Source organism: Thalassospira permensis NBRC 106175, from assembly GCF_000714555.1.
Lineage (GTDB): Bacteria > Pseudomonadota > Alphaproteobacteria > Rhodospirillales > Thalassospiraceae > Thalassospira > Thalassospira xiamenensis.
Window position 1 is genome coordinate 288,358 of the sequence record NZ_AUNC01000012.1, and the last position, 57,671, is coordinate 346,028.

The 57,671-nt window shown below is 49.9% G+C and carries 55 protein-coding genes and 1 tRNA gene (2 of these 56 only partly in view); 35 read left to right on the forward strand and 21 right to left on the reverse strand.

Going from position 1 to position 57,671, the window contains the following annotated elements:
* The 4 genes from SMB34_RS08520 to SMB34_RS08535 form a co-directional block, all read right to left on the reverse strand.
* Positions 1-1,274 carry the 5' portion of an adenylate/guanylate cyclase domain-containing protein gene (locus SMB34_RS08520; RefSeq protein ID WP_007088352.1) on the reverse strand. 397 nt of this gene lie to the left of the window's left edge, so 1,274 of the gene's 1,671 nt are visible here — the first part of the coding sequence; its start codon is at positions 1,272-1,274; its stop codon lies beyond the left edge, outside the window.
* Positions 1,275-1,466: 192 nt separating this feature from the next.
* Positions 1,467-2,192, reverse strand: a complete 726-nt coding sequence (locus SMB34_RS08525; protein ID WP_037989154.1) for a glutamine amidotransferase-related protein — start codon at positions 2,190-2,192, stop codon at positions 1,467-1,469.
* Between the two features lie 206 nt (positions 2,193-2,398).
* Positions 2,399-2,848, reverse strand: a complete 450-nt coding sequence (locus tag SMB34_RS08530) for a YeeE/YedE family protein (RefSeq protein ID WP_007088350.1) — start codon at positions 2,846-2,848, stop codon at positions 2,399-2,401.
* Positions 2,849-2,852: 4 nt separating this feature from the next.
* A complete protein-coding gene (locus SMB34_RS08535; RefSeq protein WP_037989156.1) occupies positions 2,853-3,284 on the reverse strand; it encodes a YeeE/YedE family protein in 432 nt (143 codons plus the stop codon).
* A gap of 120 nt (positions 3,285-3,404) precedes the next feature.
* On the opposite strand from SMB34_RS08535, the gene SMB34_RS08540 reads away from it, so the two are divergent.
* Together SMB34_RS08540 and SMB34_RS08545 are read left to right on the forward strand one after the other, a co-directional pair.
* Positions 3,405-3,548, forward strand: a complete 144-nt coding sequence (locus SMB34_RS08540; protein ID WP_156962657.1) for a hypothetical protein — start codon at positions 3,405-3,407, stop codon at positions 3,546-3,548.
* A gap of 46 nt (positions 3,549-3,594) precedes the next feature.
* Positions 3,595-4,569, forward strand: a complete 975-nt coding sequence (locus SMB34_RS08545) for a class I SAM-dependent methyltransferase (RefSeq protein ID WP_037989160.1) — start codon at positions 3,595-3,597, stop codon at positions 4,567-4,569.
* A 110-nt stretch (positions 4,570-4,679) separates the two neighbouring features.
* Here SMB34_RS08545 and SMB34_RS08550 read toward each other — a convergent pair.
* A tRNA-Ala gene (locus tag SMB34_RS08550) sits at positions 4,680-4,755 on the reverse strand.
* A gap of 100 nt (positions 4,756-4,855) precedes the next feature.
* Positions 4,856-5,161, reverse strand: coding sequence for an FYDLN acid domain-containing protein (locus tag SMB34_RS08555; RefSeq protein ID WP_007088347.1), 306 nt, complete (start codon positions 5,159-5,161; stop codon positions 4,856-4,858).
* 345 nt (positions 5,162-5,506) lie between these two features.
* Here SMB34_RS08555 and aroA point away from each other — a divergent pair, with 345 nt between their 5' ends.
* The 8 genes from aroA to SMB34_RS08595 all read left to right on the forward strand — a co-directional run bounded on the left by aroA (position 5,507) and on the right by SMB34_RS08595 (position 13,860).
* A complete protein-coding gene (gene aroA, locus SMB34_RS08560; protein WP_037989161.1) occupies positions 5,507-6,853 on the forward strand; it encodes a 3-phosphoshikimate 1-carboxyvinyltransferase in 1,347 nt (448 codons plus the stop codon).
* Between the two features lie 103 nt (positions 6,854-6,956).
* Positions 6,957-7,601, forward strand: coding sequence for a (d)CMP kinase (gene cmk, locus SMB34_RS08565; RefSeq protein ID WP_037989162.1), 645 nt, complete (start codon positions 6,957-6,959; stop codon positions 7,599-7,601).
* Positions 7,602-7,826: 225 nt separating this feature from the next.
* Positions 7,827-9,530, forward strand: a complete 1,704-nt coding sequence (gene rpsA, locus SMB34_RS08570; protein WP_007088344.1) for a 30S ribosomal protein S1 — start codon at positions 7,827-7,829, stop codon at positions 9,528-9,530.
* 253 nt (positions 9,531-9,783) lie between these two features.
* The gene (gene sppA, locus SMB34_RS08575) at positions 9,784-10,707 is read left to right on the forward strand and encodes a signal peptide peptidase SppA (RefSeq protein ID WP_037989163.1); all 924 of its coding nucleotides are present in this window, start codon (positions 9,784-9,786) and stop codon (positions 10,705-10,707) included.
* Between the two features lie 73 nt (positions 10,708-10,780).
* Positions 10,781-11,056, forward strand: coding sequence for an integration host factor subunit beta (gene ihfB / locus SMB34_RS08580; protein WP_007088342.1), 276 nt, complete (start codon positions 10,781-10,783; stop codon positions 11,054-11,056).
* Between the two features lie 189 nt (positions 11,057-11,245).
* Complete coding sequence (locus tag SMB34_RS08585; protein ID WP_007088341.1) at positions 11,246-11,560, forward strand: LapA family protein; 315 nt, start codon at positions 11,246-11,248, stop codon at positions 11,558-11,560.
* 134 nt (positions 11,561-11,694) lie between these two features.
* The gene (gene pyrF, locus SMB34_RS08590; RefSeq protein WP_007088340.1) at positions 11,695-12,417 is read left to right on the forward strand and encodes an orotidine-5'-phosphate decarboxylase; all 723 of its coding nucleotides are present in this window, start codon (positions 11,695-11,697) and stop codon (positions 12,415-12,417) included.
* A 234-nt stretch (positions 12,418-12,651) separates the two neighbouring features.
* Positions 12,652-13,860, forward strand: a complete 1,209-nt coding sequence (locus SMB34_RS08595; RefSeq protein ID WP_051682204.1) for an MFS transporter — start codon at positions 12,652-12,654, stop codon at positions 13,858-13,860.
* Between the two features lie 80 nt (positions 13,861-13,940).
* Here the strand turns inward: SMB34_RS08595 and SMB34_RS08600 are convergent, their stop codons facing one another.
* Entirely contained in the window at positions 13,941-14,744 is an 804-nt protein-coding gene (locus tag SMB34_RS08600; protein ID WP_037989164.1) for a TSUP family transporter, read from the reverse strand.
* A gap of 195 nt (positions 14,745-14,939) precedes the next feature.
* Between SMB34_RS08600 and mutM the strand changes: the two genes are divergently transcribed.
* The 7 genes from mutM to gyrB all read left to right on the forward strand — a co-directional run bounded on the left by mutM (position 14,940) and on the right by gyrB (position 24,265).
* Positions 14,940-15,779: a bifunctional DNA-formamidopyrimidine glycosylase/DNA-(apurinic or apyrimidinic site) lyase gene (mutM, locus tag SMB34_RS08605; RefSeq protein WP_037989165.1), complete on the forward strand. Its 840-nt coding sequence runs from the start codon at positions 14,940-14,942 to the stop codon at positions 15,777-15,779.
* A 167-nt stretch (positions 15,780-15,946) separates the two neighbouring features.
* Positions 15,947-16,723, forward strand: a complete 777-nt coding sequence (locus SMB34_RS08610) for an enoyl-CoA hydratase (RefSeq protein WP_037989166.1) — start codon at positions 15,947-15,949, stop codon at positions 16,721-16,723.
* Positions 16,724-16,899: 176 nt separating this feature from the next.
* On the forward strand, positions 16,900-17,160 hold the full coding sequence (rpsT, locus tag SMB34_RS08615) for a 30S ribosomal protein S20 (RefSeq protein WP_007088335.1): 261 nt from the start codon (positions 16,900-16,902) through the stop codon (positions 17,158-17,160).
* 392 nt (positions 17,161-17,552) lie between these two features.
* Positions 17,553-19,133, forward strand: a complete 1,581-nt coding sequence (gene dnaA / locus SMB34_RS08620) for a chromosomal replication initiator protein DnaA (protein ID WP_037989167.1) — start codon at positions 17,553-17,555, stop codon at positions 19,131-19,133.
* Between the two features lie 309 nt (positions 19,134-19,442).
* Positions 19,443-20,561 carry a DNA polymerase III subunit beta gene (gene dnaN, locus SMB34_RS08625; RefSeq protein ID WP_007088333.1) on the forward strand — a complete coding sequence of 373 codons (1,119 nt, stop codon included), beginning with the start codon at positions 19,443-19,445 and terminating at the stop codon, positions 20,559-20,561.
* A gap of 64 nt (positions 20,562-20,625) precedes the next feature.
* Entirely contained in the window at positions 20,626-21,786 is a 1,161-nt protein-coding gene (recF, locus tag SMB34_RS08630; protein WP_007088332.1) for a DNA replication/repair protein RecF, read from the forward strand.
* Positions 21,787-21,805: 19 nt separating this feature from the next.
* Positions 21,806-24,265, forward strand: coding sequence for a DNA topoisomerase (ATP-hydrolyzing) subunit B (gene gyrB / locus SMB34_RS08635; RefSeq protein ID WP_051682190.1), 2,460 nt, complete (start codon positions 21,806-21,808; stop codon positions 24,263-24,265).
* Between the two features lie 339 nt (positions 24,266-24,604).
* Here gyrB and SMB34_RS20625 read toward each other — a convergent pair whose 3' ends face one another.
* The 6 genes from SMB34_RS20625 to SMB34_RS08665 form a co-directional block, all read right to left on the reverse strand.
* The gene (locus SMB34_RS20625; RefSeq protein ID WP_084716529.1) at positions 24,605-25,465 is read right to left on the reverse strand and encodes a glycosyltransferase family 2 protein; all 861 of its coding nucleotides are present in this window, start codon (positions 25,463-25,465) and stop codon (positions 24,605-24,607) included.
* Between the two features lie 279 nt (positions 25,466-25,744).
* On the reverse strand, positions 25,745-26,926 hold the full coding sequence (locus SMB34_RS08645) for a CgeB family protein (protein ID WP_037989168.1): 1,182 nt from the start codon (positions 26,924-26,926) through the stop codon (positions 25,745-25,747).
* On the reverse strand, positions 26,923-27,657 hold the full coding sequence (locus tag SMB34_RS08650) for a class I SAM-dependent methyltransferase (RefSeq protein WP_051682192.1): 735 nt from the start codon (positions 27,655-27,657) through the stop codon (positions 26,923-26,925). The genes SMB34_RS08645 and SMB34_RS08650 overlap by 4 nt, the downstream gene beginning before the upstream one ends.
* Positions 27,654-28,265 carry a DUF268 domain-containing protein gene (locus tag SMB34_RS08655; protein WP_051682206.1) on the reverse strand — a complete coding sequence of 204 codons (612 nt, stop codon included), beginning with the start codon at positions 28,263-28,265 and terminating at the stop codon, positions 27,654-27,656. Before SMB34_RS08655 ends, SMB34_RS08650 begins: the two co-directional genes overlap by 4 nt.
* Before the next feature lie 143 nt (positions 28,266-28,408).
* On the reverse strand, positions 28,409-29,212 hold the full coding sequence (locus SMB34_RS08660; protein WP_007088326.1) for a glycosyltransferase family 2 protein: 804 nt from the start codon (positions 29,210-29,212) through the stop codon (positions 28,409-28,411).
* Between the two features lie 7 nt (positions 29,213-29,219).
* A complete protein-coding gene (locus SMB34_RS08665) occupies positions 29,220-30,413 on the reverse strand; it encodes a glycosyltransferase family 4 protein (RefSeq protein ID WP_037989171.1) in 1,194 nt (397 codons plus the stop codon).
* 556 nt (positions 30,414-30,969) lie between these two features.
* Here SMB34_RS08665 and SMB34_RS08670 point away from each other — a divergent pair.
* The 14 genes from SMB34_RS08670 (at position 30,970) to SMB34_RS08730 (ending at position 45,592) form a co-directional block, all read left to right on the forward strand.
* Positions 30,970-31,914, forward strand: coding sequence for a hypothetical protein (locus SMB34_RS08670; RefSeq protein ID WP_007088324.1), 945 nt, complete (start codon positions 30,970-30,972; stop codon positions 31,912-31,914).
* Between the two features lies 1 nt (position 31,915).
* Positions 31,916-32,716, forward strand: coding sequence for a class I SAM-dependent methyltransferase (locus SMB34_RS08675; protein ID WP_037989172.1), 801 nt, complete (start codon positions 31,916-31,918; stop codon positions 32,714-32,716).
* A gap of 11 nt (positions 32,717-32,727) precedes the next feature.
* Complete coding sequence (locus SMB34_RS20630; protein WP_007088322.1) at positions 32,728-33,144, forward strand: hypothetical protein; 417 nt, start codon at positions 32,728-32,730, stop codon at positions 33,142-33,144.
* Complete coding sequence (locus SMB34_RS08685) at positions 33,141-34,256, forward strand: DegT/DnrJ/EryC1/StrS family aminotransferase (protein WP_007088321.1); 1,116 nt, start codon at positions 33,141-33,143, stop codon at positions 34,254-34,256. Before SMB34_RS20630 ends, SMB34_RS08685 begins: the two co-directional genes overlap by 4 nt.
* Positions 34,257-34,445: 189 nt before the next feature.
* Positions 34,446-34,646: a cupin domain-containing protein gene (locus SMB34_RS20865; RefSeq protein WP_276202145.1), complete on the forward strand. Its 201-nt coding sequence runs from the start codon at positions 34,446-34,448 to the stop codon at positions 34,644-34,646.
* Positions 34,633-35,568: a GDP-L-fucose synthase family protein gene (locus tag SMB34_RS08690; RefSeq protein ID WP_007088319.1), complete on the forward strand. Its 936-nt coding sequence runs from the start codon at positions 34,633-34,635 to the stop codon at positions 35,566-35,568. Before SMB34_RS20865 ends, SMB34_RS08690 begins: the two co-directional genes overlap by 14 nt.
* On the forward strand, positions 35,565-36,659 hold the full coding sequence (gene gmd, locus SMB34_RS08695; RefSeq protein WP_007088318.1) for a GDP-mannose 4,6-dehydratase: 1,095 nt from the start codon (positions 35,565-35,567) through the stop codon (positions 36,657-36,659). Before SMB34_RS08690 ends, gmd begins: the two co-directional genes overlap by 4 nt.
* 70 nt (positions 36,660-36,729) lie before the next feature.
* Positions 36,730-38,067 (forward strand): flippase, encoded by a 1,338-nt coding sequence (locus SMB34_RS08700; protein WP_167332749.1) that lies wholly within the window; start codon positions 36,730-36,732, stop codon positions 38,065-38,067.
* Positions 38,051-38,701, forward strand: coding sequence for an O-methyltransferase (locus tag SMB34_RS08705; protein WP_007088316.1), 651 nt, complete (start codon positions 38,051-38,053; stop codon positions 38,699-38,701). Before SMB34_RS08700 ends, SMB34_RS08705 begins: the two co-directional genes overlap by 17 nt.
* A 10-nt stretch (positions 38,702-38,711) precedes the next feature.
* Positions 38,712-39,449: an FkbM family methyltransferase gene (locus SMB34_RS08710; RefSeq protein WP_240478786.1), complete on the forward strand. Its 738-nt coding sequence runs from the start codon at positions 38,712-38,714 to the stop codon at positions 39,447-39,449.
* Positions 39,446-40,354, forward strand: a complete 909-nt coding sequence (locus SMB34_RS08715) for a glycosyltransferase (protein WP_007088314.1) — start codon at positions 39,446-39,448, stop codon at positions 40,352-40,354. The genes SMB34_RS08710 and SMB34_RS08715 overlap by 4 nt, the downstream gene beginning before the upstream one ends.
* Positions 40,351-41,175: a methyltransferase, TIGR04325 family gene (locus tag SMB34_RS08720; protein WP_051682196.1), complete on the forward strand. Its 825-nt coding sequence runs from the start codon at positions 40,351-40,353 to the stop codon at positions 41,173-41,175. The genes SMB34_RS08715 and SMB34_RS08720 overlap by 4 nt, the downstream gene beginning before the upstream one ends.
* Positions 41,176-41,468: 293 nt before the next feature.
* Positions 41,469-43,388 (forward strand): transglycosylase domain-containing protein, encoded by a 1,920-nt coding sequence (locus SMB34_RS08725; protein WP_037989333.1) that lies wholly within the window; start codon positions 41,469-41,471, stop codon positions 43,386-43,388.
* Between the two features lie 182 nt (positions 43,389-43,570).
* A complete protein-coding gene (locus SMB34_RS08730; protein WP_051682197.1) occupies positions 43,571-45,592 on the forward strand; it encodes a transglycosylase domain-containing protein in 2,022 nt (673 codons plus the stop codon).
* 275 nt (positions 45,593-45,867) lie between these two features.
* Here the strand turns inward: SMB34_RS08730 and argE are convergent, their stop codons facing one another.
* From argE to SMB34_RS08750, 4 genes are read right to left on the reverse strand one after another with little or no spacing between them, the layout of a single operon-like run.
* Positions 45,868-47,031: an acetylornithine deacetylase gene (argE, locus tag SMB34_RS08735; RefSeq protein ID WP_230729507.1), complete on the reverse strand. Its 1,164-nt coding sequence runs from the start codon at positions 47,029-47,031 to the stop codon at positions 45,868-45,870.
* 44 nt (positions 47,032-47,075) lie between these two features.
* Positions 47,076-48,575 (reverse strand): tripartite tricarboxylate transporter permease, encoded by a 1,500-nt coding sequence (locus tag SMB34_RS08740; protein ID WP_037989174.1) that lies wholly within the window; start codon positions 48,573-48,575, stop codon positions 47,076-47,078.
* A 17-nt stretch (positions 48,576-48,592) separates the two neighbouring features.
* A complete protein-coding gene (locus SMB34_RS08745; RefSeq protein ID WP_037989176.1) occupies positions 48,593-49,123 on the reverse strand; it encodes a tripartite tricarboxylate transporter TctB family protein in 531 nt (176 codons plus the stop codon).
* A gap of 37 nt (positions 49,124-49,160) precedes the next feature.
* Positions 49,161-50,150, reverse strand: a complete 990-nt coding sequence (locus SMB34_RS08750; RefSeq protein ID WP_007088307.1) for a Bug family tripartite tricarboxylate transporter substrate binding protein — start codon at positions 50,148-50,150, stop codon at positions 49,161-49,163.
* A 151-nt stretch (positions 50,151-50,301) separates the two neighbouring features.
* Here SMB34_RS08750 and SMB34_RS08755 point away from each other — a divergent pair, with 151 nt between their 5' ends.
* Entirely contained in the window at positions 50,302-51,207 is a 906-nt protein-coding gene (locus SMB34_RS08755; RefSeq protein WP_037989177.1) for a LysR family transcriptional regulator, read from the forward strand.
* Between the two features lie 8 nt (positions 51,208-51,215).
* Here the strand turns inward: SMB34_RS08755 and SMB34_RS08760 are convergent, their stop codons facing one another.
* Positions 51,216-51,848 (reverse strand): LysE family translocator, encoded by a 633-nt coding sequence (locus SMB34_RS08760; RefSeq protein ID WP_037989178.1) that lies wholly within the window; start codon positions 51,846-51,848, stop codon positions 51,216-51,218.
* Between the two features lie 18 nt (positions 51,849-51,866).
* Positions 51,867-52,583, reverse strand: coding sequence for a M48 family metallopeptidase (locus tag SMB34_RS08765; RefSeq protein WP_037989180.1), 717 nt, complete (start codon positions 52,581-52,583; stop codon positions 51,867-51,869).
* A 220-nt stretch (positions 52,584-52,803) separates the two neighbouring features.
* On the opposite strand from SMB34_RS08765, the gene SMB34_RS08770 reads away from it, so the two are divergent.
* The 3 genes from SMB34_RS08770 to SMB34_RS08780 all read left to right on the forward strand — a co-directional run bounded on the left by SMB34_RS08770 (position 52,804) and on the right by SMB34_RS08780 (position 56,812).
* Positions 52,804-54,024, forward strand: coding sequence for an argininosuccinate synthase (locus tag SMB34_RS08770; RefSeq protein ID WP_037989181.1), 1,221 nt, complete (start codon positions 52,804-52,806; stop codon positions 54,022-54,024).
* Positions 54,025-54,106: 82 nt separating this feature from the next.
* The gene (gene truA, locus SMB34_RS08775; RefSeq protein WP_037989182.1) at positions 54,107-54,853 is read left to right on the forward strand and encodes a tRNA pseudouridine(38-40) synthase TruA; all 747 of its coding nucleotides are present in this window, start codon (positions 54,107-54,109) and stop codon (positions 54,851-54,853) included.
* A 255-nt stretch (positions 54,854-55,108) separates the two neighbouring features.
* Positions 55,109-56,812 carry a methyl-accepting chemotaxis protein gene (locus SMB34_RS08780; RefSeq protein WP_037989184.1) on the forward strand — a complete coding sequence of 568 codons (1,704 nt, stop codon included), beginning with the start codon at positions 55,109-55,111 and terminating at the stop codon, positions 56,810-56,812.
* A 29-nt stretch (positions 56,813-56,841) separates the two neighbouring features.
* Here SMB34_RS08780 and SMB34_RS08785 read toward each other — a convergent pair whose 3' ends face one another.
* On the reverse strand, positions 56,842-57,567 hold the full coding sequence (locus SMB34_RS08785; protein ID WP_007088300.1) for an LrgB family protein: 726 nt from the start codon (positions 57,565-57,567) through the stop codon (positions 56,842-56,844).
* A protein-coding gene (locus SMB34_RS08790) for a CidA/LrgA family protein (protein ID WP_037989338.1) crosses the window boundary here: on the reverse strand, positions 57,567-57,671 show its end. Its footprint extends 264 nt past the window's final position; 105 of the gene's 369 nt are visible here — the last part of the coding sequence; its start codon lies beyond the right edge, outside the window; the stop codon is at positions 57,567-57,569. The genes SMB34_RS08785 and SMB34_RS08790 overlap by 1 nt, the downstream gene beginning before the upstream one ends.

Consider the following 57,671-nt stretch of genomic DNA (forward strand, 5'->3'; position numbering starts at 1 on the left):
TCCGTATCAAGACCATAAAGCGCCATCAGGCCATCACCGGTGAACTGGGCATAGAGCCCGCCACTTTCGCGTAAGGCTTCTGTCATTTCGGCAAAAAACTGGTTCAGGATGAACAGCACATCGTAGGGCATTTTCTTTTCGCCCAAACGTGTCGAATCCCGAAGGTCGGTGAATATGGAAACAACCTGACGTTCGCTACCGGACAGACCGCCGGGGCGGCGTCCATCCTGTGCGGTGGCGTTCGGCGGCAATAACGGCGCAACCGCAAGATCGTTTACCGGTTTGATCTGGCAGGCCAATCGCATACCACGCGGCGCGTGGATGCTCTCAAGCGCGGCTGCTTCGATCTTGCCGGGGGCTGCAAGCTGATCAATGCCCGATCCGCAATGGATGCGGCATGTCGTGCAACGACCATGTCCGCCACAAACCGATGCCATCTGCACACCGGCATCGCGAAGGGCTTCAAGTGCCGTTGCCCCGGGGGCGACGCGGATCAGCTTGCCGTTGGGCATCGATAGCATCGGTCCGCGTTTGATGCGATCAACGGTCTGGCGAATTTGCCGCACGACAAAGGGTGCCAAAGCCAGAGAAATGGCAATTATCGTGCCTGGGAGAAGCGCATTTTCATAAAATTTTACTGCCGCGTCATTGACGTTTGCGGCATCCAGAACACCAAAAACATATTTGCGTCCGCCTTCTTCGGTCCGGCGAATGATTTCAGCGGATGCCGCGCCAAATCCGGCCAGTGCCAGTGTCGGGACAAGTACTGCTGATGCGCCAAGCACACCACGCCAACGCGGGTAAAATGGCTTTAATCGCAGCCAGAAATGAATACCGATACAACCATGGGTCCAGACGACAATCACAGCGATTGCATGCAATACGCCCTGGCTCGGAATAAACACGGCAAGATCAAGCAAAACACGTTCAAACGCGGAATCAACACCAAATCCGAGGTCGATGATCCGTGTTGCGATGATATGGCGGAACAATAGAAATGGAATGCACAGACCAAGGACCATCTGTGTCCATTCGGATTTGCGCAGGCGCAGGGAGCGCCTGCTGGTCAGTCGCGCTGTCGCCAGAAGGAAATGCGTGATCGCAGCGCATAAAAGAAGAATTTCCAGCGGTGGGAATTGCCAGATACCGGTTGTAACCGGGACGATGGCTTCCATTGCTTCGGGCGAAATGATACCAGCGGCCTGATTGATCAGATGCATGAAGACATATGCAAACAGCGTCAGACCGGAATAAAGCCGTAAATTCTGGATCATGGCATTCCATTTTACTGGCAGAAATTTTGCTAAAGTCCAGTATCAGGCGCAATCATAAACAAATCGTATTGCAGAATGTTCTGAAAACTTCCAGCCGGTTGCGCATGCATCACTATATCTTAAAACGCAAAACGGACCGCCATCGAAATGCAGCGGTCCGTTATAAGGGTATAATGCCTTCCCGATCCTGGGTCAGGCGGCTTTAACCGCCCGATTACCCCGCAGGAAATTGAGCATCCATTTGGCAAACAGTTGGCTATCAAGCGTTTCGTCAAGTGACTTGGTTGCCTTTGAATGTACGTCTTCGGGCAACAATGTGTATCGTGCCTTCAGCAATGCTTCTTCATAGGGGCGCTGGAATTCCGGATGCGGCTGGATCGAAGCAGCGGTTTCGCCGTATTGAATAGCGGCATAGGGGCAGAATTCGGAGCTTGCCCAAACATTTGCGCCTTCGGGCAATTCTATAACCTGATCCTGATGGAATGCGTTCAGCTTGAACTTGGCCGGCGCATTTCCAAGCCAGATCGGGGCCGTTTTGCTGGTGGTGTATTCATGAACACCAATACCCCAGCCTTTGTCAGATTTGACGACCGTGCCACCAAGGGCGGCTGCCAGAATCTGGTGACCAAAGCAGACCCCGAAAACAGGAATTTGTGCGGCGACGATATCGCGAAGCAATTCCTGCAAACGGATCATCCAGGGTTCGTTTTCATAAACACCATGCTTTGATCCGGTCACAATCCAGGCATCGACGGCATTCAGGTCTTCGGGGAATTGATCCAAAAGTACAGTCCAGGTCTGGAAGGCAAGCTCGGGATCCAATGCGCCAAGCATGGTTTCGAACATGGATGGATAGCTTTTGAATTCATCGCGAAGTTCTTCCGGAACAAGACCGGTTTCAAGAATGCCGATTTTCATGCGAGGCCTTTGAAATCATACTGTGATGTTGTTTTGCACATATGCCAGTGTCGCTGCAAAGACAAGCATGTTGCAGCAAGATTTCAGGCTTTCCAGACTAGTCGCCACAAATTTTGAATGCTAACAGATTGATTTCCCTGCGAATGGCAATTTGTGGCGTATGGCTGGTTTGCGTGGCGCACTTGCCATAAAGGTTAAGGTTTTCGCTATTTTTGCGCGATTGCGGCCTGATCCAATGTGTTCATCATCAGTTTATGCACGATCATTCCGGCGATCATCGCGATCACAAAAATGATTGTTTCGATATGCCCAAAGGCAAGCGCACTAATCGCGGGACCCGGGCAATAGCCAACCATGCCCCACCCAATGCCGAACAATAGCCCGCCAATAACCAGATTGCGGTCAATGTCGCGTCGTTTCGGAAGTTCTATTGTCCCGCCGCAAATGGCAGTTCTGCGGGATTGGGCAAAGCGAAATATCGGGAATGCGATAACAAGGGCACCCGCCATGACGAACGCAAGGCTGGGGTCCCAGTTTCCGGTCTGGATCGCTGCGATATCAAGGAAACCAAGAACCTTTTGGGGGTCTGTCATCCCCGAAATGATTAGGCCCAAGCCGAACAGGGCGCCACAGAAAGCAGAAGCAAGAATACGCATTGATTTAGCCCCCGATAACATGACGAATGACAAAGGTACTGGCCATGCCCGCGCCCATGAAACACAGGGTAGCGACCATTGATCGTGCTGACAGACGCGACAGGCCGCAAATTCCGTGTCCGCTGGTGCAGCCACTGCCAAGTCTCGTGCCAAACCCGACGATCAAGCCGGCTGCAATAATGACCGGCCATGAAGCGCTTACAATGCTTTGGGCATTGATCGGGGTGAGGGCCAACAGGATCATTGGAGCAATGATCATGCCAGAGATAAAGGCAAGTTTTTCAACGCGACCCGATGTCGGGCCTTTGCTGGTAAGTAGGCCTCCCAGGATGCCGCTGATGCCCGCAATGCGGCCATTGAGCAAAAGGTAAAGGCCTGAAGCCAGTCCGATCAGCGCACCACCCAGAAGTGCGGAATAAGGCGTAAAGTTTTCCATCTTGTTTCCCGGGAGCAAGAGGTTGAGGTAAATATTTATATTAATACATTATGTTTTAATCAAGTTATTCTGGTGATCGCCCGGATCATCCAAGACTATTCATCAACTGCGAAGTTTGTCGTGAATTCTGATGCAGAGGGACCAGATAAAATGATTTTGCAGCATGCAAAAGCGATAAAATTAGATAAACATCTGATTTTAAATGATATTATCCATATTGCCAAAAGCGCGGATTCAGCTGATATAGCGATGATCGAGTTTTGATGCTGCCGGTCATTTGGCCGGAGCCTTTTCGGATTTCTTCATATACATGAGCAAAGATCGTTTGTTGGCCAGTCGGCGGCTTGATGTCGCGCTGGCGCTTGTCGGGCAGAATGATACCGAGGCCGCAATCGATGTGACCCGGGCGGCAATTTCGGCTGATCCCGATTGGGAAGAAGCACATTTTGTGCTGGGCGATATTTTCGAACGCATGGGACAGCACGAAAATGCGATCGAAGCTTTTCGTCAGTGCCTTGCTCTTGATCCGGTTGACCGTATGGGAGCCGAAGTTCGACTGACTTTGCTGGGTGCGGTTGCCATGCGCGATCGCTTGCCGCCTGATTATGTTCGGGCCCTGTTTGACGACTATGCACCACGTTTTGAAATCTCGTTGCGGGATCGCTTGGCCTATCGTGGGCCGGAGCTTCTTTTTGAAGCCATCCGGCCATACTTGCCGGAATTGTTGCGCCCGTTGCGGGTTCTTGATCTTGGTTGCGGTACAGGATTGGTCGCTGACGTTTTTGCGGGCCATGTTGACGTGATTGACGGTGTCGATCTATCGCCGCGCATGATTAACCGGGCAAAGGCAAAGGGTCTTTATCGAAATCTGATTGCCGCGGACATCACGGATTTGCCTGATGCGCTTGATCGCGACTATGGCTTGGTGGTTGCTGCTGATGTTCTGAATTATCTGGGCGATCTTGTCCCGGCGTTGCGGGCTTCCCACGAGCGGCTTGTACCAGGTGGATTGATGGTTTTCTCACTTGAACATGGCGACACATTCCCGTTCGATCTTGGGCCGGGGCAAAGGTTCCGCCATCATGAACAGGCAATTCATGACTGGTTGAAAGATTGCCAGTTCAAAGTCATTGCCGATGTGATTGGAATTTTGCGACAGGAAAAGGGGAGCCCTGTTTCAGGCCGTATTATGGTGGTTCGTGCAGGAGATGGTATCGCCGAATTGCTTGATGGTTTTGGACATCTTCCCGATCCGGAGCGTTCAATCGATCGCACCGTGCACTAAGCAGTATTTTGCATCCAGACGCTTTTGAAGGTCGTCCTTTGGACGGCCTTTTCATTTGGGAAAAGAATACTGAAACGACAAAACCCGTCGCTTTAGGCGACGGGTTTTGATGGTGGAGCCGATCAGGATCGAACTGACGACCTCTACAATGCCATTGTAGCGCTCTCCCAACTGAGCTACGGCCCCATTTTAGTCCGCGTCGCAACGATTTTGAGTGTTTCCGTTGCGGCGCGGGCGATATTTAGAAGGTTCACCAAATCTTGGCAAGACCTATTTTTAAAAAATCCTAGCGGTCGTCTTCGTCGCTTTCGACATGTTCGAGAACTTCGCCAAGATCATCGTCATCTTCACCAAGATCAGACGCATCCTCAAGGATATCGTCATCAATATCGGTGTCGACGTCGTCATCGAGATCGACGTCATCATCAAGATCTTCGTCTTCTTCCGGCTTCGGCTTTGCAACCGCGGCTTTCTTGATTTTGGTCACCCCGTCCGGGGTTGCGCATTTGGGGCACACGACCGGCGTACGATTCAAATCATAGTATTTGGTACCGCAGGCTTGGCAGTGACGTTTCTTACCGCGTGCTGACATTACGGCAAACCCTCTTAAATACCGTTTCATCAAAGAATGGGTTGAAGGCCGAATTCACCTTCTTCTAGTTGGCCCAATTGCCATCTTGGGGCGGGCTTGTCAAAAGGAAATTGTCCGATTTTATTCCAAGCCTCAAAAAGGCGGGATTCTGCGCTACGCGCCGCCATAAGCTTCAAGCAAAATTTGGCTTCGATACTGGTGCGTCAGAAGCGCATATGATACGAGTTTGCCCCCCGGCAATCGAACGTACCATTTGCGCCTGGACTTGCGGCGGCATCAAGGTACGGTTCAATGGCCGGAAAACGATTATTTGATGGTCACAACAAGAATAGACAGGCAGGCCCGATGAGCTCTTCGCAGACCAAGCGTCCGCTTCAATCGCTGAATTCCCGTGCGCTTAAAGGCGATATCCGGGTTCCCGGCGACAAATCAATTTCCCATCGTTCCCTGATGTTTGGCGGCCTTGCCATTGGTGAGACGAAAATTACCGGCCTGCTCGAAGGTGAAGATGTACTGGCAACCGCAGAAGCCATGCGCAAGCTTGGCGCGACCGTTAATCGCGATAATGACGGGACCTGGCATGTGACTGGTGTCGGGGTTGGCGCCTTGCGGGAACCTGATAGCGTCATTGACATGGGCAATGCGGGAACCGGTATTCGCCTGATGGCCGGGATTGTTGCGACCCATCCGATCACCACTTTCTTTACCGGTGATGCGTCGCTTTGCAAACGTCCAATGGGGCGTGTTGCCGACCCGCTTGCTGAATTCGGTGCGCAATTCATCACGCGTGAACGTGGTCGCCCGCCGATGGCCGTCATTGGAACCGATGAAGCAAAACCGGTGACGTATACGCTGCCGATGGCATCCGCGCAGGTAAAATCAGCCGTGTTGCTTGCCGGTTTGAATACCGCCGGAACGACCACAGTGATCGAACCGAAACCATCGCGTGATCATACCGAACGCATGTTGCGTCATTTCGGTGTCGATGTTGATGTCAGCATCAATGACGATGGCGGCCGCACGGTCAGCCTGACCGGCCCGGTTGAAATGAAGGCGGCTGATATTGTGGTTCCCACAGATCCGAGCTCGGCGGCATTCCCGCTGGTGGCGGCTTTGATCAATCCGGAATCACAGGTTACCATCCGTGATGTCTGTTTAAACCCGTTGCGGACCGGCCTGATCACGACGCTTATTGAAATGGGCGGTGACATCACGATCACCAACGAACGTGAAGAAGCCGGTGAAACCATCGGTGATCTTGTTGTTAGTGGTAAAAACCGCCTGACCGGTATTGTTGTGCCAGCAGAACGTGCGCCATCAATGATTGACGAATATCCGGTGCTGGCTGTTGCTGCTGCTTATGCGCAGGGTGAAACCCGAATGTGCGGACTTGAAGAATTGCGGGTTAAAGAATCGGATCGTCTTGCCGCTGTGGCCGCGGGTCTGGCAGCAAACGGGATCATTCATCGTATCGAAGGTGACGACCTTATTGTTACGGGTGGCGATGTGCCGGGTGGCGGCATGGTTGAGACCCACCTTGATCATCGCATTGCCATGTCGTTCCTTGTTCTTGGACTGGGCGCGAATGATCCGGTTGCGGTTGATGATGCCAACCCGATTGCGACCAGTTTTCCGAGTTTCGAAGCGCTGATGCGCGAACTTGGGGCCAACCTTGCCCCGGCTGGTTCGTAATCTGTTTCGCGGGCGGGCTTCTCTATTCACATACCGGGGCTCGTAATGCCGTTATTGGCACACAAGTATTAAGTGACATCAAAACAAACAGGGGCACCCGCGCATGATCATCGCAATTGACGGACCGGCAGCATCGGGAAAAGGTACTTTGGCGCGTCGAGTCGCTGCAGCAATGGACTATGCCTACCTTGATACCGGACTTTTATACCGGGCAACGGGCGCAAAGGTTTTGGCGCTTGGGCTTGATCCTTCGAACGAGGATGCAGCGGTCGGGGTGGCAGAAAAACTTGGTGCCGACGATCTTGAGGGTGAAGAGCTTCGTAGCGAAGAAGTTGGAAGTGCCGCGTCAAAAGTTGCAGCGATTCCAAAGGTTCGTGCGGTATTGCTAGCTTTTCAGCGCAACCTTGCCAGCAGCCCGCCTGATGGCAAACGTGGTGCTGTTCTTGATGGTCGTGACATTGGCACGGTTGTCTGTCCGGATGCCCTGATCAAGTTCTATTTGACGGCCAGTGTCGAAGAACGTGCAAACCGTCGGTTCAAACAGTTGCAGGAAAAAAATCCCGCTGCTATATACGAGCGCGTTCTCAAGGAGCTTGAAGAACGGGATGCTCGAGACAGTGCGCGGGACGTTGCGCCGCTCAAGATGGCATCGGACGCAATCCACATCGATACGGATCGTCTGAATGCTGATGCGGTGTTTAATGCAGTCATGGCGCATATTCGGACCCATATGGGCGAGAATGACTGACACACGGGCGTTTTAACCGTCAAGCGACAGAACGATCTCAGGGGTTGTTACCCTAAGGTGAACGACATGTGCGTTCACCTTTTCGTCTATGGAAAACCGTTTGGTTTTTCGCGAACGGGATCGGGACATCGATTGGCAAAAACCCGCCACGATTTTGTGGCAAGACCATCGGATACAACCGATTGGCCGGAATAGTGACGATACACTCGAAAGGAAGTCTCTTTAATGACAACCGCTGAACAAGCACAATTCTCCACCGGCGAAGATTTCGCCGCCCTGCTGGCCGAAAGCCTCGGTTCTGAAGACGAGGGCTTTATTGGCCGCGTGATGACCGGTACGGTCGTCAAAACCACCGACGACGATGCAATCGTCGACGTGGGGCTGAAGTCCGAAGGCCGCGTGCCGCTTAAAGAATTTGGCGCAGGCGACGTTAATATCGGCGATACCGTTGATGTTTATGTCGATCGCTATGAAAACAAAGATGGCCTGATCGTTCTGTCGCGCGAAAAAGCGCGTCGCGAAGAAGCCTGGGTCGAGCTGGAAAAACAGTTCAACGAAGGCAAACGCGTCGACGGTACCATCTTTGGTCGTGTTAAAGGCGGCTTCACTGTCGACCTGTCGGGCGCCGTGGCATTCCTGCCGGGCAGCCAGGTTGACATCCGTCCGGTTCGCGACGTTACCCCGCTGATGAACAATCCGCAGCCGTTCCAGATCCTGAAAATGGATCGTTCGCGCGGTAACATCGTGGTTTCGCGTCGTGCCGTTCTCGAAGAAACCCGTGCTGAACAGCGCGCCGAACTGATCCAGAACCTCCAGGAAGGTCAGGTTCTTGACGGCGTTGTCAAAAACATCACCGATTACGGCGCATTCGTCGATCTCGGCGGTGTTGACGGCCTGCTGCACGTCACCGACATCGCATGGAAGCGTATCAACCATCCGTCTGAAGCCCTTCAGATCGGCCAGACCGTCAAGGTCCAGGTTATCCGCTTCAACAGCGAAACCCAGCGTATCTCGCTTGGCATGAAACAGCTTGAAGCTGATCCGTGGGAAGGTGTCGAAGCCAAATACCCGGTCGGTTCGAAATTCGAAGGCCGTGTCACCAACATCACCGATTACGGCGCATTCGTCGAACTCGAAGCTGGTGTCGAAGGTCTGGTCCACGTTTCCGAAATGTCCTGGACCAAGAAAAACATCCACCCGGGCAAAATCGTTTCGACCTCGCAGGAAGTCGAAGTCATGGTGCTCGACGTCGATGCACAGAAACGCCGTATTTCGCTTGGTCTCAAGCAGTGCACCTCGAACCCGTGGGATGCCTTCCTGGCCGCTCATCCGGTCGAGTCCGAGATCGAAGGCGAAGTCAAGAACATCACCGAATTCGGTCTTTTCATTGGCCTTCTGGGCGGTATCGACGGTATGGCGCACCTCTCGGACCTGTCATGGGACCGTGCTGGTGAAGAAGTCATCAAAGAATACAAAAAAGGTGACATCGTCAAAGCCAAGGTTCTTGACGTTGACGTCGAGAAAGAACGCATCTCGCTTGGTATCAAACAGCTTTCGGGTGACCCGTTCAAAGAAGCCGTTACCGGCATCAAACGCGGCGAAACCGTAACCTGTGAAATCACCGAAGTTAACGATGGTGGTATCGAGGTTGCTGTTGGTGGCACCGATCTTAAAGGCTTCATCCGCAAGGCTGAACTCGCACGTGACCGTTCGGACCAGCGTCCGGAACGTTTCGCAGTTGGCGAGAAAGTCGATGCGCGTGTGACCACGATCGACGCCAAAACCCGCAAGGTTACCCTCTCGGTCAAAGCTCTTGAAGTTGCAGACGAGAAGAAAGCCATGGCGGATTATGGTTCGGCTGACAGCGGTGCATCGCTTGGTGATATCCTTGGCGAAGCACTTCGCAAGAAACAGGAAGGTGCCGAATAAGGCATCTGTTCCTGATCGAACAGGGTCTGTCATGGCAGATCATGAAGACGGGTCGTGCATTGCACGGCCCGTTTTTTTATCGCTTTTGTTCAAAATTCCCCGTTTGGACGCGACTTTGCCGTCGCCGTGTCATTTTTTAGCGAGAATTTTGGTTTCAAACAGTTTTTGTCCTTGCCAAGCGAATGAAGAAAAACCATTTGAAAAGGCAGGTTTTTGAAGCTGTTAGTTCATACTGAATACCGGGGCACATTAAATGGCACTTGATGCCGATATCCTTCTTGATCGTCGACGTTTGAAAAAATCGATTTTCCGCTGGCGGGTCCTGGCGGTCGTTGCCGTCATCATTGCCATCGTGATCGCCTTTGCACGTAGCGGCGTAAGTGACGCCGTATGGGGCAATATTGGTCCGCGCATTGTCGAGGTAAACATCGAAGGGGTGATTACAGAAGATCCCTATCTTCTGGATGCGCTGGAGGAGATTGAAGAAGACAGCGATGTCGCAGGTGTAATTTTGCATATCAACAGCCCCGGTGGCACTATGGTCGGTGGCGAGGCGCTGTTTGAAAGCCTGCGCCGGATTGGTGAAACCCGACCGATCGTTGCTGAAATGGGAACCGTGGCCGCATCGGGTGGTTATATGGCCGCCATTGCCGCCGATCATATTGTCGCCCATCGCGGGACGGTGACGGGATCGATTGGTGTGATTTTCCAGTCGATGAATTTCAACGGCACGCTGGAAAAGCTTGGTGTCGAGCCGCTAACGGTTAAAAGCGGCCCCCTGAAAGCCGTGCCAAATCCGTTCGAGCCGGTGGACGATGGTGCGCGAACGGCTATGGAAAGCCTGATTTCAGACATGTTTGGCGTGTTTGTCGACATGGTCGCTGAACGACGCGGCATGGATACCGATACCGTACGGAAATTGGCCGATGGCCGGGTTTATACCGGTCAGCAGGCCGTTGCGAACGGTCTGATTGACGAAATTGGTGGTCGACGCGAAGCTTTGCGTTGGCTGCAGGATGAAAAGGGTGTTGCACCCGATGTGGCAGTTGTGCCGCTTGAAATCGATTATCCGGATGACTCCCTCATGACGGTGTTATTCGAGGGAAATATCGGAAAAATGCTGTCATCTGAGGGGCTTAAACTTGACGGGTTGCTGACTGTCTGGCAACCTGAGTGAAAGCGCCGACGTGACGTAATCTAACCTTTGGTTGATTGGATATCTGTCAGAACGAACAGGATGGGGCCTGAATATGACAAAATCAGAACTGATCGCCCGGCTGGCCGAGATGAACCCGCATCTGTATCAGCGCGATGTGGAACGGATCGTGGCGACGATCTTTGACGAAATTACCGAGGCGCTGGCACGCGGGGATCGGGTTGAGCTGCGCGGCTTCGGCGCATTTTCCGTGAAACAGCGTGATTCCCGGGTCGGACGCAATCCGCGTACCGGTGAGGCTGTGCCTGTGGGCGAGAAAAAGGTTCCTTATTTCAAAACCGGTAAGCAGCTGCGCGAGCGTCTTAACTGACAGTTTACCGTTTTGAGCGGCTTGCTGTTCGTATGCGAACTGCGTTAAACCAAGCCTGCCGGGTTTTCACGGTGGCTGTAAAGTCATTTGAAAATATTTCCGTTTGACCATATCGGGTCCATGCTTTGGCTTGTCTGATGTGTGGGCTATGACACCATGCCTTTTTGCCCGTCGGCACCAGGAGTTAAAATGCGCATTCTCTATTGGATCATTTCCATTCCGCTTGCGATCCTGATTGCGATTTTTGCCGTGTCGAACCGGGCGTTGGTGACATTGTCGTTGTGGCCGTTGCCCTATGAAGTCGATATGCCGCTTTTCCTGCCGATCATGGTCGCACTGCTGATCGGGCTTGGTATCGGGTTGACATATGAATGGCTGGTGCATGGCAAGCATCGTCGTGCGGTCAAGCGCATGGATACAGAATTGCGTCGATTGCGCCCGGAAGAAACCGGCAACGACACGCCAAATGACAACAAGGCGATCAGCCAGCAGAAAGCGTCCTGACAGGAAAGACTGCGACGCGCGGACCAATATTGTGCCTAATTCGGGTTGGTATTTCGGTTCAAATCGGCTAAGTCATGCCCGGTCCGCTGCAACTTCGTGGGCCAATCATGAAATTCCAGCCCGCCGGAGGACCCATGACCCAAGTTATAGCCCCCCAAGACCGTATTTTTTGCGCCATCGACACCACTGATCTTGCGCATGCAGTTGATCTGGCTTCTCGTTTGGGCGGGGTGATTGGTGGGGCGAAGCTTGGCAAGGAGTTCTTTGCGGCCCACGGCCCGCAGGGCGTGCGTGAAGTCGCAAAAGCCGGGCTGCCGATTTTTCTGGATGTCAAATATCACGACATTCCCAATACTGTTGCTGGTGCAGTGCGTGCGGTAACGCCGCTTGGCCTCAGGATCGTGAATGTTCATGCCACGGGCGGCCTTGAGATGATGAAACGTGCTGGTGAAGCCGCACGTGAAGCCGCCGACAAAGCCGGTGTAAACGCGCCGTGGGTTATCGCGGTAACGATCCTGACCAGTCTGGATCAGGCTGACCTCGATGATGTTGGTCTGAGGGGACCGATCAGTGATCGTGTTGTCAAACTTGCCGAATTGACCCAGAAGGCCGGTCTGGACGGGGTTGTTTGTTCCGCACAGGAAATTACAGCGGCACGTGCGGCTTGTGGACCTGATTTCAAATTGATCACACCGGGCATTCGGCCAACCTGGGCAAGTACCGATGATCAGAAACGCATTGTCACGCCGCACGATGCCATGGCGATGGGAACGGATGTGATGGTGATTGGTAGACCGATTACCAAAGCTGATGACCCGGTTGTGGCCGCAAAACGCATTGTTGCAGAACTTTCCTGATCCGATTTATCCATTTTGTAATTCACGCAGGTCCGGTGTTCAACCGGGCCTGTTTCAGTTGTGACGTAACTGCATAGTTTTTATGCCAATTTCGCGATGGTGAAATTTGTGCACTGCACGCAGAATTGAATCGTTTCAAGCTTTCGGCTGATTAAAGCGCTTCGCAAACACGTCCGAAACTTGTCGCCCGACATTATCCCGCATTGGTGCGATGCACCCCTGGACATCCTGATCATGATAACTGCTGCTGCCCGTAATGGTTTCTTTGGAAACCTTCCGATCCTTGCTCTTGCGCTCGCATCCTTCGGGATCGGCACGACCGAATTTGTTATCATGGGATTGTTGCCGGATGTGGCGACAGATCTTGGTGTAAGTATTCCCGATGCCGGGTTGCTGGTTACCGGTTATGCGTTGGGTGTTACGTTTGGCGCGCCGTTTCTGGCGATTGCGACGTCAAAAATGGATCGTCGTCATGCCTTGCTGATGCTGATGGCAATTTTCATTTTCGGCAATTTCCTGTGTGCGATGGCACCGGACTACTGGCTTTTGATGGCGGCCCGTGTTGTGACCGCATTCTGCCATGGGGCATTCTTTGGTCTGGGGGCTGTTGTTGCGGCAAATCTTGTTGCGCCACATAAACGGGTACAGGCCATTGCCTTGATGTTTTCCGGTCTGACATTGGCGAATGTTCTTGGTGTCCCGTTTGGCACGGCACTTGGTCAGGAACTTGGTTGGCGTTCGACTTTCTGGGCGGTTGTCGGGATCGGGGTTTTTGCGGCTGTGGCACTTTATTTCTGTTTGCCGCGTAAAATCGCCGCATCGGGCGGTAGCTTGATTGCCGAAGCCCGGGCTCTGGCGAAAACCCAGGTTATCTTTGCCATGGCGATCAGTGTTCTGGCTTCGGCCAGCATGTTCAGCGTGTTTACCTATATCACCCCGATGTTGCAGAACATCACCGGCATTTCGGCACGGCAGGTAACCTATGTTCTGTTGCTGTTCGGTGCCGGTTTGACGATAGGCAACTATATCGGTGGCCGTCTGGGGGATTGGCGCCTGATGCCCGCAATCATTGCGACGTTTGTTCTCCTGATTGCGATACTTGCCGTATTTGCTGAAACCATCACCAATGTGATCCCGGCCGTGGCAACGGTTTTTGTCTGGGGTGTGGTTTCCTTCGCGCTGGTTTCGCCGCTTCAGATGCGGGTGGTTAACGAAGCCACGGAGGCGCCCAATCTTGCATCGACCCTTAATCAGGGGGCCTTCAATCTTGGTAATGCATCTGGTGCCTGGTTTGGTGGTATCGCGATTACACAGGGCGTTTCCTATCAGGATATCCCGTGGCTTGGTGCCGGGATTGCGTTGATTGCCTTAGTGTTTGCAGTCTGGAGCCACCTGATTGATCGCCGAGACGAGGCATTTATCGAAACCGCAGCCAGCGCCTGACGGATTTCGGAACCAAATGCAAAGCCCGCCGGAAACCATTCGACGGGCTTTGTCGCATCGGAAATAAGCTATGTAGAACCTTATCCGGTCCAAACCTGCATCTGATCCCAATACCGGCTGATGGTGCTGCCGTACTGGTCGATGATCAATTTGATCGAAATCGCGATAGAGGTGACAACCAGAAGCGGGCGTACGAGCCGTGCACCGACCTTCATCACCATATGGGATCCGATCTGGGCACCGATCAAAGAGCCGACGGCCATAACCGCCCCGATGATCCAGACGACTTCGCCACCGGCAATGAACATGACCAGTGACGCGAAATTTGATGTGAAGTTCAGAACCTTGGTATGAGCAGTTGCCTTTGTCATGTTGAAGCCAAGCAAGGCGACAAAAGCGATGGAAAAGAATGATCCGGTACCCGGTCCGAAAAAGCCGTCGTAAAAGCCGATGCCAAATCCAGCCGTAAAGGCAAATACGGACTTGCTGATGATCTGATGGGCGTCAATGTCACCAACGCGCGGCGAGAAAAGGAAATAAAGCGCAATCAGGATCAACAGGGCCGGAAGGATTTTAAGCAGGATGCTGGCATCAAGCATCTGTACCAGCACGGTGCCAAGTGCTGATCCGGCAAATGTCAGGACAATCGCCAGTACCATATCGCGCGGATCAACATAACCCTTACGGATAAAGTTGATTGAAGATGTCAGGCTGCCAAAGCTGCCCTGCAGCTTGTTGGTTGCCAAAGCCTGTGCCGGGGTAATACCCGCCCAGAGCAGGGCCGGGATGGTAATCAATCCACCGCCTCCGGCTATTGAATCAACCATGCCGGCGAAGGCTGCGACAGCAAAAAGTATCAGTAAAAGATCAACGCCAAATTCCATTGACTGAAATCCTGTGGATGGCACGTAAGGTGGGGCAGACGGGCCGAGTGGCAATAAACGGCGCAATCATATGTACTTGGCGGTCATCGTCCATTGTTACTTTGTAATGGCGACAATGTTGTTTGGTGTGCTGGCTTGCCAATCACCGGGCCGGGTTCTAGATATGTTTGACCCATTCATTTTGTGAGTTTTCCAATGCCTGAATTGCCTGAAGTCGAAACGGTGACACGCGGTCTGACGCCGGTGATGGAAGGTTTCGTGGTTGATCACGTTGTGCAACGCCGTCCAAACCTGCGTTTTCCATTTCCGGAAAATTTTGTGGGACGCATGGCGGGGCGCCGGATCAATCAGCTGACGCGTCGGGCAAAATATATCCTGGGCTATCTGGATGACGGGCAGGTTCTGTTGGTCCATCTTGGAATGTCGGGCCGGATGACGATTTTTGATGATCCCTTGGTGCGGGTTCCAGCCCCTGCAAAGCACGATCACGTCGATTTTGTCATGCAGAGTGGAGCGGTTGTCCGGTTTACCGATCCGCGGCGGTTCGGTGTCATCACCCTGATTGCTGCGGACGAGGTTAACACCCACAAGATGCTTGTCGATATTGGGCCGGAACCATTGGGCAACAGTTTTAATGCGACCGTTCTGGCGGCGGGAATAGCCAAGCGCGCAAGTCCGATCAAAACGGTGCTGCTTGATCAGCGATTGGTTGCGGGACTTGGTAATATATATGTATGCGAAGCATTGTTCAGATCGGGCATCGCGCCGGACCGTTTGGCCAAGGATTTGAAACCGGACGAGATTGAACGTCTTTACCGTGAAATCCGGTTGGTTCTTGAGGACGCGATTGTCGCCGGAGGATCGAGCCTGAAAGATCATCGTCAGGCCAATGGCGAGCTTGGCTATTTTCAGCACAGCTTCCGCGTCTATGGCCGAGAGGGTGAGGGTTGCTTTGCCGATGGTTGCGGCAGCACCGTCGGGCGAATCGTACAGGCAGGGCGATCAACCTTCTTCTGCCCGACATGTCAGAAATAAATCCCTGACCCGCATGTGAACCGGGAAACCAGCCTGGTTATCATTTGATCCTGCCGGTTTGGTTGCGGCCAGCAAATAAAATCGGTAAAACAGTATCAAAATATGGTTTCGACCGAATCGGCCTGCTTTTGAATGTGGGCGCGATTCTCCGACAAAGGATTAGCAGAATGTCTTACGAGAACATCATTGCCGAGGTTAAGGGTAATGTCGGTCTGATTACCCTTAACCGCCCGCAGGCGCTGAACGCACTTTGTGCGGCACTGATTACCGATATCGGTGAAGCGCTTGATCAGTTCGAAAATGATGAAAACATTCGCGCCATCGTCATTACCGGATCGGAACGGGCCTTTGCCGCCGGTGCCGACATCAAGGAAATGGCCGATTACGATTACATGGATGTTTATAAGAACGACTTCATCACCAAGGGCTGGACGCGGGTGGCAAGCTGCCGAAAGCCGGTTATTGCCGCCGTAGCGGGCTTTGCGCTTGGCGGCGGTTGTGAGCTTGCGATGATGTGCGACATCATTCTTGCGGCTGACACCGCAAAGTTTGGCCAGCCCGAAATCACCATCGGAACCATCCCCGGTGCGGGTGGGACCCAACGCCTTACTCGCGCCATTGGCAAATCCAAGGCAATGGAAATGTGTCTTACCGGTCGGATGATGGATGCAGAGGAAGCTGAACGTTCGGGACTCGTTGCGCGAGTCGTCCCGGCCGACTCGCTTTTGGAAGAAGCCATGAAACTGGCCGATAAAATCGCTTCTTTCTCTGGCCCGGTTTCGATGAAGGTGAAAGAAAGTGTCAGCAAGTCCTATGAAATGACCCTGACGGAAGGGCTGATGTTTGAACGTCGCGAATTCCATTCGACCTTTGCCCTTGATGACCGTGCAGAAGGCATGAAAGCCTTTTCTGAAAAGAGAAAACCGGACTTCAAGCATCGTTGAATCTGATGGCTTATTGCCCCGGTACCGGCGATGTATTGCTGCCCGGTAGCAGTCAAGAGTCGTAAACCGCGGAAATTCACCGGGATTGAAGGTATCGGGGGTTGACGAGGGTTTCCGACGGAGCTATAAGCCGCGCTCCGAATTACGTAACATTTGTTTTAAGAGACAGGTTCGCAATGGCTCACCATAAATCGGCCAAGAAGCGCATTCGCCGCAACGCCGCACGTGCAGAAGTTAATGGTGCACGCATCGGTCGCATTCGTACCTTCGTTAAGAAGGTCGAGGCTGCGCTGAACGTTGGCGACAAAGATGCTGCTTTGGCTGCGCTGAAAATTGCAGAGCCGGAAATGGCACGTGGCGCGCAGCTCGGCGTTCTGCATAAGAACACCGTCGCTCGCAAGGTCTCGCGTCTGACCGCTCGCGTCAAAGCGCTCTAATTTATCCCTTACGGGATGGCGAGTCGAAGGCCGTGCTTGTAGCACGGCCTTTTCGCTGCCCGGATTTCGTCGAATCACCTTTTGTTCCTTGGTTGCGGCATCGCAAAAAACCGCACAAACAAAGGACTGTTTTGGTGCCGAAATCCTTTTAACGTTCTGTTAAAGATCGCCTTGCCTGATGTGGATCGCATCAGTACAGTGTTTTGACTTCGCTGGCCGCGCAACGCGGCGAAAGACGAAGAACCAAAAAACAAAAGGCGCGAGTACGCTTCCAAGACTTGGTGGAAGACAGGCGTGTTGATCATGATCGTGATCAACGCGGGAGAGTACTTTTTTGTCTTTCGCGTTTTGTTTGGTAGTGAAGATTGATTAAGCGGGGAAAGGTTCTAACAGTGCAGCACGCCGTTAGGGGAACGCAATCGGCACTCGGGGAGTCCAACGGGGGGATTCCGGGTGACCAGCAGGCGGCACTAGACGATCACGCGAAAGCGACATGGCAGGTTGTCCGCGAAAAGCTTCGTTCGGAGTTTGGCGCGACTGCCTATCGTTATTGGCTTGATCCCGTCGCATTGATCGCCGTCGAAGCGGGAGTCGCACGTCTTGGTGCGCCAACGCGTGCGATGCGTGACTGGGTAACCCAGCACTATCTGGATCGTATTCAGTCCTTCTGGCATTCCGAGGATGAGAATATCCATTTTGTCGAGATTGTTGTTGTCCAACCGGCAAATGGAAACGGCCAAAAAAACGCATCTTCTTCCGCAACTTCTAATTCAGTGGCCCAGTCTGCCAATAGCAGTGCACGCGGACGCATCTCTGACGATGTCGCGCGACTGGATAAGGCTGCGAACGAAGTGACTGGTGCCGAAGGTTCCGGCCTGTCCTATGCGGGCAATGCAAAAGGGCTGGTGTCGGGTGGTCGCAAGGCAATTGGCACCATGTCCGACGACGGCATATCGGCGGCTCTTGATCCGCGATATACTTTCGACAATTTCGTGATCGGAAAGCCGAACGAATTCGCCTATGCGGCAGCACGCCGTTTGGCAGAGGCCGAATCGGTGCCATTCAACCCGCTGTTCCTTTACGGCGGCGTTGGCCTTGGTAAAACCCACCTGATGCACGCGATTGCATGGCATATTCGCCGCACGCAGCCGCACCGCACGGTGATTTACCTGTCTGCCGAAAAATTCATGTACCGCTTCATCCGGGCCCTGCGTGACAAGAACACCGTCGATTTCAAGGATCAGTTCCGGTCCGTCGATGTTCTGATGGTTGATGACGTTCAGTTCATTTCGGGCAAGGACTCGACCCAGGAAGAATTCTTCCACACCTTCAATGCGCTGGTGGATCAGGGGCGTCAGATCATCGTGTCTGCTGACAAGTCGCCATCCGATCTGGAAGATATCGAAGAACGCCTGCGTTCGCGTCTTGGCTCGGGCCTTGTTGCCGATATTCATGCTACGACCTATGAGCTGCGTCTGGGTATTCTCGAATCGAAGGCAGAGCGTCAGAACATAGAGCTGCCACAGCGTGTGATGGAGTTTCTGGCTCACAAGATCACCGCGAACGTGCGCGAGCTTGAAGGTGCGCTTAACCGCGTGATCGCCCATGCGCAGCTGGTCGGTCGTGAAATCAGTCTCGAGATGGTTCAGGACGTGCTGCACGATGTCCTGCGCGCATCCGAACGCCGGGTTTCAATTGAAGAAATTCAGAAAAAAGTTGCCGAGCATTTCAACATCAAGGTGTCGGACATGCATTCCGCCCGTCGCGCCCGGGCAGTTGCCCGTCCGCGTCAGGTTGCGATGTATCTGTCCAAACAATTGACGACGCATTCCCTACCGGAAATCGGTCGTAAATTTGGCGGTCGTGACCATACGACCGTCATGCATGCAGTTCGCAAGATCGAAGAGTTGCATGTGAGTGATCCGTCGCTGTCGGAAGACATCGACCTGTTGCGCCGTATGCTTGAAGGCTGATCGCAGTTTGAAAATACTCTACGGGTCACGGTCCAGGGGCGGTGACCCGTTCTGATTCCTGTCGGATATTTACGGTAATCGACGGGCTGAAAATCAGGCATCGCGCGGGGTTCCGCCTTTTGCGTGCATTGGGTGGAAAAATATACAACGACTCGTTTTGTTTGCTTGGGTTTAAGCCTTAAAAATCCTTCGATTTCCCAGCATGCATGTTATAATGCGTCTGCCTTGCCCGAAAGGGTGGAGCAAAAGCGACAAAACCGATTATAAATCAATTTGTTAAACCAATACTGACAGACGGATAGGACGGGCATGAAGCTGACCATTGAACGCGCGGCTCTGTTGAAATCTTTGACCCATGTTCAAAGTGTGGTCGAACGGCGCAATACCATTCCGATTCTGTCCAATATTTTGCTGCGGGCGGAGAATGACCAGCTTTCTCTGACGGCAACGGACATGGATCTTGAGGTGATTGAAACCACCACTGCAGAAGTCAGTGAAGCCGGTGCAACCACAACCCCCGCCCATACCCTTTACGAGATTGTCCGCAAGTTGCCGGAAGGCTCGCAGGTGCAAATCGCGCTTGAGCCAGGTGCAGGGCGTCTTACCCTGTCGGCGGGTCGTTCGAAATTCAATCTGGCGGTTCTTCCGGTTGATGACTTCCCGGTCATGTCTGGTGGCGAGCTTCCGGTCAGCTTCGGCCTTGCCGCGGCGGAACTTCGCGGTCTGATCGATCGTGCCGAATTTGCGATTTCGACCGAAGAAACCCGTTATTACCTGAACGGTATCTATTTTCATGCGACAGACGCCGAAGGAACCAAGATCCTGCGTGCGGTTGCAACCGATGGCCATCGTCTGGCGCGCGTCGAAGCACCGCTTCCCGATGGGGCGGAAAACATGCCGGGCGTCATTGTGCCGCGCAAAACCGTTGGCGAATTGCGCAAGCTGATCGAGGAAACCGGCGAAGCGGTCGATATCGCATTGTCCGATACCAAAATTCGCTTTGGTTTCGGAAAGGCGGTTCTGACCTCCAAACTGATCGATGGTACGTTCCCGGATTACGAGCGTGTCATTCCGTCTGGCAATGACAAGACCCTTGATATCGAATGCAAGGCTTTTGCAGACGCTGTTGACCGCGTTTCCGCCATTTCGATCGAAAAATCGCGTGCGGTCAAAGTCGTCATGTCGGGTAATACCCTGACCCTTTCCGCGTCGAGCCCGGAACACGGAACCGCATCCGAGGAACTCGAAATCAATTATGATGCTGATGACATCGAAATCGGTTTCAACTCGCGTTATTTGCTCGATATCGCCAAGCAGGTGAAGGGTGACACCCTGAACCTTCTGATGTCGGACGGATCATCTCCGACCATTCTGCGCGATACCGATGATCTGTCGGCATTGTATGTTCTGATGCCGATGCGCGTCTGACGGTTAGCGCACTTTTGCTGTGGCTGTTCTTGCCCATAATCTTCCACACCAAGACGGTACGTCGATGACGAACCGTCTTGCCGTTTCCCGTATACAGCTTGGTGACTTTCGGTGTTACGAAAGTCTGCGCCTGTCGCTTGACGGGGCACCGGTGGTTTTGACCGGTCCGAACGGGGCCGGGAAAACCAATCTGCTTGAAGCGTTATCGCTTCTTTCGCCGGGAAGCGGGTTAAGGCGAGCCAAGCTGGGCGAGATATCGCGCAGGGTGCCGGGCGAAGACGAGGGTAGCGTAAGGGCCTGGGCCGTTTCAGCGCACCTGACCACACCGGATGGTGAGTATCAGGTTGGATCAGGCCTTGATCCTGCGGCTCTTGCGCAGGGGCGCGAAAAACGCGCCGTGCGTATTGATGGTGAAAGCCAGCGTGGGCAGGCATCACTGGGTCGGGTTTGTGCCGCGGTCTGGCTGACACCGCAAATGGATCGTCTGTTTCTGGACGGTCCATCGGCGCGTCGCCGTTTTCTGGATCGTCTGGTTTATGGCCTTGATCCCGAACATAGCAGCCGGGTCGCCGCGTATGAACATAGTTTGCGCAGTCGTGCCAAGCTTTTGAAAGAAGGCAAAGGTGACGACAGGTGGCTGGCCTCGATCGAGGATTCGATGGTGCGTCATGGTATTGCCGTTGCGGTTGCGCGCGCTGAATTGCTGGCAAAGCTTGGCCGGGCTGGGACTATGGTTGTTGGGCCTTTTCCGGCGGCAAGACTTGCACTTGCAGGGGATCTTGAAAACTGGCTGGAGCAGTTGCCAGCGATCGAGGTTGAAGACAGGATGCGGGCGGCATTGCGCGATGGACGGTCACGCGATGCTACCTATGGCGGGGCTTCCGTCGGACCACAACGCAGTGATTTGCTGGTGTGGCATGATGCCAAGAACCAGTCGGCAGATCAGTGTTCGACGGGCGAACAAAAGGCCCTGCTGCTATCGATGATTATGGCCAATACCCGCTTGCAGAGCAAAGCACGCGGAGCTGGTCCGTTGCTGTTGCTTGACGAGGTTGTGGCGCATCTGGATGCAGAGCGTCGCCGCTACCTGTTTGATGAAATCGTGGCGCTTGGCGTCCAGGCCTGGATGACAGGCACGGACCGGGCGCTGTTTGAAGGTTTGGACGGACGTGCGCAATTCTTCCGCGTGGAAGATGCCACACTGACCGCTGAAACCACTCCGTGAATGCCGAGGTTGTGACGCTATGACCAACGAAACAGAAGCTCCGAAAACCGCCGAACAGCAGGCGCAGGATTACGGTGCAGAATCGATCAAGGTTCTTAAGGGCCTTGAAGCGGTGCGTAAACGCCCGGGCATGTATATCGGCGATACCGATGACGGCAGTGGCTTGCACCACATGATCTATGAAGTCGTCGATAACGCGATTGACGAGGCACTGGGCGGGTATTGTGATACTGTCTGGGTGCAGTTGAACGGTGATGGGTCGGCAACGATCCGCGATAACGGCCGTGGCATCCCGACCGATCTGCACAAGGAAGAAGGCGTTTCTGCAGCCGAGGTCATCATGACCCAGCTGCATGCCGGCGGTAAGTTTGACCAGAACTCCTATAAGGTTTCTGGCGGTCTGCATGGCGTGGGTGTGTCGGTTGTGAACGCCCTGTCGACTTTGCTGAAACTGCGCATCTGGCGTAATGGCAAGGAGCATTACATGGAATTCTCCGGTGGCGATGCGATCAAGCCGCTGGAAATTGTTGGTGATGCGCCGATGACGGCAGAGGGCAAGCCGCTGACCGGGACCGAAGTTACCTTCTATCCCGATGCCGAAATCTTCACGATGACCGAGTTCAACCTGCCGACGCTTGAACATCGTCTGCGCGAACTGGCTTTCCTGAACTCTGGCGTGATCCTGACGCTGCGTGATGAACGCCATGGCGAGCCGGTTGAAACCAAGCTGCATTACGAAGGTGGCATTCGTGCTTTTGTCGAATATCTCGATCGTAACAAGACACCGCAGATTGAGGAGCCAATCGCCATTGTGGGTGAAAAAGACGGTATTACCGTTGAAGTTTCCCTGCAGTGGAATGACAGCTATCACGAAACCACGCTGTGCTTTACCAACAATATTCCGCAGCGTGATGGCGGAACCCACATGGCCGGTTTCCGTGCGGCTCTGACCCGTCAGATCAACTCCTATGCGCAGGAAAGCGGAATTGTGAAAAAGGAAAAGGTCAGTCTTTCGGGGGATGATGCCCGGGAAGGCCTGACCTGTGTGATTTCGGTCAAGGTACCGGATCCGAAATTCTCATCCCAGACCAAGGATAAACTGGTTTCATCCGAAGTCCGTCCGGTCGTCGAGAACATCGTGAACGACAGGCTTCAGCAATGGCTGGAAGAACATCCGCAGGATGCACGCAAAATCGTCACCAAGGTTGTCGAAGCCGCGTCGGCCCGCGAAGCGGCGCGCAAGGCACGTGAACTGACCCGTCGTAAAGGTGCGCTTGATATTTCATCCCTTCCGGGCAAGCTTGCCGATTGTCAGGAACGCGATGCGTCCAAAGCCGAACTGTTCATCGTGGAGGGTGATTCCGCAGGTGGATCGGCCAAACAGGGCCGTGAACGTGGCTTCCAGGCAATCCTGCCATTGCGTGGTAAAATCCTGAACGTTGAGCGCGCGCGTTTCGATAAAATGCTTTCAAGTCAGGAAATCGGTACGCTGATTACCGCCCTTGGCACCGGGATTGGCCGCGATGATTTCAATATTGAAAAAACGCGCTACCACAAAATCATCATCATGACTGACGCCGACGTCGATGGCGCGCATATCCGAACCCTGCTTCTGACCTTCTTCTATCGTCAGATGCCTGAATTGGTTGAACGGGGATATCTCTATATCGCACAACCACCGCTTTATCGCGCCAAGCGAGGTAACTCGGTCCAGTACCTCAAGGATGACCGCGAGATGGAACAGTACCTGACCGCACAAGGGACCGAAGATGCGTTGCTGACGCTCAATGGCGGCGTGCAGGTTGCTGGTTCGGATCTGGTGCGGATTGTGGAACTGGCGCGCAAGGCCAAGGGACTGCTGGAGCCGCTTTCGCTGAAATTGCCGATTTCGATTCTCGAACAGGCCGTACTGGCGGGTGCCCTGAACCCGGCATTGCTTGACGATGATGCCAAACGTCAGGAAGCGGCGAATACGCTTGCTGGTCGTCTTGATCTTCTGTCCGAAGATTTTGATCGCGGATGGAAGGGCGAAGCATCGCAGGATGAAATCGTCATGTGGCGTATGCTGCGCGGTGTCGAAGAACGTCACGTCATTGATGGCAATATCCTGCGTTCGGCCGAAAGCCGTGCGATTGCCGGGTTGCTCGTTGAACTTCGCGAATTGTTCGAAAGTGGTGCTGAATTCGGTGCCAAGGACAAGATCTGGAAAATCAATGGTCCGGTCGATCTGGTCAACGCGGTAATGGAATATGGTCGTCGCGGAATTTCGATCCAGCGCTATAAAGGTCTGGGCGAAATGAACCCCGATCAGCTTTGGGAAACCACCCTTGATCCGAATGTCCGCTCGCTTCTTCAGGTCCGTGTTGATCATGCAGATGAGGCCGAGGAAGTCTTCTCGACCCTGATGGGGGATGTCGTTGAGCCGCGTCGTGAATTCATCCAGTCGAATGCTCTCAAAGTTGCTAATCTAGACGTCTGATTATCGGCGTGTTGTGAATTGACGCATAAAATTAGAATGGGCAGAGCAAGTTCATCTGATTGAGATGAGTGCGCTCTGTTCTATCTTTTATGCTGAGATTTTTGCGACGAACTGTCTGGTTGCCGAATACGGATATTAGCTCCAGCGCATACAGAACCAGATTCTGAGAGGTTTCGGTGATGCTTCTTCTTAATGGGAAGTTGCATCTAATCTTCAAGCGCCCGTTCTCGGATCAAGTCTTACAATGTTGAACCTTGAAAAGATAATCTTATAACTCTTGATATGTATTCGCCAAATGATTTTCCCTACGTGCTTTCTAATTCAGGGGAATTATATATTTTAATTGCATGTATTCCAAGTTTCTTTCCATAATTTTTCAGTTTCTTCGCTTGTTTTCAGTTTTTTAGTATAAATTTTCGGCTTTTTCTTAAATACATCAATAAATAGGTAATCAATCGATAATTTTGTAATTTGTAAGGTTATTGAATAAATTAGTTTTAAGTAATCAGGAAGGGTTTTACTGCATTTGATTTGCGATATTATTGTGAATTTTCTACTCATAATACGCTTCTGAAAATTGAAAAAATCTTCCCGATATCCAAGAAGGACTTCGGGCAATACGGCGAAACAGCTATGCTTATAAGATCGCAGTAACACATCATAGTCCTGTGATTTAAATTGATTCTCATCATACCGGAAATGTCTAAACCACTCTATTTTTCCCATCCAAGTAGGGTGAGGTAGCTCAAACCCGGACAATGGGTTTTTGCAAATAGATTTATGATCTGATGGAAGTTTGCGAACACCGATTGCTTCTCCGTTATCTCTAAAGATAAGCAAGCTAGTCCCAAGTAAATCTATGCTCGGATGTGACTCTAGGAAGCCAACTTGCTTATGTATACGTTCCGGAAAACAAATATCGTCACCATCCATTCTCATAAAATACTTTCCAGATGAAGTATCTATTGCTTGGTTTAGTCGATAAGCTAGGCCGCGACAATTTTGATGGTGGGAGAATTTTATTCTGCTATCCGAGAAGCTATCGATAATAGATCTCGTGTTATCTGTGGAGCCATCGTCAATTATAATTAGTTCCCAAAATGGGTAAGATTGATTCAATATTGAAATAATTGCTGCCGAAATAGTATTGGCACTATTATGAACAGACATTCCAATGCTGACTAGGGGAGTGTTTTTCATGTAAACATCTCTCTTTATGCTTTTCCTAGATATTTTTCACGATAAGAATGGTTGAATATATTTTTTTATCTTATCGCCCAAAATTCACTAACTCAATCATCATAGGGTTTTTGACGAATAATATTAATACTCTATATATACAAAATTTTGTAATAAAATTACATTTTGATTTTATACGTTTAATTGAATTATTAAGTTGAATAGCATTTCACAATGCTACATTGAATTATTATTAATTTTGATTAGCGCGATTTATCGATATGGAACGAAAAACTTTCATTATAAGTCGGGAAACATTCGTCCTGGAAATCCTTTTGCTGTAAATGTGTGGTGTCCTAGAAATCTCCAAGAAAGCCCAAAAACTAGTCTACGCGCCGCTCTTGGGCCACGTCTTTTTCCAAAAATTACGCAAAGTAATCCGCAAATGATTTTTCTAATAGCAGTTAATAAATATGTCTTTCTATGATATTTAATAGATTTTTCAAGAGAGCTATTGTTATTTTTTTTTCTGTTATACGGCTCTACTGATGAGGAGTAATTTAAAATGGATTCCATTCTATTGACGTATGTGTGTTCTCTGGCAGTTCTGGAAAAGCCGTTCTGGGCTATATCGTCTCTTTCTTCTGGGTTTGCTAGATAATATTTTATTAGGTCTTCCAACTCTTTATCAGTATCAAATATTATGACTTCTTTACCATTTTCGTAAAATTTCTCGATGTTCCGAGCATTTTCCGTAACTAGAAACCCACCGCAACCAGGCACCTCGAACGTTCTTGCTTTAATTTGGTTCTCACCGTACGAGTTGGCAAAGTTAAGGCTTATTTTTGAGTTTCTTATAATGAACGGTATTCGTTCTGCGGGTACAGGTCCTGCAGGCCATCCGTGACCAAAACATGCCACTTCTATACCGTTTTTCTTTAGCTCTTCTACTCTTTTGATCCGTGATCCGTGAGCTGCCCCTACAAAACTAACTTCATACTGACAATCTTTTGAGGGTAGAGGCTCAGAAAGCCAATTTTCCGGTGCAGCCCATTGAGTTAGCAAAACGTTTCTAATGCCATCTTTATGATAGCGAGGAACTATATAATCATATGTGGTGGTCATCACGTGGTAGTGACGGCCAATAAACCTAGAAACTTCTTTGTACTTCCACGAATCATCTGCTGCCCAAGAAATGGTTTTAACGCCATCTCTTGCTGAGATAATATCGATAGTTTCCGCCCATATTTCGTAGCTCATATGAACAGTTAGAATTATTTCCGGTTCGAATGTAATAACTGTTTCTAAGAGTTTCTTATTCAAATCCGAAAAATCTTTATAATTATCCTTGGCCCATGACTCGAAATGAAGGACCTCATGGCCAAGTTTCTTTAGAGCAGGTATAAATGAAACATATTCTATGCCCAATCCTCTGCTTGGATCTCCATATTGATGTTTTCCAAAAACACAAAGAACTCTCATTTAAATCCTTTTTGTGCGACTACGTGATAGCCAACCGTAAATTTCTTTTCTGCATCATATTTATCAAGTATGCGAGAGATAATTGGTATTGCTATGGCAAGAATTGGTGATAGCGCGATCCATATGGGTAACCACAGTAGTCGACTTATAATGTTCGTTTTTAACTTCCACGGCTTAGTCGATGCGACAAACCGTATGCTCTCTTGAGAGAAAAACGCATAAGATCCTCGGTTTTCTTCAACCCGGATTTCCTTAAATCCATTTCTTTCCAAAATGGATTTATACCAAAAAGGCGTGAAACCACCATAATAGTGGTGTGGTTCTTGATGTATCCCTGATCCGAGTGGCGCAGAAAGTAAAACTTTCCCACCCGGTTTAAGTATTCTGCTGAACTCTTCTATCACTTTTATTGGTTCAATGATGTGTTCTATTACTTCGGTGCATATAATTACATCAAAACTATCATCCTCTACTGGTATAGAAGATGCATCACATACATAGTCTATTTTTCCATAACAACCATCTCTCAGCTGACTGGAGGTTAGCTGCTGAAAATCTTGGGTTTTGTATTCACAGTGCTGTAACAGATTCCGATATGGACATGATCCCGCGCCGACATCCAAGACTTTGCTTCCTGCCGGAAGCTGGCGACACTGAGAAGATACCCAAAGATCTCGCTCATATAGGTTGTAAGCCCAAACCGAATGTACTGCTTTACGAACTGACTTCATGACTTCCTAACAAATACATACATACCGCATGCGTAAGACTTATCCGCTGCATCTAAAGGTTCAGCTTTCTCGAAATAGTTACCGAGATCGTCTACAAAGCTGAAGCTCTCTAAATCCAGTTCGGGAAACATTTCTATAAACTTTACAGGATCGAATATCCGATGTGCATTAAAACACACTTTCTCTTCGCCTACTGGCACAGAAATATACAGTCTCCCCCCGGGAGAGATAACGCGTTCTAATTCTTTCGCGGCCTGCAAGCTGCCGGTCGGGGTTATGGGGTCTCCATAGCGGCCAAGGCCAACGTGCTCAATCACATGCATGCAAGACAGGGAGCTTATGCTTCTGCTTGTTCTAGACAGATTGAGTAAATCGTCACCAAGGCATCTGAGGCCGGAGATGTTTACGTTTAATGGTCTAAAATCGAGAAATTCGACAGGTACAAAAGCTGATAGAACACTGATGGCTTTAATGTCTGAACCGATATCGACGTGATTGTATGGTTTGCTGCTTGCAAGTTGGCGTGACAACCAAGCCGCTTGATAAAAATAATGGGGATCAAAGCTTGTTTGAGAAGTTTTATCTCCTAGGCAAGGATAGCTATCCAAGAAACTAGCTTTCCCTCCTTGTGCTACAAATCGCCTCCAGTCCAAAAAATAGGACGGAAAATGCAATAAACATATAAAGAAACTGTGTAAATTTAGGGAAGTAATCCAGTTCTTTATTAGGTTTTTGTTTTTTCTAAGCATAATTATCGCACGCACTTACAATTGGAAATATGTGTGCCTTTTTCAGCATACGAATTGATAAATCTTTGGAATATCCTTGCTCTGGCTCTTGCCCAAACAAAGTAAAAATACCTCGATAATTGTTTTTCATATTTTCTGCTGAATTTCTCTAAAATTTCTTTCTTCTCTTCTTTGTATTGGATTGACTTACCAATTGAGATTTGATTGGAGTGTTTTCTATAGGCACTGAAAACTTTTGGAATGTATTCCGATTTTCCAATGCTGGAAAGTTTAAGGAAGAAGTCAAAATCTGCCGCATACTTGATGTCAGAATTTATACCACCAACGCTGTGGTATAAAGAGCTCCTCCAAAAACAAGCATCTTGAAGAGGAGTCCACGCTCCATATAACATCATTTTCTCTATGTTGCTCGTTCCACCACAGCTGCGAAACAAGACGTGGCTGGTTTCGTCGATGTAGTAATCGTCACCAAATATCCAATCAACATCGGATTTTATAAATTTCTGTCGCGCTGTATCAAGCGCACCATCGAGCAACAGATCGCTTGAGTTAATCCAAGCCATAATATCACCGGTTGCAAGTGCAAATCCCTTCGAAATAGCATCAGCGTATCCGTTGTCAGGGCAGCTAACCCAACCGGTTATATGTTTTTCGTATTTTTTGATGATATCGACACTATTATCATGCGACCCACCATCAATTACGAAGTATTCATCTCCTTTCTTCAGGTTAATCAAAACAGATTCGATTGTTTCCGCTAGAAATTGACCGGAATTATAGTTTGGGGTGACAATAGAAAATTTCATTTTTAATTTACCGAAGCCAATTTCTTCTAATTTTGGAAAATTCTTCGATTAGTTCATAGATGCCGGAGCAGAAGTCATGGGGCTTCCAGCTTTCTGCTCGAATTTTTCCCATTTTTTTTAAATCTAACGCTAGAGATTTTTGGGTGTACACAGTGTGAATTGCTTTTGCTATGTCAGAGGGGGCCAATGGATCAAAGAAAATAGCTGCGTCTTTGAGTTGTTCGCGCGCTCCCGGAATGTCGGCCGCAGCAACGGGGCATCCTAAAGCAAATGCTTCAAGAGGAGGGAGATTCTCTGGACCACAAATACTGGGATAGACCAGCATTTGAGCATTTTGATACAAATCGATCAACTCTGATTTTGATACAAATCCACAAAACACAACCTGGCTGGTTAAGCCTAGGTCTTCTGCAAGCTGCCTGATGTAGTTCTCGTTTCCTTTATTGGAGCCCACCAAGACCAACTGCAATTTGGTTTCGTGTCTTTCACCTAATTCTTTCAGAGCTAAAAGCAAATTCGCGTGGTTTTTATGCGGCCAAAATTGGGCCGGGTAAACCACATAGTCGCCGCTGATCCCTTTCTTCTGGCGAATATCTGTTTCCTGTTTTTCTGAGCTTAATGCGAAGCTTGGTGTTGGATGGGGGAGTATTCTTACCCTAGGCGCTGGTATCCCATATAACTGCATCAGCTCTTGTTTACCAACTTCTGTTCCTGTGATGATGAAGGAGGCACGTTGGAGAAAATATTTGTATGACTGTTCTCTTGCATCCCATGTTCCAAGAGAACTCATTTCCGGAAACCAGGGCGTCATGCGATGCTGAAGATCCCACACTGTTGCTATATAAGGTGTGTCGGTAACTTCGTGCGCACCTCCTCCAACATGCCAGAGAAGATCTAGCTCATGCTTTAAAGCTGTGCGTTGGAGAGGACCCGGGCTTCTTAGTAGTCGGCGAATTAAAGGAGAGTAATTCGATAAATTATTCTTAAACTTATCCAGTGAACTTGTATCTATTTTTGAATGTTCTATTTCTTTTGATTTTTCATCGTTATTTTTTAAAATTGTATCATTTTCAGTTAATGCGAAAAAACTGTGATTGCTATCACGTATAAAGGGAAAAATAGCGTTAAACACTTCATTTTGGAATGTGAAAGCGCCACCTGTATCTTGATGGAAATTTCCCAAGCAAATACCAATTTTCACAATTAAGCACCTATTTTACAGCTTTTAAAGTAGGCATATTAACCAAATTTCTAGTCAAAATGCGGTACTATATCGATAATGTTCTTAGAATAATTGAGTTTTGATGTGGGATGTAGGCCATTTTATCCGCCTTGCTTGTATCGTGCGCGTTTCTCTATGGGGCCAGATAATTGCCTCCTTCCGGCGAGCTATGTAATTCGATTTATTAACTGGGATTTTTATGCTGTTCAATAATTTCTCAATTTCCTGCTTAGAGAGCTGCTTTTATTTTAGTGCGGCAATCTTGCTTAGGGTCTGGTTTCGGCTGGCATTTTGCAATGTGGTCCGACCGTTTATAGAGGAGCCGAACCAGTGCGGTTCTGTTTATCGTTTAACTGAAATGAAAATTTAATTCATCTTGTTAGCCTTAGATTTAAGGTTCTGATTTTGATCAATTTATCAGAAGCAGGTGACAATCTAACAAATCAGGTGGTGATGATGCTAAACACTTATGCTATTTCGGTCGCGTAAGCTAAGTTTCTGAGCCAGTATAGATTTTGTGAGCCTAGGAAATATTATGAGTGTAAAAAACTGGTTCTTCAAATGCCTGCAGTCATGTGCAAGGGCTGTAGGTGTCTACGAGATTCGTGAGCAGATTGTAGAAACGAAGATTCTATTGGGGCGACAGATAGCCAATCAAATGAAATCGCACCAAGCTCTGCCAAAGATTTCTGACGCGGAGTTCAAGGTTTTTTCTCAATTCGGTGATGATGGCATTATTCAATATCTACTGCAGCAGGTAGATGTTCCAGAAGGTGCGCGGAGATTTATCGAATTTGGTGTGCAAGATTACCAGGAGTCTAATACTAGGTTTTTGCTCATGAATGATAACTGGAGCGGGTTGATCCTGGATGGTTCGAGCAAAAACATCAGCAAGGTAGTATCAGACACTCATTTTTGGCGATACGATCTCACGGCGATAGCTGCTTTCATCGATAAAGACAACGTGAACGAGCTGTTTTCTAGCAACGGTTTCGAAGGTGAAATCGGAATCTTAAGTGTGGATATCGACGGGAACGACTACTGGGTTTGGGATGCTATTGATGTCGTGGATCCAATCATTGTGATTTGCGAGTATAATAGCGTGTTTGGGGATGAGCTCGCAGTTACTGTTCCTTACGATCCAAAATTCCAGCGAGGTGCGGCGCATTATTCCAATTTGTATTGGGGAGCGTCGTTGGCATCGCTTTGCATGCTAGCGGAGCGTCGTGGATACGCCTTCGTTGGATGCAACAGTGCGGGAAATAATGCCTATTTTGTGCGCAGGGATAAGTTGGGTAATCTGCGGGCCTTGAAATGCTCCGAAGGTTTTGTCGAGGCAAAATTCCGAGAGTCACGTGATCCCAGAGGTGAGTTGACTTACTTGCCAGCCGGCAAAAGGCTTGATGAAATATCTCAGATGCCAGTCTTTAATGTGGAAAAGCAGTCAGCAGGGAATATTTCAGAAATATTTGGGATTTAAAATGGATAATCAGAAAGAAGATGGCTCATTGACGATCTTGAGAAAAAAGGCCTTTTGGCTTTTTGAACGCATTTTTTTCGGCGGTCGGTTGTCCGAAAAAATTCTAGTGAAGCTTTTAAGCTTGCATTATCGCAGTGTATTTCGACGAGAATGGTCTTGGGCTCGTGAACAACCGCATTTCTTTAACCATAGGATCGGTTTTTTTGACTTCATTTATGGAGAGAGCGGAACCAGCATATTCCCATATTACCGTGGTTTTTTTGTCTCTGAGCTTATAAAAGACCATGATCGGTTACTTGATATAGGGTGCGGAGACGGTTTTTTTACGAAACGCTTCTACTCAAAACGCTGCGCGCACATTGATGCAATCGATATTGAACCTACTGCAATCGAGACGGCAAAGTCCTTGAACGCATCTCCAAAAATCGACTACCGATTGAGTGATGCTGTAAATAAGCCATTTCCATCTGTAGATTACAACATAGTGGTTTGGGATGGCGCAATTGGGCATTTTGCAGCCGAGACAACCCACATAGTCCTCGCAAAAATAGTGGAAGTTCTCTCAGAGGACGGGGTCTTTGCGGGTTCTGAATATTTAGGTTTGGAGGGGCATGATCACCTTCAGTTCTTCGAAACGATTGAAGAGCTGGATGCTCTTTTTAGCAGCCATTTCCCCTATCGAGCATACCGAGTGGTCAAGTACGATACTCCATTCAGTCCTGGGATGTTGCGGCATGAAGTTTTTTGGCGCTGTAGTGCCAATCCAATACGAATAGATCAGTCTGGATGGACGGTTCTTTAGGAGATAGGCTGATGAGTCATGAAATTGTAGAATACCAAGGTACCCGGTACGCTGAGATTATATGGGCTACCGCCTGCGTTGAAAAAACCCGTTTTTTCTCTCCTCCGGAATCGTCATTCCAATTTGGACTGTTGGCGCATGAGGCAGGATACCAGGAACCACCGCATTTCCATCGCGAGTTTGAGAGAACCGTACGTGATCTGCAACAGATGTTCGTGGTTCAAAGAGGGGTTGTTGGCGTTCAGTTGTTTGATGACGACGGCGTGCTAATCCGTGAGGTCATACTTAATGCTGGTGATGCAATCGTGCTTATTCATGGTGCGCATGCCATCCACGTAATCGAAGACATGCAATGCATTAGCGTCAAGCAAGGGCCTTTTATGGGAGACGAGTTTGACAAGGTTGAGATAGAGGTCAAACAACCATGATTCCAGTGTTTGAGCCAATTATTGGCGAAGAAGAAATTTCTTACGTCACAGATGCGTTACGTAAAGGTGAGTTGTCAGGGACTTTTGGTCATTATTTGGAAGCTTTCGAGGCTGAGTTCGCCGCGTTTTGCGGTTGCGAATATGGTGTGGCTGTTTCAAATGGTACCACGGCACTTCATCTTGCCGTTGCCGCTGCGGGTATCCAACCTGGTGAGGAAGTGCTGATAAGCGCCAGCACAAATATTGCAACGGCCTTGGCTGTAGCTCACAACAACGCAATTCCAGTTCCTGTCGACTCTGAAGAGGGAACTTGGAATCTTGATCTAGATTTAATCGAGTCACTTATAACGCCGAAAACAAAAGCAATCATCCCCGTCCATTTGTTTGGGCATCCTGTAGATATGGATGCGCTGATGGCAGTGGCGAGAAAGCACGATTTGATAGTTATCGAAGATTGCGCTGAAGCACACGGGGCGACCTGCCGTGGTCGTAAGACCGGGGGCTTTGGTGATATGGGATGCTTCAGCTTTTATGCGAACAAGGTAATTACCACCGGTGAGGGTGGTATGGTGGTTACTAATGACAAAGCCTTGGCAGAGCGGTTGCGGTTGTTGCGTAACCTTGCTTTTACAACACCCAGATTTCGCCATGAGGAGCTTGGCTACAATTTTCGCATGACGGGCTACCAAGCTGCGATGGGGCTGGCTCAACTGCATCGTATCGAACATATAGTGGATGAAAAGCGTCGTGTTGCGCATACCTACAATTCTCTTCTAGAGGACATTCCTGGTCTTTTGCTGCCTGTTGAAAAAGAATGGGCGCACAACGTCTACTGGATGTACGCCGTAGTCATTGGTGATGAATTTGGAATGTCACGGGATCAGTTAAGTGAGAGCCTCAGGGCGCACGGCATAGATACACGCACGTTCTTCTGCCCAATGAACCAACAGCCATGTTTGCAGGAGATCCCAGGTTTCAAAAACGTATCTTGCCCGGTTGCAGACCGTATATGGGAAAACGGGCTTTACCTTCCCTCAACTCATAACCTTACTGAAGGGCAGCTGGCGCAAATAGCGAAAACTCTGAGCGATCTGCAAGGTGGTTTAGATTGAGTATGCGGAATTGAACAGGCTTATGAGGCGATGAGGAATTGGAAATGGTCGTTTTTAACGCGCCAGATGAGCTAGTAGGTGGCTGCAAATACTGGAGCTGATGACGGGACTGATTTCAATATTAGAGTGCTTTTATGTATCTTGTTGTCGCACTTCAGCCGTCAAAAATAGCTTAAGAGCTGGATAGTCATATATGGCGTGAAAGAAAAGAAAACAGTTGCTGAAAAGTTCTTCGATATTTCGATGATTGTTTTTCGCATTCTGTTGGGAGTATGGCATACGTTGGCAAACCCGGAGAGATCCGCGACGAAAATCGCTGGGTATCAACCGGGTCGTTATCTTGTAAAAGATGATATCGTGCGTTTTGAGGACTACAATGGTAGGAAGTAAAATATTTGTTGCGGGCCATCGTGGGATGGTCGGATCCGCTATTGTCCGCAAACTTCGATCTCTTGGTTATAATAACCTTTTGTTGCGATCAAAGGATGAGATCAATCTTCTTGACCAAGAGGCGGTGTTTAACTTTCTTAAATTAGAGAAGCCGGACTATATATTCATGGCTGCTGCCAGAGTAGGCGGTATTCACGCGAATAATACTTATCGAGCTGACTTTATCTATTCTAACCTCCAAATTCAGAATAATATCATTTGGGGGGCGATGTCAGCCGGTATCAAAGATATGTGCTTTTTGGGTTCTAGTTGTATTTATCCTCGCGACTGCCCGCAACCAATCAAAGAAGATAGCTTGCTTACTGGTGCGCTTGAGAAAACCAATGAACCATACGCGATAGCTAAAATTGCCGGGCTTAAACTCTGTGAAAGCTGCAACTTGCAGTATGGAACACGTTATATTTGCGTGATGCCGACTAATCTTTACGGACCCAATGATAATTATGACTTGAATAATGCACACGTTTTGCCAGCGCTGATGCGTAAGGCTCACGAGGCAAAAGTGCAAGGCGGAAAGGAAATGATTGTTTGGGGGACTGGGGCTCCTAGACGCGAATTTCTCTACGTTGATGATCTTGCGGATGCCTGTGTGTTTCTGATGCAAAACGGGGTTCGTGAGGGTATGTATAACGTAGGTTGTGGTGAAGATATTACTATAAGAGATTTGGCTCAGAAAGTAATGGACGCTGTTGGGTTTGAGGGCGAGGTGATTTTTGATGCATCAAAACCAGATGGCACACCCCGCAAGTTGTTGGATGTCTCCCGAATGTCTAATCTTGGATGGAAACCGAAATTATCCTTGATCGATGGGCTCGCCAAGACATACGAAAATTACCTTGAAAATACGAAAGTAACGCTGTGAACAAAGAAAATAAAGTCGCCCTTATTACAGGTGTAACCGGCCAGGATGGCGCGTATTTGGCTGAGTTTTTGTTGGAAAAGGGGTATATCGTTCACGGTATTAAGCGCCGTACAAGCTTATTTAATACGGATCGAATAGACCATCTTTACCGGGATCAGCACGAAAAAAGTTTGCGGTTTTTCCTGCATCACGGCGATATGACAGATAGTTCCAGCCTCACGCGGATTATTCAGAAAACGCAGCCCGACGAAATATATAATCTGGCTGCCCAAAGTCATGTTGCGGTTAGCTTTGAGGAGCCGGAGTATACCGCAAACTCTGATGCCTTGGGCGCGCTGAGGATTCTTGAGGCGTTAAGAATACTCGGCATGGAGAAAAAGACCCGTTATTATCAGGCTAGCACCTCCGAGCTGTATGGCCTTGTTCAGGAAATACCCCAAAAAGAAACGACACCTTTTTATCCCCGCAGTCCGTATGCAGTTGCAAAGCTTTATGCATACTGGATCACTGTTAACTACAGAGAAGCGTATGGCATGTACGCGTGTAACGGGATTCTTTTTAACCACGAAAGTCCGATACGTGGTGAAACGTTTGTTACGAGAAAAATTACTCGGGCACTTGCCCGTATTAAGCTTGGGCTTCAAGACTGCCTTTACCTTGGAAACCTTGATGCCAAACGCGATTGGGGGCATGCGAGGGATTACGTCGAAATGCAGTGGTTAATGCTTCAGCAGGAACAGCCGGAGGACTTTGTCATTGCATCTGGTGTGCAGTACAGCGTCCGTGATTTTGTGAATGCAGCGGCATCTGAACTAGGCATGAATATCTCGTGGAGTGGCCAAGGTGTTATGGAGAAAGGATATGATGAAAATGGAAAGCTAATTGTGGAAGTGGATCCACGATATTTTCGACCGACTGAAGTTGAGACATTACTTGGCGACGCTACAAAGGCGAAAACCAAGCTGGCATGGCAGCCGAAAACAAGCTTCCAGGAGCTGGTGTCCGAGATGGTCATCGAGGATTTAAAAGCCGCTGAGAGAGATGAGCTTGTGAAGGCGCATGGCTTTAAATATATGCGCTATAATGAGTAGAAAGTGCTGCGGAGTAATCTAAATTTATACCTTTGGTGCTCGAGTGAATAAATCATAAATGGGTGGTTTCATGAAATCATTTTCGGTTTTGAAAAAAACCGGATTATATTCCTTTATGTCAAATACAAGCTGGATTGTGTTTGAGAGTATTATAAGGGCAATTGTTGGATTAACTGTAGGTGTTTTTATTGCCAGATATTTGGGGCCGGAAAATTTAGGAAAGCTTAGTTATTCAAGTGCAATTGTTGGGATGTTCGGTGTTTTAGCTGGACTAGGAATGGACAGCAATATTGTACGCGATTTAGTCAAAGAAAAAGACAGGGTCGGTGAGAAAATTGGAACAACTTTCTTTTTGAAGTTATCTGGTTCATTGATTGCTGTGGTGTGTTGCATATCATCTGTTTTTATTCTCAGGTCTAATGATGTAACGGTAGTAAGTATTACAATTATTTTAGCGATGAGTATGTTCTTTTTGCCATTTGATGTTGTGAGCTTATATTTTCAATCTATCGTTAAATCAAAGTATACTGTATTGGCCAAATCATTTTCTTGTGTTCTATCTGCTATCCTGCGAATAATTCTTATTTTTAACGATGCTCCTCTAATATCCTTTGCATGGGTTGGTCTGGCAGAAGCAATGTTGTCTGCGGTAGCGCTTACGTATTTTTTCCTGTTAAAGAGAAATCAAGTCGGTTTCAGCTGGACATACAAGTTTGAAACAGCGAAGAAAATACTGGCAGAGGGGTGGCCGCTGTTACTGTCTACTGCCGGCGCTGCTCTTTATATGAGGGCGGACCTTGTTATGCTCGGGCAATTAAGTTCTAACCACTCTGTAGGTATTTATACTGCAATGCTCCGCATTTCAGAGATTTGGTATTTTCTGCCGGCAGCATTTATTTCCTCCCTACAGCCTTTCTTGGTTCGGGCACGTGAGATAAGTCGAGATCTTTACATTTTTCGATTGCGTGTTTTGTATGAGTTTATGATTTTACTAAGTGTTTCTGTCTCAATTTTCATTTCTCTCTTTTCAGATTATTTAGTCCAGATAGTTTATGGCCATCAATATCAAGAGGCTGCCTTGGTGTTAAGAACCCACACTTGGGCGACAATTGCTGTCTTTTTAGGTGTTGCAAGCAGTCAGTATCTTGTTATTGAGAATTTACAAAAGATATCTTTTTATAGAACAGCTATTGGATTGCTAGCAAATATTGTTATGAATGCTTTATTTATACCAATATGGGGTGCTTTTGGGGCGGCGTTTGCGACTGTGATATCTTTCTATATTGCTACATTTTCTTTGATACTTTTTGAATCGTCTCGAGGTCAATGTTTCATAATCATTCGATCCATTCTGCCTCTTAATATTATTAATTTCATAAGGGGAGCGAAAAATGATGCAAATTTTTAAAGAAATAATAAATAATTTTTGGGGAAGAACGAAGCTCTACTCTTTGTTTTCTCTTCGGAACAAGGGGTACTTGCTTGAAATGGGCTGGTTCGAAAGTCGCAAGAAAGGTATGCCGATCAATGCGGAGGGAAACCCAATTCCATGGATTACCTACCCTTGTTTGAAATTTCTGGAAGATAGGCTACCTAGCGGTATTTCCGTATTTGAATACGGCACAGGTGGCTCAACATTATGGTGGGCTGATCGCGCTGAGAAAGTTGTGACATGTGAACACGATTCAGTTTGGTATGACAGACTTTCCGCATCTTTACCCGCGAATGTAAAATCCAACCTGGTAGCTTTGGAATATGGAGGAGACTATTGTAAAAAAGTATTGGAATATGTTGATTGTTTTGATGTCATATTCATAGATGGCCGAGATCGTGTGAATTGCGTTAAAAACTCTTTATCTGCTTTGTCAAGAGATGGTGTTCTTATACTGGATAACAGCGATGTTTCCGAATATGAGGAGGCGTTGACTTTTCTTGCGGAAAAAGGATTTAAAAGAATAGACTTTCCTGGCCCTGGGCCAATTAATATTCATCCATGGAGAACAAGTATTTTTTACAATAATGATAATGTTCTTGGGTTGTAGGAGGTCGGCTGTGAGATTTTTTTTGAATTCTTTGAGGTGGCTCCTTGGGAAAAGGCTTTATCTTATTGCGCGTATACTTGATCCGAATGCAAGGATTTTTTATTCTCAAGAGGGTGAAGACGCTATCCTAGCTCGACTTTTTAGTGCGCAAAAGAATGGGTTTTATGTCGATGTTGGAGCCCATCATCCCAGAAGATTTTCGAACACGTTTCATTTTTATCAATCCGGTTGGACGGGCATTAATATAGAACCAAATCCATCAGCAGAAGCTGTTTTTAAGAAGCAAAGACCAAGGGATATAAATCTATGCGTTGGTGTTTCTGACTGTCCTGGAAAACTTGTATATTATGAATTTAATGATCCTGCGCTTAATACATTTGACTCAGATTTGGCTCAGTCTAGAGATGAAACCGTCGCTTACACAATACTGACGACACGAGAAGTAAATGTTGAAAGGATAGATTCGATTCTGGAGAGGTCTTTACCTTTTGGCGTCGATATTGACTTTATGTCAATAGATGTCGAAGGATTGGATCTCAAGGTCTTGATGTCTAATGACTGGGTTAAATATCGACCAAAATGTGTTTTAGTTGAGTGTCTGCTTCACGAATTTAGTTTGGAATATATTCAAAACAGTGACGTCTATTCATTTTTGGTGTCAAAGGGGTATGTTTTTTTCGCTAAGACTTATAACTCTTTTCTTTTTATCGAAAAGAAATTTGCAGAATCAAAGGTGCTAACTAATTGAACTGTCCGGTAGCCTTATTCGCCTATCGTCGCATCCAACATTTGCGGTTGGTCGTGAAAAGCTTGCAGGAGAATACTCTTGCGGGTGAAACAGATTTATTTATTTTCTGTGATGGTGCTAAAAGTGCCGACGATGTTGATGCTGTAACAGAAGTCCGGTCGTTCTGCCGACGGGTTTCAGGCTTTCGCAGAGTTACCGTAATAGAGCGAGATCATAACCTGGGGTTATCGGCCTCTATTGTAGAAGGCGTAAGTCAATTATGTAACGAGTACGGCTTTGTCGCCGTCGTAGAGGACGATGTAGTAGTTTCGCGACATTTTCTGAGCTGGGTTAACGCAGCACTTAAAAAGTACGAACACGATACGAGAGTCTTCAGTGTTGGATGCTACGTATTTCCAACAGACAGAAATTTGGAAAATAGCTTCTTTCTGTCTCTTCCGGATTGTTGGGGATGGGCTGTTTGGGGTCGAAGCTGGAAATTCTATCAGGCTGACGGTGCTAGTTTGCTTAGAGAATTGAAAGCAAGAAATTTACAAAGAAAATTCGATTTTGACGGCGCCTTTCCCTACACAGATATGCTGAAAAAGCAAATCGAAGGTCAGAATGATTCTTGGGCTATTCGTTGGTCCGCATCAGTTCTTCTGGCGGGGGGGCTGACTGTATATCCCGGAAAATCTATGACCCAAAATATAGGTTTTGATGGCACTGGAACACATTGCGGCGAAAATGATATTTATGATCAGTCGCTGTCCGAAACTTGCCCGGATTTACAGGATATTCCTGTTGTAGAATCTGACGAAGCTCGGGAGGCCTGGCGTGATTTTCTCTTGAAGTTAAAGCGGGAAAACATAAGAGATAAAGTGCTTCGCCGAGTTATAAAAAAAATAAAGAGATTATTGAAATGAGTTTTTTGAAAAAAATTTTGCGAAACTGGATGCCTCCAATATTCGTTAAAGCTTACTCGTACTATTTCAATCGTGGAATAGTATTTCGTGGGAATTTTGAAAATTGGGAAGCTGCACAGGAAGCCACTAAAGGTTACGACGCAACTGAGATACTTGATAGAGTTAGATGGGCTGCTAGGCAGGTTGTTGACGGATGCGCTAAGTCGGAGAGAGATGGCGTCATTTTTGATGCAATACCCTATCCTTTTCCCCTTATCGCGACATTGCTTCGTGCGGCGGTTGAGAATGGCAACCGTTTAAAGGTATTGGATTACGGAGGGGCCCTTGGCAGTTCTTATTACCAGTGTCGAGATTTTCTTGAAGGCTTAAAAGATATTGAATGGGTTGTTGTTGAGCAGAAAAATTTTGTCAAAATCGGTAAAGAAGAATTCGAAAATGACCAACTTAAGTTTGCTCAGAGCTTGGCTGAATTAGGGTCAAATTTTACCCCGGATGTAGCGCTGATATCAGGTACTTTACAGTATCTAAGTAACCCGGATGATTTATTAAAATCTATGGTTTCTCTTAAGATTCCATATATCGTCGTTGACCGGACACCAATATTGGCGAATGGTAATACCATTATTTCAAGCCAGATTGTGCCAGAATCAATAAATAAATCTGAATATCCAATCCGGCTTTTTTCAGAGCAGGACATAAAGAAAAATATTGATAATGATTATGAACAAATAGCGTCTTTTGACGCGCTGGATGGTGCTATTGGTTTCGGAAATCTTTTGTCGAATTTTAAAGGGTACATTTTCAAGAAAAAAAATATTTGAATAATGTTCAGAAACTATTTAGTTTTATTTTAAATAGTGAGATTTATTTATTTTTTTATGCGGATGGTGATCATTTTCCGTCTGACATGCTTATCTTAAGATATCCTGCGCCAAGTATTGAAGAATTTAAGCTATGGGGTGCAGGTAGCATCTAGGCTCATATATTTAAACTGGTTCTATTGATCCCCCCAATTTCGGACCTCTCAATTCATATTGAGAGAAGTACTTTCTTAATAGCTTATCGGTTTACTGTACATTGGCATAGTAAACCTGTGGGAAAAGCGGAACCGGGCGTGGCAGAAGAAGAACGGGACGAACCGCAACGCGGTGGTGCAAATGCCGCGCAGGCGGCAATGCAGGAAATTACAGAACGTGAACTGCGTATCATCAGGATACGACGCAGGCGGCGAAGTATGTTTATCGTTGTCCTATCTACGTTCTTAACATTTTCCGCAGCATTGGCGACGATGTTACTAATCCAATCAAATCTCGATTTCAGTCGAAATATGATTAGGAGTCCTGAAGTTCGTGTAATGGGTTTTGACGGGGCCACGCTTGAGATTGTAAGGGGAAGATACAGTCAGGATGTCTCGCTAACGACAATTCCAGAAAGAATACAAAACGTATTTGTCGCTGCGTCTGATCCTGATTTCTACGGCCATCTGGGCGTGACTGTTAGTGATTTCATCCGGATTTTCAAAAGTAATGACGTCCCCGGATCAACCATAACAATGAAGGTGGCCCGAAGCTTCTTCAAAGTTCCGGAAGCCAGTGCTGGCCGCCATTTGCAGGAACTTCTTGTCGCTTTATGGCTTGAGCTGAAATTTAACAAGAAGACCATACTGCGCAGTTACCTTGAACGTACTTATATGGGGCGCGGTATTTTTGGGATTACTGCGGCATCACGCATCTGGTACGGCAGTCCAGCAGAGCGGATAACATTGCATCAGGCTGCAGTTTTGGCTGCAGCGATGAATGACCCTATCAAGTTCGATCCACTATACCATCCCAGTGATGCCGCGAATGCAGCCAATGAAATTCTCCTGAATATGGGGCGTTACAAGTATATCGAGCTTGATCGTGTTTCAGCCCTCACTTTGTTAAAGCCAAAGCTGGACGTCCAGTACGAGGATGGAGTGGTATCAAGCTACGTCGTCGATATGGTCATGAACGAAGTCGCCGAGCGTATTGGCTATACCAGTCGTGATATCGAAGTTACCACCAGCATTGATTTGTCAGTTCAAAGACAAGCGCAGAAGGTTGTGCGCGAAGTTGCCAATTTGCGATTGAAGCCAAGCGGAGTTAATCAGGCGGCATTGATTTCAATAAGTCCAGATGGCCGCGTTCGCGCGATTGTCGGAGGGGTAACATACAGCCCATTCCATCCCAACCGTGCGTGGGATGTAAAACATTTTCCAGGTCGAATGATCAAAATTATCCCTTACTATTACGCCCTGAACGAGAATAGTGATCCGGCGCAGTGGGTGAGGGACAATCGCATGGCGGCAGGAGGGTGGCGCCCGGTCAATCCTGATCATGAATATCGCGGTCAGATTTCTCTACGCGAAGCATTTGTGCGTGATGTGAACACTGTTCCGGTAAATTTGGCGGATCAGTTTGGTCTTTTGAATGTTCGCAACTATGCTCGGGAAATCGGTATCAAGAGCCCATTGTCAAACGACATACGAACAGTTGTCGGGCTCGATCCCGTGACACTCGCCGATATTGCCTCTATCCATGCTTTACCCCAGAATTCTGGTCAACCGGTACAATTAAGCTTGGTGAACAAGGTGATGTTTGCGGCCACAAATGAAGTGGTTTACCAACGTGTTCAACAAGCAGCACCGTCACGTTTGACAGACGCTGCCATTCAGGGGGCATATACCCTGTTTTCCAGCGTCACGGATCCCCAGCTTCGTCTAGACCGACCGTTTGCGGGATATGGTACAGCCGAAACCGGTGCATCGGATGCATGGTATACTGGTTTTACGTCCGACCTGATTACAGTCGTTTGGGCTGGGAATGACGATAATAGCCGAATTCCACAAATCCGCGGTGATGTAGAGCTTGCGTCTCTTTGGCGGTTATTTATGCTGGATGCACATGATGGTTTACCAATTCGTTCGATGATTCGTGCCGCATCACAACGACGCCGTGAGAATGATGGCGTAACGGATATGTGGAAAAGCGATTTGTTGAACGAAAAGCGGTAAAATCATCGAATGAGCAGGGGGAATGGTCTTCTGCCGATGTTGGGGCACAACCTGTAAATTTCAGTCGAAACGGCTGAGTGGAGCGGTTTGGCACCTGTCGTCCGCAAATCTGGTAGATATGTTGACAGATCGGGCGTTCACGGGCACAAACCGGCGTCCCTATTTGATATCAAAGGTGCTTCGTGGCCCAAAGACCATTCAAACGACAGCAGACCGTGCGCAAGGGGGCAACGACGCCGCGTAAACGCAACAAAAAGCGCGTTAGCAGCGGCAGCAGCACAAGCAGCAAGAAAAGCGGGTCGGGCATTTTAAGCAAAATCGGCGGCATGATCCCGGGGCCTGAGGCGATTGCACGTTTTATTGTTATTGTGGGCATTTGGGCGCTGGTTATTGCTGGCGGAGTGGTTGCTTATTACGGTTACGGACTGCCTGAAAAGGTAAGCTTCGAGGTTGCCAGCGAACGTAAGCCTTCCATCCGCGTGGTCAGCGTTGATGGCGTGGTACTCGGTTCTTACGGTGATCGTTATGGTAGCCCGGTAGAGGTCGGAGATCTGCCGGACCATGTCGGACAGGCGTTTGTTTCCATCGAAGATCGCCGGTTTTACGATCACTTTGGTATCGATATTCTGGGGATTCTGCGTGCCAGCTGGGTCAATCTGATGTCAGGGCGTATTGCCGAGGGCGGCAGCACGATCACCCAGCAACTTGCAAAGAATCTGTTCCTGTCACCGGAACGCAATTTCGGGCGTAAGATCGAAGAAGTCCTGCTGGCGCTTTGGCTGGAATTCAAATTTTCCAAGCAACAGATTCTGTCGCTTTATCTGAACCGTATTTATTTTGGATCGGGGATGTATGGCATTGATGCCGCGTCCCGGCACTATTTCGGAACCGACCCTCGGCGCCTTAATCTTTACGAAGCGGCAGTTCTGGCTGGATTGCCAAAGGCGCCAAGTCGTTACAACCCGCTGGTTGATCCGGAAGATTCCGCAAAACGTGCCAATATTGTTCTCGATGCCATGGCATCAAATGGGGTGATTACTGGCGCGCGTGCCGAGCGCGCCAAACAGCGGACTGTCCGTACCACTCGACAGGGAAAAAGCGGACCCGGTGTCCGGTATTTTACCGATTGGGTGCTGGATCGTGTCCGTGATTACATCGGTTACGTTGATCAGGATCTGACGATCAACACCACACTTGATTCCCGTCTTCAGGAAATTGCCGAACTCAATCTTGAACGTGCTTTGGCAAGCCCCGTTGCGCAGCAAAAGCATGTAGGTCAGGCAGCCCTTCTGGCGATGACCCCGGATGGGGCCGTTCGCGCAATGGTTGGTGGGCGTAACTATTTCGAAAGCCAGTATAACCGTGTGACACAGGCACGGCGCCAGCCCGGTTCCGTGTTCAAACTGTTTGTGTATCTGGCAGCCTTGGATAAGGGGATCGGGTCGAACGACTGGATGCGCGACATGGCAATATCCGTTAACGGATGGGAACCGCGAAACTTTGATCGCAAACACCATGGCACCATGTCGATCCGCGATGCGGTGGCAACATCGAATAATTCAATCGCGGTTCAGGTCGCGATGGAAGTCGGGTTGGATAATGTGATCAAAAAGGCTCACGATATGGGTGTTTCTGCCGAACTTGGGCGGGAACCCAGTCTGGCACTGGGCACCAGCGAGGTTTCGATGCTTGAGCTGACCGGTGCCTATGCCATCGTCGCCAATGGCGGATTTTCGGTGTTTCCGCATGCGATCCGTAAAATTGTCGGTCAGGGCGGCGAAGTTCTATATGAGCGCAATGACGAATTCCCTGTCCGTCTGATGAACCCGCTGCACGCGGGGGAAATGAACAATATGCTCTCATCTGTCGTTGCCAAGGGCACGGGACGCAATGCGATCATTGATCGTCCTGCTGCGGGCAAGACGGGCACAACATCGGATTCCCGTGATGCGTGGTTCATTGGCTATACCGCTGAACTGGTTGCAGGGGTCTGGATGGGGAATGATAACGGCAGTCCGATGGATGATGTGTCCGGCGGGGACCTTCCAGCCAAGCTTTGGCATGATTTCATGCTGCATGCTCATCAGAACCTGCCGGTTCGCTCACTTGGCAAGGCCGCGCTTGCGCGGTCGCAAAAGGTGGGCGAAGACGGCAGTTGGCGTGACTTTACTTCTGGCTTCACAACCGGCAACAAAAAGCAGTAACCGGCTTTGACACAAGTACCGCAAAGGTACTTAAGGTGCGGTGCGGATGCATCGCCCCTTTTCGTTTCGGCCAAGAAAAAATGGCCGGTATCCGTTACGGAAAACCGGCCATCAAGTTTGCAGTTTGCATGGCTTCATCGGGGGAGTCCGACGAAGCCGAGGGAGGTCTCACCTGTCGAATATCGCGATGTTATCAAGGGTCAGGGGTGCAATCTTCCCCTTGCATCGCAAGGACATCCGCATGCACCGTTCAGGGCGGTACATCGGCGAGAGCATCAGGCCGCTACAGCCTGATCACTGAGCTTCTCGAGGAATTCCAGACATTCCTCGATCTGCGAAATTTCGATGAATTCATTGGCCTTATGGGCCTGTTTGATACTGCCAGGACCGCAGATGATCGACGGGATGTTGCCCTGCTTTTCGAAAATCCCGCCTTCGGAACCGTAAGAAACCTTGCCCGAAACTTCCGGGACGATGTTGCGAACCAGCTCGAACGCTTCTGCATCCGTGCAATCACCCATTCCGGGATAGGAAAAGATTTCTTCCCATTCAAATCCGGTTTCGGCTTCTTTGGCTTTCATTTCCGCATCGAGGGTTTCAAGGATTTTCTCTTTGATCCCGTCAAGAACGGCCTTGGCGTCGTGTTCCGGCAGATGGCGAATTTCGAACGTGAATTCGCAGAAATCCGGTGTGACATTGGTCGCTGTTCCGCCGCCAATGGTGGTGGTTAGCATGGTGCTATGCGGCACCGTGAAGTCATTGTCGAAGGGGCCGTTTTCTTCAAATTCACGTGCCAGATCGGAAATCATCGTAATGGCGCGTGCCGCATATTCGATGGCGTTGACATGGCGAGGGGCAAAGGATGAATGCCCGGCTGTTCCGGTGACGGCAACCCGCATCGAAAATTTACCCTTCTGACCATTGATGACTTTCATCTCGGTCGGTTCGCCAATCACGGCAAGGCGTGGCGGAGTTTTAAGGTTTGCCAGATGATCGACCATCGAACCCACACCCAGGCAACCGACTTCCTCGTCATAGGACAGGCAAAGATGGAACGGGATCGCCAGATCGCGTTTGACCAGTTCCGGCACCATTGCCAGCGCACAGGCCGAAAAACCTTTCATGTCGGCAGAACCGCGACCAAACAGTTTGCCGTCGCGTTCGGTCAGTTCAAATGCCGGGCTGATCCAGCTTTTTTCAAGGGCAGGAACCACGTCTGTATGCCCCGAAAGCGCGATGCCAGGGACATCCTTCGGACCGATGGTTGCCAGAAGGTTTGCCTTCTCGCCCGTTTCGTCATGGAACAGTGTGCTTTCGATGCCATATTGCGCAAGATAGTCACGGACAAAATGGATCAGACCGAGATTCGAGTTCTTGCTGGTGGTGTCGAACGCCACAAGTTTGCCAAGCAGATCAATGGCATTATGCAGGCGGGACATGTTTGGTTTGCTCATTTTATTATCGCTTCTCGTTTCTCGGAATATTAGGCCGACTGCGCCGTATTGCGGTACTTCTCGCGCCATTTCTGCCATTCACGGCGAATGGTCAGGACGATGAACAGGACGGTCAGGGCAAAGAACGCCCATGAAATCCACGAATGGAAGAATACGCCCAGATCGCCGCGCGAAATTGCCAGCGACCGGCGCATATTGTCTTCGAACATCGGCCCCAGAATGAAGGCAATCAGGAACGGTGCTGCCGGAATGTTCAGGATCATCATGACGAAGCCGACAATCCCCATGACCAGAAGGACGCTGACATCAAACGGGCTGGCACCGATCGAATAGATGCCAAACACGCACAGAACCAGAATGCAGGGCAAAAGCAGCGTCTGGGGAATGCGCGAAATTTTCGCAAAGGCACCTGCCGTCAGTTTGCCGGCAACAAACAGGAACACCGAACTGAACAGGATGCCGATAAACAGCGAATAGACTTCACCGATATTGTTCTGGAAAAGCAGCGGACCCGGCGTCAGGCCATGGATCATAAATGCGCCCAGCATTACACCCGTAATGACGTCACCCGGAACACCGAGTGCGAGAAGCGGGATCATGGTCGCCCCGCAGCAGCCATTGTTGGCAGACTCGGATGCCGCAACGCCTTCCAGTTCGCCTTCGCCGAATTTATCGCCGTTTTTCGATGTCCGGCGGGCTTCGCTATAGGAAAAGAAAGCGGCAGTTGACGGCCCGATGCCTGGAATGGCGCCGAGTATCACACCGATAACACTGCCCCGCAGGATCGATTTCACGCTGCCGCGGAATTCGGCCATGGTCAGGCGATTATCGCCAAGCTTCATGGCCGCATTGTTGTCCTCGGGCCGGAAGACGATCATCTTGATCAGTTCCGGCAAGGCAAACAGGCCGATCAGCACCGGTACAACACCGAGGCCCGATTTCATGTCTTCTGTTACGGCAAAGCGGAACGAGCCATATATATCCTCGCCCACGGTTGCCAGAAGCAAACCGATACAGGCGGAAATGATGCCAAGAACAAGTGACCGACCTGAAATGCTGGCAACGATGGTCAGTGAAAAGGCCATCAGCATGAAATATTCCGGCGGTCCGACCCGAAGTGCAAACATCGCAAGCGGCATCGCCAGGAAGAACAGCGAGATATTCGAAATAAAGTCGCCAATGCAGCTTGAAACCAGCGCCATATTAAGCGCCTTGCCACCTTTGCCCTGCTGGGCCAGCGGATAACCATCAAGAACGGTACAGGCCGCAGACGCGGTACCCGGCGTTTTGATCAGGATCGCCGAAATCGATCCGCCATAGGTCGACCCTTTGTAAAGGGCAACCAGAAGCAGAATGCTGGTTACCGGCGGCAGATAGAAGGTAAATGGCAGGGCAAGGGTCACGGCCATCGTACCGGTCATGCCCGGTATGGCACCAATGATCACACCACCCCAGATCCCGGCCGCCATGGCAATGAAGTTGGGCAGCGTTGCGACGGCTTCAAAGGCGTAAAGCAGTTCATTCCACATGAAGGGGCGCTTTCAAATCAGATCAGGGTCACGAAATCGGCCGCTAATGCCGAAAACAGATGGCCTTCGGGGAAAGGCGTGTGGGTGACTTCGGTGAAAACAAGATAAAGCAGGATCGGAAAAACGATTGTCAGTCCGATCATCCAGATTTTGCGGCTGTAATTGCCGGTCATCAGGAAAAGATAGGCCAGAAGCATAATGGTCGCGGGGACAAAACCGATTTCCGGCATCGCATAGGCGAATGCGGCAAAGCCGATCAGGACTCCGGCAAAACGCACAATCAGTTTACGATTTCGGTACATTGTTGCGCCAATTGACATGACACGGTCGTTCGCGGCTGCCCGCATCTTTGGAATGGCAAAAAGAATGGCAAGGATGCCCATAACCAGCCCGACCACGGTAATAACACGTGGCCACATATCAGGTGGCGGGGCAAATCCGGGAATGAAAGACGGAACCTTCACATAGATCGGGATCAGGACGAACAGGACAAAGGCAAAGAATGCCGTTGCGATCAGTCCGGTATAAAAATCGCGATTGGGAGTCATGGTTCCGTCTCACATTCAGAAAATTAAGGGGTGCGGATTACTGAATGTAACCGAATTTCTTGGCCATGCCGTTATAGAGCTCGTACTGGCTCTTGACGAAGGCAGCCGGGTCCTGGTCACCAACGACGGAGACAGAGCCGCGTTTCTTGGCAAGATCAAGCCACTGGTCGTTGGTTGCAACGTTCGAAAGGATGTCTTTCCATTTTGCAACAACGTCTTCCGGCAGATCTTTCGGGGCGAACAATGCGCTCCAGCCGTCAACCTGTCCGGCAAGATTGTAACCAAGTTCCTTGGCAGTTGGAACGTCAGGAAGGGCATCCATGCGTTTCGGAGCGTAAACCATCAGTGCACGCATTTTGCCAGCTTCGATGTGAGGCATCAGCGAACCGGCCGCAATAGCCAGGAAGTCGACGTGACCGCCAAGAAGAGCTGCGGCAAGGGCGCTGCCGCCTTTGTATGGCACGAGGGTGGAAGCAGACAGCGGATCCAGATCGGCATCGGCGAGAAGGGCCTGAACCGTAAAGCCGTCAATCGCGGTGGGGCCGGATGCAGCATAGGTGGTCGCGCCATTGCTTGATTTGATTTTGGCAAGCAGCTCATCAACGGTTTTGATGTCCGAGTTTGCATTGACTGCAAGGATCATCGGGGTTGATTCAAGAATGCCAAGGAAGGTGTAATCATCCCAGGCAACCGGGCTGTCGGTGTAAACGGCCGGGTAAAGCGCCATGCCAACGCGTGACAGCAGCAGGGTGTAACCATCCGGCTTCTGTTCGGTGACGTAACGGGCACCATTCATGCCACCATTGCCGGTTTTGTTCACAACCACGACCGGCTGTTCGTTGGTGTAATTGCGCGCGGTTTCAGCCAGGGCACGACCGGCAAGATCCGATGCGCCACCTGCGCCATAAGGCACGACAAGGGTGATGGCTTTTTCTGGATAGTCAGCGGCCTGTGCGGTCGAAACCAGTGTTGTGGTTGCAAGAACTGCAGCCGCAAAAGTCGCGGCCTTTTTGAGCTGTCGAAACATTTTTCATGTCTCCCTGTTTGGTGGTGGCAGGATTGCCCGAGCTCGTCGTTTTTTGTTTTGTATACATTCCATCGCAAACTATAACTCGTGACGCAAAAAATTAATTTCAGTATAACTAATTTACATACTGAAATGAGTCGCGGGCCAACCAATGAATTTGCGAGAACTTGAAAGCTTCAACGCCTTTATGACCTACGGTTCCGTCACCAAGGCGGCACAGGCCATGAATATCAGTCAGCCCATGGTCAGTCGGTTGTTAAACAGTTTTGAAAAATCTGTCGGGTTTGCGTTGTTCAACCGCAAACGAAACCAGCTTTCGCCAACGACCGAGGCATTGCAGTTTCACACAACGGTTCTGCGGTCGCTTAATTCTCTGCGTGAAATCGAAACACAGGCCCGCGCCATTGCCAACGAGCAGCTTGGCAGCATCCGGATCGCGGCCCAGCCGATCTATGTTGATACCTATCTTCTTGATGTGGTTGCAAAGTTCAAGTGTGCCCACCCCAATGTTGCTGTCAGTATTACCGATACCGGTCTTGAAGGCATGCTGGATATGGTCACGACCCGGCAATGTGATTTGGGAATTGGCATCACGCTTGATCTTCAGGATCCCAATATGGAAGTCATGCCGCTTGCGCAATGTCGCGCGGTGTGCCTGATGCCGCGCAATCACCGGCTGGCCGGATTTGAAACCATTGATATCGATCTTTTGCGCGGTGAAAGCTTTGTCGAACTTTCGATCGGATCGCCGCTTCGCACCAAGATTGATTATATTTTCCAGATCGCAGGCTGGCCGCGCAAGATCGCGGTCGAAGCCCGCACCATCCGAACCATTTCCCGACTGGTTGAACGCAATGTCGGTATCGCTGTTATTGATCCGTTCGCCACTTTGCTGGTCGACGAGGAAAAGGTTGTCGCACGCCCGCTGACCCCGGCAATTGAATGGGATGTCGCACTTTTCCGATCATCGGGGGAACTCAGCGCGGTCGAACGCAGTTTTCTAAGCTTCCTGCGTGCTGAATTGCCCGACCTGCGAAAGGCGGGATGTGTTCTGTGATGTGTGTGCTATGCCCGTTTGTCAAAAGCCAGCCGGGCGGCAAGTGCAAGAAATACGCAACCGGTGAAGATCTGGAACGCGCGTGCCAACCGGGCCGAGCGTGACAGAAACTGGCCAAGCTTTCCGGCAAAACCGCCCACCAGACAGTTGATGATCGTGCCGCCGATATTGAGGATCACACCAAGGATCAGAAACTGCGCCAGCACCGATCCGCGTCCCGGATCGACGAATTGGGGAATGAAGGCGAGAACGAACACAATGATCTTGGGATTGAGCAGATTGACGACGATCCCGTCGCCCCAGGCTTTCATCGCGGTTGCCGGTGCGGTTTTCGTTGGTTTCAGAACGTCCCCGCGATCCCGGAAGGACTGAATGGCCAGCCATACCAGATAGCCAATCCCGGCCCATCGCAGAATTTCCAGCGCAACCGGATGGGCGGCCATCACGGCAGCCAGTCCCAAGCCGGCAAGAAGAGTATGGATCATTGCCCCCGTCGCAATCCCGAAGCTGGCGGCCAAACCGGCACGCGGACCGGATTTGATCCCTTGCCCCAGACAAAACAGCATGTCGTTACCCGGCGTCATGTTCAGCGCCAGCGCCGTCGGGATGAAAATCAACAGGGTTTCAACAGGGATCAGCATATCGGGGCTCCGTTGGGATCAAGTACCAGCACCATAACGATGCAGGGCTGAACCGTTCTTCTTTAACCAGTGCTGCTGTTTCTTTGATGGGCCGTAAAGATCTTCGACGACAGCCCAGAAACGCGCACTATGGTTCAGTTCCTGAAGATGGGCGACTTCGTGGGCAACCACGTAATCCAGCACATCTTCAGGGGCGAGGACGAGTCGCCAGCTAAAGGACAGATTGCCATTCGATGAACAACTGCCCCAGCGCGTTCGCGTATCTTTCAGCGAAATGCGATTGACCTTCTTGCCGATCCGTTCGGCATAGGCGTGCGCACGGGGCGCGATTTCAAGCTTTGCCTGCTTTTTCAGCCAGTCGGAAACCCGGCGATTGGTATGCTCCGGAAGTCCCGAAACCCAGATCACACCTGCTTCGGCCCAAACACCGCGCTTGGCGTCGGGCACCGTGCGGATCGCATGTTCATTACCCATGAACGGCACCCAGGCCCCCGGAACGAACTGCACACGTTCGGGCAGGCGGCTCATATGGGCGGTGACCCAGTCGCCATGCTGATACAGCATCGAGATCGCTGTTTTGCGCGATATGCCGTTCGGAACGACGATTTCAACACCGTCAAACGCCGGATCGATCCGCAATTTGAGTCGCGTCGCACGCGCGCTTGGCCGCAACCGGACCGGCAAGGGGCCGATTTGCGGCAGATCGATTTCGGTTTCTTCGATATTTCGCAGCATTCAGGGTGAATTTTTCCAAAAGCGGGGTGGAATTTTCGTACTTTTTGCGCCTTTTTGGCCGGAAGGGCATCTTGCCCCTTGCCCGGCAGTAGTGTTTTCCTATACTCCGCGCTCAAGGTCTAGGGGACTTTTGCAATGTATGTGTTGCAACCCCGCAAGGGACGTTGGCCTGAATGTGCCGCGCCCCGGTTTACATCGGAAGAAGAAAGGCGTCACTCCAATGAGCGATCAGGTCAAAAAGGTGGTGCTTGCCTATTCAGGCGGGCTTGATACCTCCATCATCCTGAAATGGCTGCGCGAAGAATATAACTGCGAAGTCGTGACTTTCACCGCCGATCTCGGCCAGGGCGAGGAACTGGAACCCGCCCGCAAGAAAGCCGAGATGTTTGGCGTCAAACAGATTTTCATCGAAGATCTGCGCGAAGAATTCGTTCGCGACTATGTCTTCCCGATGTTCCGTGCGAACGCCCTTTATGAAGGTGTGTATCTGCTCGGTACCTCAATCGCGCGTCCGCTGATTGCCAAACGCCAGATTGAAATCGCCGAAGAAGTCGGTGCAGATGCCGTTTCCCACGGTGCCACCGGCAAGGGCAACGATCAGGTCCGTTTCGAGCTTGGTTACTATGCCCTTAAGCCGAATGTAAAAGTCATTGCGCCTTGGCGTGAATGGAAACTGAATTCGCGTACCGCCCTTCTTAACTTTGCCCGCGAACATCAGATTCCGATCTCGGCTGACAAGCTGGGCGGGGATGAGCCCCCATATTCAACCGATGCCAACCTTCTGCACATTTCCTATGAAGGCAAGGCGCTGGAAGATCCGTGGGTCAAGCCGAACGAACAGATGTTCGAACGGACCGTATCGCCGCAGAACGCACCCGATGCGATCACCACGATTGAAATCGAGTTTGAACAGGGTAACCCGGTTGCCGTGAATGGCGAACGTATGAGCCCGGCGACCCTTCTGACCAGGCTGAACGACGTTGCGGGCAAAAACGGCATCGGTCGTCTTGATCTGGTCGAAAACCGTTATGTCGGCATGAAATCGCGCGGCGTTTACGAAACCCCGGGTGGCACCATCCTGTCGGTGGCGCACCGCGCAATGGAAAGCATTACGCTTGACCGTAATGCCGGTCACCTCAAGGACGAGCTCATGCCGCGTTACGCCGAGATGATCTATAATGGCTACTGGTGGTCGCCGGAGCGTCAGGCCCTGCAGCGCCTGATCGACGAAACCCAGAAAACCGTCAACGGTGTTGTTCGTCTTGACCTGTACAAGGGCAACGTCACGGTTACCGGCCGCAAATCGCCGAACTCGATCTACTCCGAAGAGCATGTCACCTTCGAAGCAGATACTGTTTACAACCAGCGCGATGCAGAAGGCTTCATCAAGCTGAACGCTCTTCGCCTGCGTCTTGGTTTTGATCGCGACGGCGTGAAGTAAGTTTCACCGTTGTGATGCATTACGAAACGAGGGGTGTTCATCACCCCTCGTTTTTGTTTTGAAGCTTGGTTATAAGCACCCGATGCAGCGCTATAAATGTACCGTCGAATATAATGGGCGTCCCTATCACGGGTGGCAGTTCCAGGACGAGGTGATCTCGGTCCAGCAGGTTTTTGAAACCGCGCTGGAAAAGTTCATCGGAGAATTTGTGCGCGTATATGTATCTGGCCGAACCGATGCCGGGGTACATGCCTTTGGTCAGGTCGTGCATTTTGACCTGCCCCGCACCTATCCGGCCGATGCCGTAATGAATGCAATCAATCATCACCTCAAACCTGACCCGGTTGCCGTGATTGACTGCGTTGAAGTCGGTGAAGACTTTCACGCCCGGTTTTCATCCAAGAAACGGTACTACATGTATCGCATCGTCAATCGGCGGGCGCCGCTGACGATTGATGCCGGTCTTGCATGGGGTATTTTCAAGCCGCTTGATATTGATGCGATGAACGAAGCTGCGGCCTATCTTATCGGCACGCATGACTTCACAACCTTCCGCGCAAGCGAATGCCAGGCCAAAAGCCCGATAAAAACACTGGAAAAGCTTGTCGTGACGCGCAGCGAGCATGACCCGCTTGATATTCGTGTGCATACCGAAAGCCGGTCATTCCTGCATCATCAGGTCCGTAATATGGTCGGTACTCTTGTTCTGGTCGGCAAGGGCAACTGGAAGCCGATTGACGTCAAAACAGCACTGGAAGCTTGCGATCGCAAGGCAGGCGGTCCGACTGCTCCGGCTGACGGGCTTTATTTCGTCAAGGTCGATTACTGAACATTACGGATCTGCCGAAATTTGGCTTTCTGGTCGTTTTGATCATTTTTTGCACAAATGTTCAGTTGTTTTGATATTCTGTTATTGAACTAATAGTTAAAGAACACCAGATTCCAATAAGATAAATGCGATTTTTAAATCGCTATGTTGTTCAGGTCCGATCCATCCTGACTATCGGTCAGAATTATGGGTTGTGGGAGTTTTTTGCGTTGGTGTCTTGGGGGCCAGTGCAATGGGGTCAGGGGACGATAGATCATGTCCAGAAGTATTGTTTTCAAGGTTGCGTTGGCCGCTTTGATCATTTTGATCAGCGGTATTTTCCTGCTTGGCGTTGTGATCATGCAGCGTATTGATCAGCAGGTCAGTGATACCAGTCTGCAATCGCAAAAGCTCAACCTGCGTGTTGCCGCTCTTTTGTTGCAGGATGCCTATCCGGATTTGAAAGTTACCATCGGTGCAGACGGTGAAACGACCAAACTGGTTATGCCGGAAATTCCCGATCTTTCATCGCATAGCCTGATCGACCGTATCGGAACCGCCACAGGCCAGACGGCAACCGTGTTTTCCTGGGTGCCTGCCGAAAAGGACTTTGTTCGCGTTTCGACCAATATCATCAAGCCGGATGGCCAGCGGGCCGTTGGTACGATGCTGGGGAATGGCAGTGCTGCCTATGGCCCTACCACCTCGGGAAAAACATTCCGTGGCGAGGCGGTCATTCTTGGCACCGCCTATATCACCCAATATACGCCGATCTTTAATCCGGGCGGTGATGTGATCGGCATTCTTTATGTCGGTATTGCCAAGGCCGAAGTTGCCGAAGTTGCAACTGCTATCGAGCTTCGTATCGCGATTGCCGGTATTGTCGTTGCCCTGATCGCCGGGGTGTTGCTGGTGGTTCTGTTGCGCTGGCAGCTTGGGCCGCTTCATGTTCTGGGCAATACCATTGCCCGTTTTGTCGACCGCGATTTTTCCGGCGATGTTGCCTATACGATGCGCAAGGATGAAATTGGTGTGATTGCTGATGGTCTTGTCCGCTGGAAGGAAACAGCAGGCCAGATCAAGGAAGCCGAAGAAGCACGCATCACGGCCGAAAAGCGTAACGAGGATGAACGCGTTCAGCAACGCAACCGTCTTGCGAAGCAACTTGAGGAATCGGTCGGTCAGATCGTTTCGTCGGTGCGTCAGGCGACCGAGGGCATGATGCGCTCAACCCGCCAGATGCGTGAATCAGCGGATCATTCGGTCCGTCAAAGCAGCCATGTCAGCGAAGCCGCCAATGAGTCGGCCCGCAGTGTCCAGACGGTTGCTGCCGCGACCGAGGAACTTTCGGCATCAATTACCGGCATCGGAAGCCAGGTTGACGAATCGACATCGATTGCGGAGACCGCCGTTACCGAAGCATCGCGGGCTAACGAAATGGTTAGCGGCCTCGCCGAAGCTGCCGAGCGGATTGGCGAAGTCGTCAGTCTGATTAACGATATCGCCGCACAGACCAACCTTCTGGCACTAAACGCCACCATCGAGGCCGCCCGCGCCGGCGAGGCGGGCAAAGGCTTTGCTGTTGTTGCGCAGGAAGTCAAAAACCTTGCCAATCAGACGGCAAAGGCAACCGATGAAATTGCCCAGCAGATTGGCGCGATCCAAAGTGAAACCAAATTGACGGTCGAGGCCATCGAAAAAGTGACCCAGACCATCGCGACCATCAACGATATCACCAATGGCATTTCGTCGTCAGTGTCCGAACAGAATGCTGCTGTTGGCGAAATTGCCAATAGCGCCTCGACCGCATCGCGTGGTTCAAGCGAGGTCGTCAGCAATATCGAGGAAATCCATCAGGCCGCCAGCAGCAGCGGTGCTGCCGCAAACGAGCTTGATACAAATGTCGGTGCGTTGTCAGGACAGATCGAAACCCTGCACAGAACCGTATCCGACTTCCTCAAACAGCTGCGTGCCGGTTAAGGTTTTTTGGTTCTTCGGGTGAGTTTCGCTCACCCGAAGAACCAATGCCACAGAAACGGCAGGGTGAGCGCGGTGGCCAGCGTATTTAACCCCATTGCAAGACCCGAAAACGCCCCGGCCGTTTCATTGACCTGAAACGCCCGTGCTGTACCGATCCCGTGTGCGGCAACCCCCATGGCAAATCCGCGCGCCCGCCAGTCTTTCAATCGTGCCAAGTTCATCACCATCGGACCGAGCGTTGCGCCGACAATACCGGTAGCGATTACGCAAACCGCAGTCAGGGCCGGGACACCGCCAATTTCATCGGCAATACCCATAGCAACAGGTGTCGTAACTGATTTCGGTGCCAGGGACGCCAGTGTTTCCGGGCTGGCCCCAAGGGCCCAGGCCAGCACAACCGTGCTGACACTCGCAACCAGCGATCCGAACAGCACACCGAAAATAATCACCGGCAATGCCCGTTTCAGTGTTTCCATCTGGCGAAATAGCGGCACGGCAAGGGCGACCGTTGCCGGGCCCAAAAGAAAGTGCACAAACTGCGCCCCTTCGAAATAGGTGGCATAAGGCGTACCCGTGCTTTCCAGCAGAAGCGCAATCAACGCAATGGCGATTACCACCGGATTGCAAACCGGATTACGGTTGGTTTTCTGATACAGCCAGAACCCGATGGAATAGGCGACAAGCGTAATGGTAAGGCCGGTCAACGGCTTGGTCGAAAGATAAACCCAAAGCTGCGTGATATCTGTCTCGCCCATTATTTTGCCTCCCCGTCGCTAACCGATGCCTTCGGTTTGGGAAGAAGTTTCGACATCAGAAGGGCGGTCAGTACCATCGCAAGCAGGGTGGAAAAAATCAGGGC

Coding starts and splice junctions, on each gene's coding strand:
- SMB34_RS08525 (WP_037989154.1), bottom strand. CDS start 2,192: ATGAAAATCGGCATTCTTGAAACCGGTCTTGTTCCGGAAGAACTTCGC.
- SMB34_RS08530 (WP_007088350.1), bottom strand. CDS start 2,848: ATGCGTATTCTTGCTTCTGCTTTCTGTGGCGCCCTGTTCGGCTTGGGC.
- SMB34_RS08535 (WP_037989156.1), bottom strand. CDS start 3,284: ATGGAAAACTTTACGCCTTATTCCGCACTTCTGGGTGGTGCGCTGATC.
- SMB34_RS08545 (WP_037989160.1), top strand. CDS start 3,595: ATGAGCAAAGATCGTTTGTTGGCCAGTCGGCGGCTTGATGTCGCGCTG.
- SMB34_RS08555 (WP_007088347.1), bottom strand. CDS start 5,161: ATGTCAGCACGCGGTAAGAAACGTCACTGCCAAGCCTGCGGTACCAAA.
- aroA (WP_037989161.1), top strand. CDS start 5,507: ATGAGCTCTTCGCAGACCAAGCGTCCGCTTCAATCGCTGAATTCCCGT.
- cmk (WP_037989162.1), top strand. CDS start 6,957: ATGATCATCGCAATTGACGGACCGGCAGCATCGGGAAAAGGTACTTTG.
- rpsA (WP_007088344.1), top strand. CDS start 7,827: ATGACAACCGCTGAACAAGCACAATTCTCCACCGGCGAAGATTTCGCC.
- sppA (WP_037989163.1), top strand. CDS start 9,784: ATGGCACTTGATGCCGATATCCTTCTTGATCGTCGACGTTTGAAAAAA.
- ihfB (WP_007088342.1), top strand. CDS start 10,781: ATGACAAAATCAGAACTGATCGCCCGGCTGGCCGAGATGAACCCGCAT.
- SMB34_RS08585 (WP_007088341.1), top strand. CDS start 11,246: ATGCGCATTCTCTATTGGATCATTTCCATTCCGCTTGCGATCCTGATT.
- pyrF (WP_007088340.1), top strand. CDS start 11,695: ATGACCCAAGTTATAGCCCCCCAAGACCGTATTTTTTGCGCCATCGAC.
- SMB34_RS08595 (WP_051682204.1), top strand. CDS start 12,652: ATGATAACTGCTGCTGCCCGTAATGGTTTCTTTGGAAACCTTCCGATC.
- SMB34_RS08600 (WP_037989164.1), bottom strand. CDS start 14,744: ATGGAATTTGGCGTTGATCTTTTACTGATACTTTTTGCTGTCGCAGCC.
- mutM (WP_037989165.1), top strand. CDS start 14,940: ATGCCTGAATTGCCTGAAGTCGAAACGGTGACACGCGGTCTGACGCCG.
- SMB34_RS08610 (WP_037989166.1), top strand. CDS start 15,947: ATGTCTTACGAGAACATCATTGCCGAGGTTAAGGGTAATGTCGGTCTG.
- rpsT (WP_007088335.1), top strand. CDS start 16,900: ATGGCTCACCATAAATCGGCCAAGAAGCGCATTCGCCGCAACGCCGCA.
- dnaN (WP_007088333.1), top strand. CDS start 19,443: ATGAAGCTGACCATTGAACGCGCGGCTCTGTTGAAATCTTTGACCCAT.
- recF (WP_007088332.1), top strand. CDS start 20,626: ATGACGAACCGTCTTGCCGTTTCCCGTATACAGCTTGGTGACTTTCGG.
- gyrB (WP_051682190.1), top strand. CDS start 21,806: ATGACCAACGAAACAGAAGCTCCGAAAACCGCCGAACAGCAGGCGCAG.
- SMB34_RS20625 (WP_084716529.1), bottom strand. CDS start 25,465: ATGAAAAACACTCCCCTAGTCAGCATTGGAATGTCTGTTCATAATAGT.
- SMB34_RS08645 (WP_037989168.1), bottom strand. CDS start 26,926: ATGAGAGTTCTTTGTGTTTTTGGAAAACATCAATATGGAGATCCAAGC.
- SMB34_RS08650 (WP_051682192.1), bottom strand. CDS start 27,657: ATGAAGTCAGTTCGTAAAGCAGTACATTCGGTTTGGGCTTACAACCTA.
- SMB34_RS08660 (WP_007088326.1), bottom strand. CDS start 29,212: ATGAAATTTTCTATTGTCACCCCAAACTATAATTCCGGTCAATTTCTA.
- SMB34_RS08670 (WP_007088324.1), top strand. CDS start 30,970: ATGAGTGTAAAAAACTGGTTCTTCAAATGCCTGCAGTCATGTGCAAGG.
- SMB34_RS08675 (WP_037989172.1), top strand. CDS start 31,916: ATGGATAATCAGAAAGAAGATGGCTCATTGACGATCTTGAGAAAAAAG.
- SMB34_RS20630 (WP_007088322.1), top strand. CDS start 32,728: ATGAGTCATGAAATTGTAGAATACCAAGGTACCCGGTACGCTGAGATT.
- SMB34_RS08685 (WP_007088321.1), top strand. CDS start 33,141: ATGATTCCAGTGTTTGAGCCAATTATTGGCGAAGAAGAAATTTCTTAC.
- SMB34_RS08690 (WP_007088319.1), top strand. CDS start 34,633: ATGGTAGGAAGTAAAATATTTGTTGCGGGCCATCGTGGGATGGTCGGA.
- SMB34_RS08700 (WP_167332749.1), top strand. CDS start 36,730: ATGAAATCATTTTCGGTTTTGAAAAAAACCGGATTATATTCCTTTATG.
- SMB34_RS08705 (WP_007088316.1), top strand. CDS start 38,051: ATGATGCAAATTTTTAAAGAAATAATAAATAATTTTTGGGGAAGAACG.
- SMB34_RS08720 (WP_051682196.1), top strand. CDS start 40,351: ATGAGTTTTTTGAAAAAAATTTTGCGAAACTGGATGCCTCCAATATTC.
- argE (WP_230729507.1), bottom strand. CDS start 47,031: ATGTCCCGCCTGCATAATGCCATTGATCTGCTTGGCAAACTTGTGGCG.
- SMB34_RS08740 (WP_037989174.1), bottom strand. CDS start 48,575: ATGTGGAATGAACTGCTTTACGCCTTTGAAGCCGTCGCAACGCTGCCC.
- SMB34_RS08745 (WP_037989176.1), bottom strand. CDS start 49,123: ATGACTCCCAATCGCGATTTTTATACCGGACTGATCGCAACGGCATTC.
- SMB34_RS08750 (WP_007088307.1), bottom strand. CDS start 50,150: ATGTTTCGACAGCTCAAAAAGGCCGCGACTTTTGCGGCTGCAGTTCTT.
- SMB34_RS08755 (WP_037989177.1), top strand. CDS start 50,302: ATGAATTTGCGAGAACTTGAAAGCTTCAACGCCTTTATGACCTACGGT.
- SMB34_RS08760 (WP_037989178.1), bottom strand. CDS start 51,848: ATGCTGATCCCTGTTGAAACCCTGTTGATTTTCATCCCGACGGCGCTG.
- SMB34_RS08765 (WP_037989180.1), bottom strand. CDS start 52,583: ATGCTGCGAAATATCGAAGAAACCGAAATCGATCTGCCGCAAATCGGC.
- SMB34_RS08770 (WP_037989181.1), top strand. CDS start 52,804: ATGAGCGATCAGGTCAAAAAGGTGGTGCTTGCCTATTCAGGCGGGCTT.
- truA (WP_037989182.1), top strand. CDS start 54,107: ATGCAGCGCTATAAATGTACCGTCGAATATAATGGGCGTCCCTATCAC.
- SMB34_RS08780 (WP_037989184.1), top strand. CDS start 55,109: ATGTCCAGAAGTATTGTTTTCAAGGTTGCGTTGGCCGCTTTGATCATT.
- SMB34_RS08785 (WP_007088300.1), bottom strand. CDS start 57,567: ATGGGCGAGACAGATATCACGCAGCTTTGGGTTTATCTTTCGACCAAG.